We start from the raw sequence: 54759 nt of genomic DNA, 5'->3' as shown, positions 1-54759 counted from the left end.
TGCGCGGGCGTGGCCGGTGGGAGGAAGTCGGTGGCAGCGGAGGGGAGGGGGCGGCGGGGCCGAGTGACCTGAAAGCCGGGAGTCGGCGCACGCGCATAGACTTGACGACCGTGGCAGGACGCATCCGGGAAAGCGACATAGCACTCGTCCGCGAGCGCAGCCGGATCGACGAGATCGTCGGCGAGTACGTCCAGTTGCGGCGCGCGGGCGGCGGCGCGCTCAAGGGGCTGTGCCCGTTCCACGACGAGAAGACCCCGTCGTTCAACGTGCGGTCGACGCACGGGACGTTCCACTGCTTCGGCTGCGGCGAGGGCGGCGACGTCATCGCGTTCGTGATGAAGATCGACCACCTGTCGTTCGTCGAGTCGGTGGAGCGCCTCGCCGAACGGGTCGGGTTGCAGTTGACCTACGAGGGCGGCGGCGCCAGCGTGCAGCGCGACCGGGGCACCCGGTCGCGGCTGGTCGACGCGCACAAGGCGGCGGCGGAGTTCTACGCCGAGCAACTGCGCAGCCCGGAGGCCGTGACCGCGCGGGAGTTCCTGGCCGAACGCGGCTTCGACGAGGCGGCCGCGGCGGTGTACGGCTGCGGGTTCGCCCCGGCGGGCTGGGACCGGCTGACCAAGCACCTGCTCGGCCGCGGCTTCGAGGTGGCCGAGCTGATCAAGGGCGGCCTGGTCAAGGAGGGGCGGCAGGGGCCGATCGACCGGTTCCACCGGCGGCTGCTGTGGCCGATCAAGGACATCGGCGGCGACGTGGTCGGCTTCGGCGCGCGCAGGCTCTTCGACGACGACCAGATCCAGGCCAAGTACCTCAACACCAGCGAGAGCCCGATCTACAAGAAGTCCAACGTGCTGTTCGGGCTCGACCTGGCCAAGCGGGAGATCGCCAAGCGCCACCAGGTCGTCGTCGTCGAGGGCTACACCGACGTGATGGCCATGCACCAGGCGGGCGTGCCCACGGCGGTGGCCTCCTGCGGCACCGCGTTCGGCGCCGACCACATCCGGGTGCTGCGCAGGCTGCTGATGGACGACGACGCCTTCCGCGGCGAGGTGATCTTCACCTTCGACGGGGACGAGGCCGGGCAGAAGGCCGCCCGCAAGGCCTTCGACGACGAGCAGGAGTTCGCCGCCCAGACCTTCATCGCCATCGCCCCCGACGGCATGGACCCCTGCGAGCTGCGCCAGGCGAAGGGCGACGTCGCGGTCAAGGACCTGGTCGCCCGGCGGACCCCGCTGCTGAGCTTCGCCATCCGCTCCGAGCTGGCCAAGATCGACCTCGACACCGCCGAGGGGCGCGTCGACGCGCTGCGCCGCACCGTGCCCATGGTGGCCCGGATCAAGGACCACTCGCTGCGCGACGAGTACGCCCGCCAGTTGGCCGGGTGGGTCGGCTGGGACGACACCGCCGCGGTCGTCCGCCGGGTCCGCGAGAGCGCGGGCGGCACCGCCCGGCGGTCCTCGCGCACCCAGGTGGACCAGAACCAGGGCGCGCTCGCCGTCGAGACCACCGGCCCGGCCCGGCCCGACCCGCGCAACCCGCGCCTGCACGCCCAGCGCGAGGTGCTCAAGCTGGCGCTGCAGGAGCCCGCCCTGGCGGGCCCGATGTACGACTCGCTCCCGGTCGAGGTCTTCACCGACCCGGCCTACGCCGCCCTGCACCAGGCCGTGATCGACGCGGGCGGCACCGCCTCCGGCCTCGGCGGCGGTGAGCTGCTGGAGGCCGTCTCCAAGCAGTGCCAGGGGGAGGCGGTGCGCAAGTTGGTCAGCGAGCTGAGCGTCGAGCCGATGCCGCTGCCGAACAAGAACGCCGCCGCCGAGCGCTACGCCTCCGCCATCCTCGCCGCGTTGCAGCGGGAACTGGTGGCCAAGCAGATCGCCGACATCAAGTCGCGGTTGCAGCGGGTCTCGCCGATGGAGCACCCGGACGAGGCGCGCGCGCTGTGGGGGGACCTGGTGGCGATGGAGGAGTGGTACAAGGCGCTCGGCAACCAGGCCGCGGGCGGTGCGGCGTGATCGGCTTCCTGCAACGGCTGCTCAGCGGCGTGCCGAAGGGCTTCACCGGCGAGCTGGAGCGCGACGAGACCGTCGGCGCGGCGGCGACCGTGCGCGGCGGTGGGCACCTGCTGGCCACCTCGCTCGGGCTGTGGGTGCCCGAGCCGGAGGGCCCGCGCCGCATCGGGTGGCACCTGGTCTCCAAGGCCACCTGGGGTGGTGGCGCGCTGGAGATCGTCGAGGCGGAGGAGGTCGGCGAAGCGGGCACCGCGGTGCTCCTGGCCGACCTGCGGCCCCGCCGCTACGTCGTCGAAGCGCCGGGAAAGCTGCCGCAGGCCGTGCACCGCAGGGTCACCGGTTCGATCCGCTCGCGGCACTACCGCGAGCTGCCCGGTGGCGGGGCGTGGTTCATCCAGCGCAAGCTGCCCGGCCGGGACGGAACGGTCTTGCAGGTCCGCCCCGACCCGGGCACCGACGCGGAGCTGGTGCGCGAGATCGCCGCCGAGGTCGCGGCCAAGATGTCCGGCGGGCTTCCGGATGAGGAGAACTCGCAGTAAGGTAACAGTACGAACGTACTGTTACAGGGGGCGTCATGTAGAATCCGGCCGAGTACCTGACCTTCGGCGACCACCGGAGCAGGCCGTTCCACGAACTGCTCGCCCGCATCGACGCCGACAGCCCGCGAGCCGTGGCCGACCTCGGTTGCGGCCCCGGCACCCTCACCACGGCCCCGGCACCCTCACCACGACCCTGGCCCGGCGCTGGCCCGACGCCCGGCTGATCGCGATCGACTCGTCCGCGAAGATGGTCGCCGCGGCCCGCGAACGCGGCGTCGAAGCCGAGGAACGCGCCGTCCAGGACTGGGAACCCGCCGCCGACACCGACGTCGTGGTGAGCAACGCCGTGCTCCAGTGGGTTCCCGGGCACCAGGACCTGCTGCGCCGCTGGGCGACCGAACTGCCCCCGGGCGCGTGGATCGCCGTGCAGGTCCCGGGCAACTTCGGCGTCCCCTCCCACGTCCTGGTCCGCGAACTGGTCGCCGAACCCGAGTGGCACGACCGCCTGGAACCGGTCCGCCTCCGCGAAGAGGACGCCGTCCTCGACCCCGAGGGCTACGCCGACCTGATGAGCACCGCGGGCTGCGCCGTCGACGCCTGGGAAACCACCTACGTGCAACGGCTGACCGGCCGGGACGCGGTCCTGGAGTGGATCACCGGCACGGCCCTGCGCCCCATCCGCGCCGCCCTGCCCGACCCCGACTGGACCGCCTTCCGCACGGCCCTGGCCCCGCGCCTCGCCGCGGCCTACCCGCCGCGGCCCGACGGCACCACCTGGTTCCCGTTCCGCCGGGTCTTCTTCGTCGCCAGGACGCCCTGAGGCCGCACCCCGGGGCGCCCCGGCGACCGACCGTCAGCCCTTGGAGTCCGCCTTGGTCCCGAGCATCTCCCCGACCTTGGCCCGCGCGATCCCCGCCGCACCCTGCACCGCGGGGTGGTCGGCGACCTTGCGGTATGTGCGCACGATCTGGTCGTACCGCCCCCGCCCGGCCTTGGCGCCGAGCACGTACCCGACGCCTGCTCCTACCAGGAACCCCATCACGTGCTGCCTCCTGAATGTGTCGACTTGTCAGACATCCTCCCCTACCTGCCGGTCTGCCGCTCCGGGCCGGGGTGGGCACCCCCCCCCGGTAAAACCGGTCGCGGGGATGCGCTAGAGTTACTGCTCGTCGGGTTGAGGCCCGGCGGAACGCCCTTCCTCCATAGCTCAATTGGCAGAGCATTCGACTGTTAATCGAAGGGTTACTGGTTCGAGTCCAGTTGGAGGAGCCACAGACCCCCGGTCACCTGCGCAAAGGTGACCGGGGGTCTTGTACGTGGAGGCCGAGCGGGTAGTTGGTGACACTGCTGCTTCTGGCAGAGCGCGGACAGCGGCATGTGGTGGCGACGACGATCGTCAAGCGCAATACCCGGTCGGCTATTCACCAATGCGCAACGGTCGTTCAGCCATCCGAGGGATTGGCTGAACCGGTCTGGGTGCTTCTCGGAGGAGCGACCGGCGGGTGACAATCGTCGTGCTCGACGGTGGCAGCAGGCGGTCACCCACCCTGTCCCCCTGAGGTGTGAGCATGTTCGGGATCGACATCTACGGCCGCTACCAGACCGTGACGGACTGGTGGGCGGTGCGTGGTGCCGGGGTGCGGTTCGCCTGGGTCAAGGCGTCCGACGGCGGTGGACCCGCGAGGGTGCGCGCCGACGCGCTGGTGGCGGGGGCGCGGTCGGTGGGGATCGCGGTGGGGTTGTACCACTTCGCGCAGAAGTCGCCCGGACCCGAAGCGCAGGCCGAGGTGTTGGCGGGGGAGGTTTCCCGGCTCGAGGCGCGTGGGGTGGTGCCCGCGCTCGACATGGAGGACAACGCCGGGGCGGGGTTGCGGTGGTCGGTCGCGGAGGCGCGGGAGCACGGCACCCGGTTCCTGCACCGGCTGCGGGAACTCGGGTACGACCGGACCGCGATCTACTCCAGCGTCGGCCAACTGGGCCTGTGGCGGCCGGAGGGGTGGGGCGTGCCGGAGCTGGTGGTCTGGGCCGCCCGGTACGGCAGCAACGACGGCAGCAACCAGGGCCTGGGCGGCTACGGCGGCCGCGTCGATGTCCACCAGTACACCTCCGTCGGCCGGATTCCGGGGATCTCCGGGTCGGTCGACCTGAACAACGCTCTGATCGATCCCACCGAGGAGGGCTTCTTGTCCGCACTGTCCGACATCGAGCAGCGCACCCTCTACAACCGCGTGATGGGCTTCCTGCGCCAGCGCTGGTACCTGCGCGGCGAAGACGGCAGCATCGCCATGGTCCCCGAGGGCACCCCCGGCGCCGTCCCGGCGGCAGCCCTGGACACCCTCGACGGCAATCACCTCGTCGGCCTCCTCGGCGAGGAGGAGGCGGCCGTGGTCGACGCCCTGCGGTTGCTGTCATCCGGCCGGGGCACCGTGGCCGACCTCGCCGCCGCCATCGCCCCTGTCCTGCCCGGGGGCACGGACCCGGACGACTTCGCCACGGCGCTGCGCGCCCGCCTCGCTCCGCCCCCGGAATCCGGGGGCGGAGCGGAGTGACCCTTCCGGCCGGGCGCGTGCGCCGTACCGAGTAAGATCACCCTCTCGGGGGCGGTAGCTCAGTTGGTCAGAGCAGAGGACTCATAATCCTTTGGCCGTCGGTTCGAGCCCGACCCGCCCCACTAGGCTTGACCTGGAGAAACAGGCCCAGCCCAGAGGTTCAAGTTGATCTTTGGGCATGGGTTTGGGCATGGGCGTACGCTCTGGGTATGGCTTCGACGCGTCCAAGTGGCAGGCAGCGGGGCAACATCGAGGAGCGCAGCGGCGGGCTCAGGGTCCGCCTCTACGCGGGCGAGGACCCCGTCACGGGCAAGCAGGTCTACCTCCGGGAGACCATCAAAGGGACAGACAAAGCTGCGTGGAAGAAAGCCAACAACAAGTTGGCTGAGTTCCGAACGCAGGTGATCAAGCAGCGTTCCACCACGTCGTCAGTCAAGCTGAGTTACGCGATTGATGAGTGGCTGAAGACGGCCGAGATTGAGTCCAGTACTCGTGACGGGTATGTGGGCTACATTGATCGGGTCATCAAGCCCACTCTCGGCAAGACGCCGATCAGCAAGATCGGCGTTCGTGAACTCGAATCGTTGTACGCGTTGCTTCGGCGCTGCCGTAAGCGTTGCGACGGCAAGCCGTTTGTCGAACATAAGCAAGAAGTCGACCATGACTGTGCGGTGGTCAACTGCAAGCCGCATGAGTGCAGTCCGATGGCGGCATCGACCGTTCGTCAAATCCACTCAATCATCAGCGTTGTGCTCGGTACTGCTGTTCGCTGGGAGTGGATCAGTTCCAATCCGGCCCTGCTTGCGCAAAAACCGCGACAGAAGCCGCCTGAGCCCGACCCGCCGACAGCCGCCCAGGCCGCACGACTGGTTGATCGCGCATTCGAGTTGGGGGACGACTGGGGCACTCTTGTTTGGTTGGTGATGACCACGGGAATGCGTCGCGCTGAACTTGCGGGACTTCGCTGGTCGCGTGTCGATTTGGATGCCGAAATAATCGAGATTCGGCGCACCTTTGTGCAGAGCAAGGGTGTCGGTCGTGAAAAGGACACCAAGACGCATCAGTTGCGTCGACTTGCGCTGGACTCTGAAACCGTCGCGATCTTGCGCGCGCACAAGAAGTGGTATGCGGAGCAACTCGCATTGGTGGGGCTTGAGTTCGCAGAGGACATGTTTGTCTTCATGGGTTCTCGCTCGGTCGATCCGAATGTGCCGTACCCGCCTGACGCCATCTCTCGTCGTTACAAGCGGATGGCGGCGGCACTCGGCATCGATACGCACATCCACGCGCTTCGGCACTTCTCGGCGACGGAACTGCTGACCGCTGGTGTCGACCTCCGGACCGTTGCGGGCCGGTTGGGTCACGGTGGTGGGGGAGCTACCACGCTGCGGGTGTACGCGGCGTGGGTTGCTGCGAGCGATCGCAAGGCCGCTGAGATTCTCGGCTCTCGCTTGCCCAAGAGGGTGCGGTCGGACAGCGATGGGAAGGAGGGCTAACGGGAGCCGTGAACGCGGGTTTGCAGGGACCTCAGCCGAGTCCTCTGTCTGACCGACCCGATCCGCGTGGCCGTGCTAATTGCCGTGTTCAAGTAGTTTTGCGCCGGTTCGAACTCTCCCATTTGACTATGCGCTTGAGCTAGGTCTGTTTGAAGAGAGATTCGTGCCCGAACATACGTCGGATCAAGCAGGTTCAATGCCGATGTGAGTACGGGTATTGCTTCCTTTCTTCTCACTTGCGCCAAGGCGTGACCGCGCCATCGCGCTAGATGGGTCTCGTCAAGTGAAACGTACGGCTCATGCTCGTCACCATCATCCAAGCGCAGTGCGGCTGCCGAGTCGAACGCGTTGAGGCACTTTGTCGTCTGTCCGGTGGCCGCGTAGGCTTCTCCAAGGGCGCCGAACAGCCAGGCGCGAAATCGTTGCGATGATCCCTGATGAGGGAGAGACTCCAATATTTCGACCGCATCCGTCTTGTGGCCGAGGTCGATAAGAATGAACGCTTGTTCTGCTCGGACATGCGTGAGGTGCGGTAGGTTTTCGGAATCTGCGGCTGCGGCTTTGCCCTTTTCGTAGAAATCCCATGCGTTCATCTGTTGGCCCAGATCCAAAGCTTGCCAGCCTGCTAGGGTGCACAATTCTGCTTGTAGAGCACCGAGTTCAGCGCGCAACCAAGGATTCAAGCTGAACGATCGAAGTCTGTTCACCTGATTTTCTAGATTCTTGGCTTCGTCATGGGCTGCTACTGCGCCGATTTCGCGGTCAAGTCGTCGTATGGTGGCGAGTTCTCGTCCAAGTTCGGCAATTATCCCTCTATCGACATGCCTTGTTTTGTTCAGCAGGTCGGGCAGGTCTGGCGCATCCGTCTGCATCGGCGGTTCGGGTGATCCCAGCAAAGAACCGATGTCGGTGTTGAAGATGCGTTCCAGCAGACGTGCTGTTGCCGGACGTACCGGCCCGAGTGGCCTCCCGTCAGGCCGGTGACCCGCCGCAAGCCGTTGCAGGTGTCGGACGCTGAGGGTGCCCGGTTCTCCGTTCTGACGAGCGAACGTCTCGGCATACTCGGCGAACTCCTCGTAGGTGAGGTTGCGCCCTTCAATGCGACGTGCCAGCTCTGTCCTGATCGGCTTTCGAGACGTGCTCTCCTTGCTCACGGTCGTGGACCCCTGTCTGGTCGTTATGTCGTGCTCGTGTCGTTCCGCTTTGTTCCCGCTGACGAAACGCTGATGTCAGTGTGGCACGCGAGTGCCTTGACGTGGAGGGACGAGGTGGGAGCGACATGACTGTTCGACACGATCGGCGGATCTGCAAGATCGGCGGCAAGATCGCGGATTCACTGCTGGCGGTGTTGATATCGGCACTCAGGAGGGCAACACCGCCAGCGGTAGAGCGCGGGAGTCAGACCGCTGGCCACGGGGACTTCTGCATGAAGGACGGGGAAGCAGAGTGCAAGCGGCATCAGCCGCCCATCGGTGTGCTGGACATCGACACGCACTTGAGGGAACTGATCGCCTTCTCGGAGAAGGCGCGGTTCGCAATCGAAGTGGAGGAGCTGACGGAAGACGTCGTGGGCGAGCTGGAGGCCATCTCTGAGAACGTCGTGGCTTCGTGCCAGTGGATTTTGGCTCACACCAGTACACGGGGTGTGGCGCGATGACGACCATGTTGAAGGACGACGACGGTTGGCGTGACGAAGCCGTGTTGTGCGCGCAGTTGTCGAAGGCCAACACCGAAGTAGCCCGGTACGTCCTGCGGTCGTTGGACGCAGATGCCGGGCGTGAGGAACCAACGTCTCCGAGGGACGAGAACGACCTTGGCGAGTGGCTCTGTTCTCTGGGTACGGCCTTGATCAACCGCGCCAACTTGCGCCGCATCAAGGCGACTCGGATCGTTCCAGGGGTGGAGTGATGGGAGCTTTGAGCACCCGAGGCCGGGTGCTGGCCGTCGAACTGGCGATGGCGCGTGACCGGTCCGGTCTGACGACTCGGCAGGTCGCAAGACGCGTCGGGATGTCTCCGGCATCTCTGAACCGCTGTGAGACCGGCAAGAGGTTGGCAACGGTTGATGAGGTGGGCGGGCTGCTCGCCGTGTACGGAGTGACCGGCCCTGAGCGCGAACGTCTGGTGGGGTTGGCACGGGAAGGCGCGAACCGCACTTGGTGTGTGGCCGGTGACCAGTCCTCGCACCATGCGGCGCTGGCAGCCTTGATGGCTAAGGCACACTCACTGGTTCAGTACGAACCCATGTTGGTGCCGGATCTGTTGCGAACCCCTGAGTACGCCGAAGCCTGTGCGGTGCCGTTCAAGATCGATGGTCACGTCACCGGGGTAACGCACACGAACAGCCATAGGCTGAAGTGGCTCAGCAACGAGGGGTTGGCCTACCTGGCGGTGTTGGACGAAGCGGTCTTGCGTCGCCCGGTGGGCGGCGGACAGGTGATGTCCAAGCAGATCCGTCACCTGGTCTGGCTTGCCCAGCGGCCACACATCAACGTGTACGTGATCCCGTTCCGGCATGGCGCCTACCCGGCGGGCGGCCCGTTCTCGTTCTACGGGTTCCGCCTCGCGCCGCCCATCGTGCACGTGGGCGACCGTCACGCTTCGACGTTCCTCGAACTGGGTGCGGGCACGAGCCAGTACCAAGCGGCGATCGGGGCGTTGACGGCGAAGGCGCTGAACTTCGCGGAGTCCGCCGGGCTGATGACCCGTATCGCTGCCGACCACGAACGGTCGTGATCAGCGCCGGATCGTGATGTCCCCACGATCCGGCCTCCGGAGAAGGAAAAGAGACGGGTGAGACGGGTCCACAGGAACCCGTCTCACCCGTCTCATTCACTGTTTTCCCTGCTAGATGGCCACTTTCAGCCGTCTCGGCGCTGAGCCGGGTGAGACGGGTCAGCCACCCTCGAACGCGGCAGCCGTCTCACGGACATCAGCCACCAGGTAGCCCCGCGTCTGCGGTGAGCCGTCAATCCTCATGCGCTTCGGCGCGCATCCCAGCTCGCCCATCTGCTTGCCGAACACTGTCGGCTCGGCTCCCAACGCCTCGACCAACTCAGCCGTCGGGATGAACTCCCGCCCGTCCCCATGATCCTCGATGTAGTCCATGACGGATGCCAGCGGTTCGGGTAGCTCAACCGACTCAGCAACCGATCCGCCAAGCACGGGTATCACCCCGTCGTCACGCAGTGGTGCTACTTCGCCTGCCGCATGCCCCGTCAAGGTGTTCTCCGTGGCCCGTAGCACCCGCGCACGCTCGCAGATCGCGCGCCAGTCCTCGTTCGGCATGTAGTCGGTCCGCACCGTCATCGCGAGGACATCCGTCCCGGCATCCGTCTCCCCATCCGGCCGCAGGATGCCAACGCCCTTGTGCGATGGCAGCAACCGACTCGCGTCGTATCCACGTGTGTTCATCTGCTCGCCCAAGACGATGTTGCTGTCTCGCCAGTCCATGACCCGTAGTGCGAACCGCGAGCCGAGGACCGCGCGGAGGCCGGACGGGATCGTCTTGGAGTCCGGCCGTTGCGTGGCGAGCACGAGCACGATGCCTGCGGCTGGTCCCTTCTTGGCGAGCCAAGTGAGCAGCTCGCCGACGTACTCACCGGCGCTGAGCTTCTTGCCTTCGATGCGCACAGGTGTCCGTTCTTCAAGCGGAACTTGGACTTCGTCAAGGATGACCGCAGTGACGGGCATGTTCAGTGTCGGATCTCGGGACATCGCTGGGGTGACTTTGGACTCGGGACACACCGTGTCGTCAAGCTCCCGCATCCGTCGATACCGGCCTTGAACCTCAGCGATCAACTCGACCAGCCAACCGATCAACGCGAGCACGTGAGCGGGCTCGTCGCCGGACATGAACCGGTGAGCGACCCTGGCGGCGGCATCCCAGTCCTTGCCTGCTTTGAAGTCGCCAACGTACAACCGCGTGAACGGGTCGAGGATCAACCCTGCCGCCGCTAGCCTTGCAGCAAAAGTCTTTCCTTGCCTCGGGATGGCGCCGACCAACAACGACGTCCACACCAGAGGCAGATCGATACGCCTGTTGCGCGCGTCCCGACCGAAGGGAGCCGGACGCCAAGCGTCCCAGCGCTCAACGTTGAGCAATGGCGTCCGTTGTGGCGGTGTGGAGTACGGGTCCTTGTCCGCCACCCACAGTGCGATCCGGCCGGCGTGACCGCCGCTACCGCGTACCCGCTCGGTGATCAGTTGGACTTCGTCCACAGCCAGTGCGGAAGCGAGCGCTTCACGGTTCTTAATGACGTCTGCGGCCTTGCGGGTGGCGGGGAGGTCGACTGTGATCGCCCATCCCTCACCCTGCCGAGTGGAGCGCTCGACCAGCCGGAGAGTTTCGTCCTTGCCGATCAACTTGGCGTCGCGGAACGCGTCGACCAGGACTTGCGGGTCCATGGTCCACGTCAGACTCCGAGGGCCGGACAAGACCGCCTTGCGACCGGGAGAGCCGTCACGTTGCCGCCCGAGGACCGCCAACACCACCGACAGTCCAGCCCCGCCGAACCACAGCGGGCTGCTGCCGTAGACCAGTCGCACCATGAGCACCAGCGACGCTGCGAGGCAGACAAGTCCAGCGGTGACTTTCCAGCGGAACAGAGTCAGCTTGCGAATCTCCGTGAACTTGTCGGCGAGCTTCTCTTGGTGCTCTGCCGCCTGGCGGTAGTCGGCTACCTTGACCCACTTCCGCCACCACCGGAAGACCGCGAGCAAGCCGCGAAACACCGCGCGGACGTACCGCCATGGCCACCACAGCATCCGCACGAGCAGTTCACGAACAGCTTGCCGCGCATACGCACGGTCCTTCAGCCACAGCGGCACCCTTGGCGAGTACCGCCACCACCGAGCGAACCGCTCCCAAGGCTGTTCACGAACCGGACCGTCGTCGACCAACTCCCCGTCGTACACGGGACCGACGCTCACCACGTCGCGTTCGCTCATGACGACACCTCCGCGACGAGAGCAGCGGCCAAGCGCGACGACAGCCCCCGTGAGCACGACGTCACCTGACGCACCCAGGCAGGTGTCACATTCACACCTGGCACCCAGGCAGCACGAGCCTCGGCAAGGTAGTCGTCAAACAGCTTGCGACCGGCCTTCTCCGGCTTTGTTGGCTGTTCGTGAACGGGTATGTCGCGGACTTCCGTGAACGCGACGACAGTCAGCTTGTCGCGGAGGTCCGTGACCGCCTCGGCGGCCGTGAACACCACCAGCGGCGGCACGGAGTGCAGCACGATCCCGGACACAGAACCGTCCGCCCACGACTCCCAGGTGTTCATGACGTAGGTGGCTGCGAGCGTCGACCACTTCGCACGCCGCACCCACACACCAGTGCGGACCTGGTGGCGAGCTGTGATCTGTTCGGCCCGGAGGATCGCGAGCAGCACGAGGGAGACCATCGGGTCCAACAGCCATGCTGTGAGCCATGGCAGCGACCAGGGTGCCGAGTTGCCCGCCGCGAAGCTCTGAACGTTGGTCATCGTGAACGCGAGCCCCAACACGATGCCTGCCCAGCACAGCCGGTCAACCTGTGTACGGACCTGTTCGACGCGGAGAGCTACCACGTCCGGGTGTGTCTGGTAGGCGCGGACCTTCGCGGCCTCGGCCGCCTCAGCGGCGAGCTGGTCCACGGGGGACGGGCGGGGCAGCCGCGCGGCGGCGGCTGCCCCTTCCCCCGACCGGTGTCCGGTCGGTTGGGTGTTCATCGCTTCCCACCCCTTCGACGCGGCCCGTCCGCGACGACGGTCAACGTCCGCACGAGGGTGGCGGCCGTGAACAGCGCGGGCAGGCCCAGCACCGACAGCAGCAACGATGTGTTGTCCGCCGCGTAGGTGATGACGACCCACTGAACCCCGGTGATCAGCCCCCCGAGAACCAGCACCCGACCGACCAGCGACACCGCACGTGCCCCGGTTCGAGCGGCCTCAGTAGCCGCCCGAACCTTGCGTGCACCAGCGCGCCAGACGATGAGGAGACCGAGCAGGATGCCGACACCCGCGAACAGCATCGGGGGCGACACCGTGATGGCGTTCATCCCTGTTCACCCCCACTGCGACGGGCGAGCCACACCGGGTAGACCGCTCGCCGGTCGTCTTCGTTCAGCGCGCCCCATACGCCGAGTCCGTCCGGTCCAGCCGTCCGGAACTCCAGTTCGAGGCACTCAGCCCTGACAGGACACCCGGCACAAACCTGCGCTGCCAACTCCCGATCGGTTGACTCGTTCCCGGTGAACGGCGGCGCCTGGCCCTCGGCGTAGATGGCCATGCAAGCGCCATCCCTGACAACGATTCGCCAGAGGACGTTCTCCGGAAGGTCCGCGACTGGGTCAAGCTCAGCCGCGAACTGTTCGATGTAGTCGTTCACCAGCGGCCCCCGTTCAGCCGCTCGACCTCACGGGCCGTCCGCCGCTCAGCGGCCATCTTGCGTGGGTCGACCAGACCACCTGACTCGGCGGCCTCGGCGATCAGACGGTCAAGCACAGCGGACGGCACGACGTAGCGGGAGCGGACCCGAACGGCAGGGAACCCGTCCTCCCTGATCGCCCGGTAGAGGGTGGCTGTGTCGATCCGAAGGATCTGCGCAGCCTCACGGACGGTGTAGAAGACCGGCGAACCGGCCCGAGGCATGGGTGTAGTCATGGTTGATTTCCCTAAGAGAATGTTTTGCGACGATATAGCGGCAATAACACGCTGACATCAGCGACTATTAGGACGCGCATGGGTGAATGCGCGCCGAAGTGCTGGCTTCGGCCGCAGACCAATCCTGTCCGCGCTAATCTCGTCTAAGAGGCGGAGCGCGGAGGAATATGTGGAAGAGGATTGGTCTGCGGTCGCGAAGGCCATTAAGTCGCGCACGCGTGAACTCGGCCTCCGTCAGCGACAGCTCGCCGACCGCTCCCAGGTGTCGCAGGCGATCATCCGCGAGCTGGAGAACCACACCGTCGAACGGCGTCGCAACTCCAAGACGCTGGAGGCTCTCTCCCTGGCGCTGGAGTGGCACCCCGGGCACCTGACGGCCCTGCTCCACGGCAAGAAGCCACTCAGGCCGGGGGAGACCGGCGACCAGGCTATGGACACCGTCCTGTCGCGCCTGGAAGCCATCCAAGACCGCCTGGCAGACATCAGCGACCGACTCGACGGACTGACGATCGACGTCGTCAGCTTGGTTAGCCGGAATGATCACAGGGACGAGGGCTAGAGAGCCCCCGGTCCTTGCTCGGCGACGCTGCGGTGTCGCCGCCTGGTTCCTTGTCATGACACCAAGGAACGCCATTTCGCCGCGCACAAACAGGTGGCTGGGGTTAATGGGGGGTCGTTAACCCGAGATAACTACGCAGGTCAGACCGGTTATTTTGATCGGGGGACATCGTGGCCGCGACCCAACTGCAAGCCGTGCGGAAGCTACTGGGCTACTCCGCAGACAACGTTATCACCATGTTGATCAAGCGCGCCGCGATGATCGGTGAGCCGATCATGACTCGGGCAAGCCTCAAAACGAAGCTGTCCCGATGGGAGAACGGCCACGAGCCCGTCAGCGGCGACATCTACCAGCGCCTGTTCCGCGACGTACTTGGCCGGACCAACGAGGAACTCGGTTTCCCGCCCGAACTACAGGACGATGGCGCGGCCGAACTCCGCTCCCGTCTCGCAGTCGCTCGTACAGTCGACGCAACTACGGTCGAAATATTCCGTCGCCAGGTCGATGACGCTCGCCACGTCGACCGCCGCTTCGGCGGCATCTCACTTTTAGATCAACTCCGTGGTCAGATCAGCCAGATAGAGGATCTACTTCGTCACGGCCCACAGCGTGGCCAACGCGAACAACTCGCCGCTGTCTTGACAGAAGCGTCCACTTTGGCCGGTTGGGAGTCGCTCGATCGGAATGCGATTCGGCAAGCATGGGATCACTACGAACGCGCCAAGACCGCTGCCCGGGAGGCTGGTTCCACCGCGTTACTAGCTCACGCCACCGCAGAACAAGCCTTTGTTCTGATCGACCTGGGTGAGTTTCGCAGTGCCTTGGACCAATTCGCCGAAGCGCGCAAATTGGCTGGCAACGATGTTACTCCATTGCTCCGAGCATGGCTAGCTGCTGCTCAAGGGGAAGGTTACGCAGTAGCTGGTCATCACGATCAAACCCAAGAGTGCTTTGACAATGCTAAATCCTTACTCCCGGCTAATCCACCCGATTCCTCATTGCCGTTCTTATTCTTGGGCGATAGTCATCTTGACCGCTGGCACGGAAACGCTCTAGCTCGTCTCGGTGATCCGATGGCGATAGAGCATTTGACGGCGACGCTGTCACGTATACCGCAAGAATTTACACGTTCTAGAGTAGGAATGTTGGTCGATCTGGCATTAGCCCATGCCAGCGCAGGTAACCGAGAAGCTGCCCGATCCTTTTCACAACAAGCTCGGCGTCTAGGTCAGCAAATCAAATCTGATCGCCAACTGCGTCGTCTCGATCAGCTCATCCTACCGGTGAGAAACTCACCCATTGCGGGCGTTTAGGTAGTAAAGTAGAGACACAAGTGTGCCTGCTCCGAGCAATTCTCGCTTTTTGCCAAGTTCGTTAACCCGCCCAAGAGGAACCCATTCAATTCGCCCTACTTCTTCTGTATCTGTCGGTGCTCCGACGTGCTCTGCATCGTGCCATAGATAAACATCAATTGGAGCAGTGACTTGGCCCGGAAGTGGCTCGAAACTTATAAGATGTTCCGGCTCTCCGATGGGCTTCCAGCCGCTTTCCTCCAAAGCTTCTCTTTCTGCTGTCGCTGCGCCATCTTCCCCCTCTTCTACCATGCCTCCTAGTAATTCGTATCCCCACTGTTCGGTTGCGAAGCGATACCTCCACAACATCAGTACTTCGTCTTTTTCGTTCACGATCAAAGCTATGGCAATGCGGGCTAGATGTACGACGTGGTAGTCCCATTTTTGACCATTTGGTGCCTGCACATTTGTTAATCCTACTTTCACCCACCGGTTATCGTATACGAGTCGTTCGCCAAAGGTATGCCACGCGCCATGCTCATCGCTCATGCTCAGATCCTACGGGAACGACGTTCCCTCAGCCATACTGCGTCCTGAAAGTGTGCAGCCTACTGGTGTGTGCCCTACGTGCCCGATACTATAAAATCTCGCTGAGAGAACGAAGGGGAAAAGTATGACAGAGTTTGACGACGCGGACGCCCGCTCGCTAGATGAAGTGGACAATCTCACGCAGGATGAGTTGGCCGCAGTTAACGAGGCGGACCATAAAGTTTTGCCCGTAACTTATTCTGGTACCGATTTCGACGTCGAAGGTCTTGTGCGACGGTTGAACCGAGCAGATATTGCCATTCCTTCATTTGGGCATGGTGATCCTACACTTGAAGCTGCTGGTTTTCAGCGAGGGTTTGTGTGGCGTCGTCCGCAAATGGACAGGTTTATTGAATCGCTTCTTTTGGGATTTCCTATTCCAGGAATCATTCTTGTCCAGCAGCAAGACAAGCGCTACTTGGTACTAGATGGCCAGCAAAGGTTGAGGACGTTGGCGGCCTTCTACAGTGGCGTACATGCAGGCATCGAATTTGCTCTTCAGAACGTTGCCGATGAATATAAGGGGTTGACCTATAAAACGTTGCCCGCTCCGCTCCGACGTCAATTGGACAACACTTTTATTCAGGCTACCATCGTAAAGACTGATGGTACTGGAGAGTCGCTCGAAGCGGTTTATCAAGTATTCGAGCGACTAAATTCGGGAGGTACTCAACTAACCCCACATGAAATTCGTATCGCCCTGTATCCCGGAGAGATGGTCGACTTTATCTCTGGTTTGAATAAACTACCCGAGTGGCGAAATTTGTATGGTAAAGTATCGCCCAGGGTGCGCGACCAGGAATTGATCCTACGCATCATAGCGCTTTTTATGAGTGCTGATGAGTATGAGCGGCCATTGAAGACGTTTTTGAACGACTTCCTCGGGAAACATCGTCACTTGGAAGATGTTGATGTCGAGCAAATTCAGACTCTTTTCGAACAAGCTGCCGCGCTGTTGAATTCTGCGGCAGGAAGATCGGCTATTCGGTATCAAAGTAATCAGGTCAATGCTGCTTTGGCTGAAGCTTTGTTCGTTGGCCTGATGAAGCGTATTCAGGCTGGCTCAAATCTATCTCCTAGAGCCGTCAGGTCTATCGTTGATAGCCTATCAAATAATAAGCGTATGACCGCCGCTATCTCAGGCTCAACGGCAAGCGAAGAAAATATCAAAACTCGATTGAACCTCGCTTCTAGCGCCTTTAGAAGGACGCGATAGAGGAGGAGGCTTCAAAAATGGGAAATCAATGGCCTCCTTACAATCTCAAAGCTCTAAAAAATGGTCTTGACAGTCTAGCTGATGGAGTTAAAAACCAACCAAAAGAACGTACAGATGATGAGCAAATGTGGCTCACCAGATTTCTGGTCGTGCGAATTTGTGGATATCTTGAACAAGTGGTTCACGAAACGCTTCGAGAATTTATAGAGGCTAAGAGTGGGGGATTGGCTCGGACTTTTGCCCTTTCGTGGATTGAAAAAAGCCGCAACCCTTCGCCTGATAATATGGTTGGGCTCGTTGGACGCTTGGATGCTACTTTGGGCGAAAGTTTGCAAGCGCTGTTGGATGCTGATGATAAAGATGTTCTTAGAGAACTCTCTTTGCTGCTTGATCGCCGACATAAGATTGCACATGGCCTGAATGAGGGAATGAATACGCGCAAGGCTTTGGCTCTAAAAGAAGTTGTCGAGAAAGTTGCGGAATGGTTTTTTTCTAATCTCGATCCGACTATTGGGCGAAAATAGAGATGCGACCCATGTGGAACTCAATCTTTTACAGTTGGAATCCTGCTAGAACAAAGCGGAATTGATCTAGAGATGTTTGCGCTGTGCGGTCCGTGCGTAGGCCGTGGGCATGAAATTGGGCATGAACACAAGCTGGCTAGGCCTGCTTTGTGCCCAGGATCTGCCTCATGAGAGCTCTTCTGTCCTGCTGGTAGCTCTTGGAGACTTGTGTCACTGCTCTCATAATCCTTTGGCCGTCGGTTCGAGCCCGACCCGCCCCACCACTCGTCACCTGCGGTTGCGCGCCGGAGGGCGATGGTCCGGCCGCTGAGGCGGTGACAAACGGGTGGCAAACCCCTGGCACCTCCGGTCGCCGCCGTTCACCCCATCGTGGTGAACAGGTCTGGGGTGGTGGTGCCCGCGGTGCGGCGTTCGTGGTCGAGCAGGTGTTGCTTGCGGGCGAGGCCGCCGCCGTAGCCGGTGAGGTTTCCGGTGGCTCCGACGACCCGGTGGCAGGGGACGATGATGCTGATCGGGTTCTTGCCGTTCGCCAGGCCGACCGCGCGGGAGGCGGTGAGGGTGCCGGTGATCCGGAGGGCGAGTTCGCCGTAGCTGGTGGTCTCGCCGTGGGGGATGGTGGTCAGTTCGGCCCACACCCGGCGTTGGAAGTCGGTGCCGTGCAGGTGCAGGGGGATGTCGAACTCCGTGCGGGTGCCCTCGAAGTACTCGGTGAGTTGGGTGATCGTCGCGGGGAACGCGGTCGGGTCGTTCTCGCCGAAGGTGGTGGTGTCGGGGAGGTGGCGTTGGTTGGTCATGTAGAGGCCGGAGAGGACGCCGTCGGTGGCGACCAGGGTCAGGGTGCCCACCGGGCTTTCCACGTGGGTGTGGGTGCGCATGTGCTTGCCTCTCAAGGGGATACGGGCATCCGGTTGACCGCGTGGTCCATGGCCGCCCACAGGTACTGCACGGCGTAGGCGCGCCAGGGGCGCCACTGTTGCGCGTGGGCGGTGAGCGCGGACGCGCCGGTGGGCAGGCCCAGGGCCGCTGCCGCCGCCTTGATGCCGAGGTCGGTGGGGAGGAACGCGTCCGGGTCGCCCAGGGCGCGCATGGCGATGGTCTCGACCGTCCACGGGCCGACGCCGGGCAGGGCCAGCAGCCGTTCGCGGGTGGACGCCCAGTCGGCGCCCGCGCCCAGGTCGACCTCGCCGTCGGCCAGGGCGCGGACCACGGTGGTGAGGGTGCGCTTGCGGGTGGCGGGCATCGCCAGCCGGTCCGGGTCCAGGTCGACCAGGGCGGCCGGGTCGGGGAACAGGTGGGTCAGGCCGCCCTCGGGATCGGTGATCGGTTCGCCGTGCTCCAGCACGAGGCGGGCGGCGTGGGTGCGGGCGGCGGCGGTGGAGACCTGCTGGCCGAGGACCGCGCGGACCGCCAGCTCCTCGGGGTCGGCGGTGCGCGGGACGCGCCTGCCGGGGCTCTTGGCGACCAGGGGCGCCAGCACCGGGTCGGTGGCGAGCTGGTCGTCGACGGCGACCGGGTCGGCGTCGAGGTCGAGGAGGCGGCGGCAGCGGCTGATGGCCGTCGACAGGTCGCGCAGGTCGCTCAGCGCGAGCCGGGCGGCGATGTGGTCCGGGTGCGGGCTCAGCGCCACCACCGCCGGGCCGTGCGGCAGCCGCAGGGTGCGCCGGTAGGCGCCGTCGCGCCACTCCTCGACACCGGGGACGCCGGTGGCGACGAGGTGGCCGAACAGGTTGTCGGGGGTGAGCGGCGCGCGGAACGGCAGCCGGACCGAGAGGGTGGTCGCCGGGGTGTTGACCGGTTTCGCCTTGGCGCGCAGCTCGGTGGGGGTCAGGGCGAACACGGACCGGACGGTGTCGTTGAACGAGCGGATGCTGGCGAAACCGGCGGCCAGGGCCACCTCGCCCATCGGGAGCGTGGTGGTCTCGATCAGCAGCCGGGCGGTCTGCGCGCGCTGCGCCCTGGCGATGGCCAGCGGACCCGCCCCGAGCTCGGCGCGCAACTGCCGCTCGACCTGCCGGACGCTGTAGCCCAGGCGGGCGGCCAGACCGGGCACGCCGTCGGTGTCGACCACGCCGTCGGCGATCAGGCGCATGGTCCTGGCCACCAGGTCGGCCCGCTCGTTCCACTGCGGCGACCCGGGGCTGGCGTCGGGCCTGCACCGCTTGCAGGCGCGGAAACCGGCCTGCTGCGCGGAGGCGGCGCTGGGGTGGAAGCGCATGTTCTCCACTTTGGGCGGCACCACCGGACAGCTCGGCCTGCAGTAGATGCCGGTGGTGAGCACCGCGGTGTAGAACCAGCCGTCGAAGCGGGCGTCCTTGGACTGGACGGCCCGCACGCAGCGTTCGGTTTCGGTGTGCACGGAACCCAGTCTCACCCCTTCCCGCGACTGCGGCTGGCAGGAAACCGACGCCACTCTTCCGGACGGGGGTGGCGTCGGTTTCCTGCCAGGTGGCGACCGCCTACCGCTGGGCGTGGTCCAGGATCTCCTGGACCACGGCGGTCTTCGCGTCGGCGTAGTGCTGGACGTGGCGCCAGGTGCGCCGGGCCAGTTCGCGCTTGGCGGCCGCGTAGCGGTCGCGGTCCTCGGGGTGGGTGCGCAGCCGGTCCCGGAAGGTGAGCATCCGGGTGATCTCCGAGGCGCCTTCGGTGAAGACGTGCAGGTTGATGTCGGTGTCGGGGCCCTTCAGCAGGCGGTGTTCGAACCAGTCGGGTTCCCGGATGCGCAGGACGTAGCCGTGCGCTCGCAGTTGCGGCACGTAGGTTTCCTCGGCCGCGGAGTCGGCGACGGCCAGGACCATGTCGATGATGGGCTTGGCGGGGAGGCCGGGGACGGACGTCGACCCCGCGTGTTCCAGGCGCCGCACGGTGTCGCCGAGGATGGCGGTGACCCGGGCGGCCTCGCGCTCGTAGAGGCGCGGCCAGTCCTCGCTGTAGTCGGCCAGGTCGATGGTCGAGTTGTGCGGGGTGACCGGGGTGACGGTGACCTTCTGGAGGTCCTCGTCGGTGATCTCGTTCGACACGGTGTCGGCTCCTTCTCGAAGGCAGCCGGACAGGATATCAATCAGACCGTCTTGATGACGCCGCCGTCGGCCAGGTAGTCGGCGCCGGTGAGGTTGCCCGACAGCGGGGAGGCCAGGAAGGTGATCAGGGCGGCCGTCTCCTCCGGTTCGGTGAGCCTGCCGGTGGTGATGGACATGGCGGCGGGCACCGAGGCCAGGAACTCCTCCAGCGGCACGCCCGCCCGCGCCGCCAGTCGGCCCGCGTAGCCGTCGGGGTCGGACCAGTTCCGGGTGCGGGTGGGGCCGGGGCTGACCGTGAGCGCGCGCAGGCCGCTGGCGCCGAACTCCTCGGCCAGGGCCTTGGTCAGGTTGTTCAGCGCGGCCTTCGCGGTGCCGTAGTCGATCGGCTGGAAGGCCGCTCGGGCGCCGATCGAGGACACGTTGACCACCACGCCCCGCTTGCGCAGCAGGCCGGGCAGCAGGGCGCGGGTTACCCGGACGGTGGCGAACAGGTTCAGCTCGTAGGTCTCCCGCCACGCCTCGTCGCTGAGGTCGAGGAAGCCCGTGGCGGCCATGCCGGCGGGGACCACGCCGCCGAGGTTGTTGACCAGGATGTCCACCTCGCCCGCGACCTCCGCCAGCGCGCCCGCGCCCGAGGTGTCGACCAGGTCCACCGGGACGGGGGTGATGAGTGGGTCCGAGGGGGGCGCCGGGGTGCGGGCGGCGGCGAACACCCGGACGCCCTCGGCGGCGAGGGCGGTGGCCGTCGCCAGGCCGATGCCCTTGCCTGCGCCGGTCACGACGGCGGTCTTGCCTGCCAGGCGCAGGTCCATGGCAACCTCTTTCTGTAACTTAAGTTCCAGTATTGGGGCAAAAAAAAGAAACTAGAGCGCGCGCATCGCCGTTTCGGCGAGGGCGGCGAGCCTGGTCGGGTCCGGGTCGACCCTCGCCAGCACCTGGATGCCGTTGGTGGTGGTCAGGAAGAAGGTTGCCAGCGCGGCCGCGTCCCGGTCGGCGGGGATCTCGCCCGAGCGCTGACCCTCCTCGACCACCGCGCGGAACGCCGCCTCCTGGCGGTCGAAGGTGGCGCGGACGAAGCCGCTGACCGGTTCGTCGCGGTCGGCGAACTCGACGGCGGTGTTGGTCATCAGGCAGCCGCGGCGGCGCTCGTCGGTGCGGGCGGCGGCGATGACCATGTCGAGGGCGGCGCGCAGGCGGGCGCGGGCGGTGCCGGGGCCGTCCAGGATGTCGAACAGGCGGGCGGTGTTGGCCTCGTGGTAGCGGCGCAGGGCGCGTTCGAACAGCGCGTGCTTGCTCTCGAAGGCGTTGTACAGGCTGCCGCGGCCGATGCCCATGGCGTCGACGAGCTGCTGGGGGGTCGTGCCCGCGTAGCCGTTCGCCCAGAACAGCTCCATCGCCGCGTCGACGGCGGCGTCCGGGTCGAACCCCTTGGTGCGTGCCACGCGGTCGACCCTAGGCGATACTGGAACCGGAGGTCAAATATCGCGTCGGGGGAACCGGCGGACGCCGTAGCAGGCGAGCAGCACGGCCACCCCCAGCAGGAACAGCCCGAGACCGGCGCCCACATCGGCCACTGCGGGTGCCTCCAGTGGGTTCACGCCGACCGCGGATTCGACGCCGACGACGACCGTGAGCACGAGATGGCCGACGAGGGCGAGCTGGACCACGCGCAGCCGGGCCAGGGGCGTCCACCGGGTGAAGGCGAGCAGCCAGGAGAGGGCAGGCAGGACGAGGATCGCGTGCATGGCCACGGCGTGCGCGAGTTTCAGGACCCCCGCGGTGGTGTGGCCGGGGTCGCCGGAGCGGACCGCGATGGTCCCGCGCGCGATCATCGCCGCCCCCACCGCCAGGGCCACGACGAACAACACCAGTCCCGCCCGCACGGCCAACCGCATGTCCGGCGCGTCGACCGCGTCCTTGCGGAAAGCCGCCACCAGCAGTACCGCCGCCGACACCACGATCGCCGCCCCGCCCGCGGCCAGGGTCAGGGAAATGGCCCTGTCCGCGCCGCTGGTGGAGTTGAAGTGCGACGGCACCCGCCGCCACGCCTGCGCCGAGATCAGCGCCACCTCGACCACACTCGCGGCGGTGAGCAGTCCCACCGCGGTGCGCCTGGCCCGGTCACCCATGCGGACGCGGGCGCTCACCCAGGTGACGGTGATCAGGGTCAGCCCGAACGACAGGCCGAACGTCGTGGGCTTGCGCCAGGACACCGGACCCTCCCACGGGCCGCCGTCGACCAGGAACACTCCGAAGTGGACGACCCCGGCCAAGAGCAGCACCGCTCCGACCGCGTAGGCCACCCGCTCAACACGGCGACCCCCGGTCCAGGAACGGGCCAGGTCGGGCAGCAGGACCATGCGCGCCATGGTGCCCGCCGCCGCCTGAGAGAGCTGACAGGCGGGTGGCTACCAGCGGCCGCCGAAGGTGATGCCGCCGTTGATGGTGTGGGCCTGGACGGCGTTGGTGACGTTGCCGTTGATCGTGTTGATGACCCTGCCGTGTTCCTGCGGCTGCGGTGACCGCAGGTTGGTGAGGGTGGTGGCGTCGAAGCCGGGGATGCGCACCCACGCGTTGCCCGAGTATTCCTTGACCGTGATCGGCAGGGGTGCGAAGTCGCCGCGGTGGACGTGGGTGGTGTGGTGGCCTTCGAAGACGAGGTTCAGGACGCGGTCGGGGATGATCAGGGCGGTGGTGGCGCGGTCGTCGGTGGCCTCGGCGGCGCAGCGGGTGAACAGGGCTTTGAAGGCGTCGGCGTCGAGGAGTCTGCTGGCGTCGACGCGGGTGCGCGACAGGCTGTCGCCCGCGGTGACCGGGCCCAGTTCCACCGACAGCCGGACCCGGACCGGGCGGTGCAGGCGGTTGTGGGCGACGGTCAGCCCGTTGACGTGGTGGGCGGCGTCGAGGAGGGCGCCGACGCGGGTGGCCGGGACCGTGACCAGGGCGCCGTCGCCGCGGTCGGCCCATGCGAGGAGTTCGTCGTCGGGGATGCCCGCGCGGGTCAGGGACTCGCGCAGGGCCCGCTCCATGAACTGCCGGGACTGGGTCATGGCGTCCTCGGGGACGCCTGCCGACCCCGCGATGTCCACCCCCAGGACACTTCTGTGCTCAGGTACCAGGTCCACGTGGCTGCCTCCCTCGGTTGCGGAGATCCTGCACCGCCGGGCGGTGGGACTCCCCCTGATTTCCGGGACTCGCGGCCCCGAGCCGCCCCGGGTCCGGCAGCCGGAAGCTGAGCCTGCCGGTCTCCACCAGCCCGTCCGCGCGCAGCCCGGCCAGCGCCGCGGCCACGTGCTGCTCGGAGGCAGCCACGGCCATCGCCAGATCCTGCTGGCTCAGCCCGCGCAGCACCAGCCCCCGGTCGGTGGCCGTGCCGAAGCGCCGCGCCCACGCCAGCAGCGCCAGTTCCACCCGGGCCCGCACCGGCCTGGTGACGAGCACCTGCCGCAGGTCGCTGCGCTCGTGCCGCAGCCGCCAGGTCTCGTCGAGCAGTTCGCGCACCCCGGCGTCGTCGGCGCGCAGCCGCAGGAACGCGGTGGCGGCCACCCGGACCGCCCGCACCTGGGTCAGCGCGACGATCGTGGCGCTGCGGGCCGCGCGGGTGATGACCCCGGACTCGCCGAGCAGTTCCCCGGGGCCCACCAGGCCGACGACCGTGGTGGCGTCGTCGTCGTGCGCGTGCAGCACGACCTTGGTCAGCCCGGACTCCACGAGCAGCACGTCCGTGCTCGGCGCCCCCGCGCTGAGCAGCAGGTCACCCCGCCGGAACGCCACCTCCCGCCCGACCGAGCGCAACCGGGCCCGGCCGGACTCGGCGGTGGGTGAGGTCATGTCGATATCGTGCCGCAAACCGGGCGCGGGGGTCGCGGAACGGTGTCGGAGACGGCGGAGGCCCCCGGTGTGGTCCGGGGGCCTCCGTCACGAGTTCCGGGTCAGGCGGCGGGTTCCAGGGCGAGGGCCGCGACCGCCTTGGGGACGTTGTTGACGCACAGGGCGTCGACCCCGGCGTCGAGGAGCCTGCGGGCGAACTTCAGGGTGGGGCACCAGGCGAGGAATTCGCGGCCGCTGGCGTGGACGGTGTCGACCACGTAGTCCAGCGGGCGCAGCAGCGCCGCCTGGTCCTGCTCGGTGGCGTGCAGCGAACCCCAGTGCGGGGCGAGCACCTGCACGTCCAGGTGGGCCGCGGCGGCCACCGCCTGGTCGATCGGGAACTCCAACCAGGTGAGCAGGCCGCGCGGGACGCCGGGGGCCACCTCGCGGGCGATGTCGAGCGCCCCGGCGTCGAACGAGCTGATCAGGGTGGGCCGGGCGCGGGCCGCGCGGCGGGCGACGGCGCCGAGCCTGCCCATGGTGGAGCGGGCCCGGCTGCGGGTCGCGTCCTCCATGGACGTCTTGACGTCGAAGTCGACCCCCACGTGCGCGGGCAGCGCCGCGAGCAGGGTGTCGAGCCGCAGGGCGCCGCGGGCGACCGCCTCGGTGCCGGTGAGGTCGGCGTAGAACACGCCGTCGTCGTCGGCCGGGTTGTGCGCCACGACCAGGTGGTCGTCGGCCGTGCGGCGGACGTCGACCTCCACCCAGTCGACGCCCGCGTCGGCGGCGGCGAGGAAGGAGCCGAGCGTGTTCTCCACGTGGCCGTCGACGGTGCCGCGGCCGCAGCCCCGGTGCCCCAGGAGTACCGGCCTGGGCCCGAACACTCTGTTGCCGTCCATAACGCGCCGACACCCCGCCGACGCGCCGTGCGGCTACGCGGCGGAGGTGACGGTCTTGCCCACCTCCACGTTCGCACGCTCGAGGTCGCCCGCGAAGTCCACCTCCACCACGAAGAACTCGGAGATGTCCAGCGCCTGTACCCGAAGCCCGCCCCCCTCGATCGCGGACTCGATCCCGCGCTCGAAGTAGTCGGCGTCGGTGCACGACTCGAGGTGCTCGACGAGCGCCCCCAGGTCCGGGGACGCGATGTAGTTGATGCCGACCGCCTCACCGAGACCGCCGACCACCGATTTTGACAGCTCGCGGACGTATCCGTCGACGGAAGCGGTGTACTTCACCTCTTCTTCACCGACGGCGGCGGTGTTCACGCAGACGAACGTCTCGTCCCGGCCGATCATCGGCAGGGCCGCCCGCAGCAGCCCGGCGTCGAACACGACGTCGCCATTGAGCCAGAGCACCCCGCCGGTGCCGGGCGCGCGCAGCGCCCTGAGCAGGCTCTTGGAGGTGTTGGTGTGCTGGTAGCGGTGGTTGTAGACGAAGTTCGCCTCGGGCACCGCGGCCATGATCTGCTCGGCCTGGAAGCCGACCACCACGGTCAGCTCGAACCCGTCGTCGCCGAAGACGGCCCGCAGGTTGTCCAACTGCCGGTGCAGGATCGAACGCCCGTCGACCAGCGGGGTCAGCGGCTTGGGCCGGGGCATCCCCAGCCGTGTGCCCATGCCCGCGGCCAGGATGACAACTCGCTGTCGGTCGCTCACGCCGACCTCCCCGGTGTGCTCGTGCGGCCCTCGGCCAGCAGGGCGAGCCCGCTGTCGCGGGTGGCCGCGGTCTCGTCGATGGCGGCCAGGAACCGCGCGGTGCTCTCGCCCGGTCCCAGGTCGCCGAAGTAGCCGCGTCGGGCGGCGTGCCGGTCGGCGCGGCGCGGGTCGGCCGCGAGCCGGTCGGCGATGGTGGCCGCCAGGTCGGCGACGGTGCTGCTGTCGACGATGTCGGCGGCGGCCGCGACCGGGGCCGCGGCCAGCAGCCGCTCCCGGTCGTCGTACCGGTCGGCGATGAACATCGGCTGGTCGACCCGCAGGTACAGGAAGTCCAGGCCGACCGAGGACACGTCGGTGACGATCAGGTCGCAACCGGGGAACACGGCCAGGATGTCGCCGGTGAGGTGCACCCGGTGCCCCGCCGCCGGGTCCAGCCGGTCGGCCTCGGTGATCAGCCGGATGATCTCGCGGTGGTCGGCGGCCACCGACGGCAGCGGGCTCACCACCACCCTCGGGTGCGGCTTGTAGACGACCCGGGTGCCCGGCACGGCCAGCGCCGCCTCGACGATCCGCGGGCCGAACACGTCCACCGAGGTGTAGTTGTTCGACGCGTTCTCGCCCTCCCAGGTGGGGGCGTAGAGGACCGTGCGGCGGTCGGTGGGCGGCAGCAGCGGCGCGGGCCGCAGGTCGAGCTGCGGGCGGCCGACCGGGACCAGCTTGGCGTCGTCGAAGCCGATCAGCGCGGCGTGGTGGCGGGCGACCGCGTTGGGGCCCGCGACGAAGACCCGGTCGTAGGCCTTCACCTGGTTGCTGACCATGCAGACCTTGTCGCTCTCCCCGTGGTTCACGTGCACGTGCAGCATCGTGCGCTGGGTCAGGGAGTGGAAGTTGTGCACGGAGTTGTTCACGTACACCGCGACCTTGAAGTCGCTGACCTCGTACAGGTCGACCAGGTCGGGGAAGGTCGGGGCCAGCACGCAGCGCAGCGGGGTCAGCGTGGACAGCTCGGCCAGGCTCGCCAGGTCGCGCAGGACGATCACCACCGGGTGCCGCTCGTCGAGCAGTTCGAACACCGGCAGCCACTGTTTGAGCTGGTAGAGCTTCCTCGGGTCGTCGGCGAAGTACACGGCGACCTCGCCGAGCACCGGTTCGCCGGGGACGTAGCCCGCGGGCTGGGGTCCCCTCGGCGAATCCAGCAGCCGGTGCGGGTCGATCCCGCTCCCGGTGCTCCTGCGACGACCGAAAAAGCCCATGCGGCAACTCCCTCACGAGGTCGAGCGGGGTCGGCAGACCGCACGGGAAAAGCGGCCTGGCGAAAGGTTGGGGTGAACGGGCAGTCGGCTTGCGGGCGCGACGCCGTGCGCCCCCATTGTCCCCGACGGCCACTGTTTCGCCAAGTACCGGATGCCGGAGAGAAACCAAGTGTTTACCACTTCGGACCGGAACCGCCCGCCCACTACACCCCGGGTGCCCGCCCCGCTCGCCCGGTGCGGTGATGTACACGGGGTCGAAACACGGCGCCGGGCTTGGTAACCCCGCGCTGTTCCGGGCGGAACGCCCCGGTCATGCGCGGCGCCTGTACTGGTGCCATGCCGGAGATGTCCTCCACCGTGCGGTGACCCGACGGCGCGGACATCCGGGCCCGGGCAGCGGCGCTCGGCGACAGCACACCCGGAGAGGTACCAGTCGAGGGGTTCCAGCGATGAGCAGGCTTGTTCCGGTGCCGGGCGGCGGCACGCACGACCTGGACGGGGTGCACCGGTCGGTGGTGGTGATCGGCGGCGGCCAGGCCGGGCTGTCGATGAGCCACTGCCTGACCCGCGGCGGGGTGGACCACCTCGTGCTCGAACGCGGCACCCTGGCCAACGAGTGGCGCGACCGGCGGTGGGACTCGTTCTGCCTGGTGACGCCGAACTGGCAGTGCGCGCTGCCCGGCTTCGGCTACGACGGGACCGACCCCGACGGGTTCATGCTGCGCGACGAGATCGTGGACTACCTGCGCCGCTACGCCGAGTCGTTCCGCCCGCCGCTGGTGGAGGGCGTCGAGGTGACCCGGCTGCGCGCCGACGGGACGGGCCGGTTCGCGGTGACCACGGGCGCGGGCACGCTCACCGCCGACCAGGTCGTGGTGGCGACCGGTCCCTACCAGGTGCCGCTGATGCCCCGGGTCGCCGTGCGGCTGCCGGACGGCATCACCCAGGTCCACTCGTCCGGGTACCGCAACCCCGGGCAACTGCCCGCGGGGGCGGTGCTCGTGGTCGGCACCGGGCAGTCCGGCTGCCAGATCGCCGAGGACCTGCACCTGGCCGGGCGCACCGTGCACCTGGCCACCGGCAGCGCGCCGCGGGTGGCCCGCCGCTACCGCGGCCGCGACGTCGTCGACTGGCTCGACGACATGGGCTACTACCGCAGGTCCATCGACGAGTTCGACGACGCCGACGCGGTCCGGATGCGCGCCAACCACTACGTGACCGGCCGCGACGGTGGCCGCGACATCGACCTGCGCGCCTTCGCCGCGCAGGGGATGCGGCTGCACGGCAGGCTCGCCGGCATCGGCGCGGGCACCGCCGCCTTCGCTGGCGACCTCCGGGCCAACCTCGACGCCGCGGACCGGGTGTCGGAGTCCATCAAGGACTCGATCGACACCCACATCGCCGCTCGGGGGCTCGACGCGCCGACCGAGGCGCGGTACGTGCCGGTGTGGGAGCCCGCCGACGACGGTCCGACGTCGGTCGACCTGGCCGTCGAGGGCATCACGTCCGTGGTGTGGTGCACCGGCTTCGGCCGCGACAACCGGTGGATCGACCTGCCGGTGTTCGACGGCCGCGGCTACCCCGCCCACCACCGCGGGGAGACGAGCTTCCCCAGGCTGTACTTCCTGGGCCTGCCCTGGCAGTGGACCTGGGGCTCCGGCCGGTTCTGCGGGGTCGCCGGGGACGCCGAGCACCTCGCCGAGCGGATCGCCGCCCGCAGCGGCACGACGGCGGACTTCGAGGTGCCGTGGCTGTCGGGCACCCCGGACAGCACCTGGCCCAGCGCCGACGAGTGGACCGCCCCGCGCACCGTCGCGTAAAAGCGAAATCCGTTCCATCCCGAGTCATATCCCGGCAACAAACGAAACGCCGTGTTGTTCCGCGGGGAATCATTCCGACATCCCGTGAAGGTGGAATTGTGGACATGACCGGACGACGGGTGAACGACGCACACCGACACCTCGGTGTGCTCCCGTCCCATCCTTTCTACGGTGGCCCCGCGATCAACGCCGACATCGGCGCGCGGGCCACGATCGACGAATTGATCGCAGACCTGGACGAAGAGGGCGTCGAACGCGCGCTCGTCATCCCGAACTACGGCGTGCCGGACCCGGACGTCGCCTTCGGCTTCAACGAACTCGTGGTCGAGGCTGCGCAGCGCGACGAGCGGATCAGCGCCGCGCTGTGGACCTCGCCCAAGCCCGGCGACGCCGAGCGCAACACCCGGGCGCTGGCCCTGGCGGGCGAGCGCGGGGTGCGCGCGCTCAAGACCAGCTTCCTGCTCGGCGGGCACCCCACCGACCCGGAGTGCACGCCCGAGATCGACCGGATCTTCGCCGCTGCCAGGGAGAACAACCTGGTCGTGCACGTCCACACCTCCCCGGGCGCCGCCTCGGACGTCGACCAGGTGGGCACCCTGGTCGACACCTACGGCGACGACGTGGACATCCACCTGGTGCACTTCGGCGGCGGGATGAGCGGGCACATGAAGCTCGCCGGTTCCCGCTTCTTCGACTGGGTGGCGGCGGGCAAGCGGGTCTACACCGACCTGTCCTGGGCGATCGGTTTCGCCCCGCGCTTCCTCGCCGAGGAAATCAGCAGGCGGGGGATCGGCCACGACCGGGTCCTGTTCGCCAGCGACCAGCCCTGGGGTGATTTCGCCGGTGAATTCCACAAGCTCAACGCCGTCACCGGAGACGGCGAACTCGCGGATCTCGTCTTCCGCGACACTTTCGCGCGGCTCTACGCGTGAAGGTGTCAGACCGTTCTGGAAATCCGAGTCAAGGAGATTGCGGCAATGGCTGACCTGACCGAACTCGAAGAGACCAGCCTCAACGAAATCCCGCACCCCTCGCTGCCCGAGGGGTCGAACCTCTACGGCGGGACGAAGGTCTTCCCGGACTACCAGGCCGAGGCGGGCCAGAGCTACTTCACCCTGGTGCACGGCATCGCGCACGAGTCCTCGGTGAGCTTCGTGGCGATCCTGCAGGCCACCCGCGCGCTGCGCAAGGGCTTCGAGTCCGCCATCTACTTCTACGGCCCCGGCTCGATGAACGCCATGGCCACCCGCGGGTTCCCCACCACCGGCAACTCCGCGTTCCCCGGTGAGCACAACATCAACGACTCGCTCAAGACCTTCATCAAGGAGGGCGGCAAGGTCTACTGCTGCCGCTTCGGCCTGTCGCTGCACGGCCTGCGCGAGGAGGACCTGATCGAGGGCGTCATCCCGACGCACCCGCTCGACGTGCAGGACGCCCTGATCCACTACGCCCGCAAGGGCGCGATCATCAACTCCACCTACATGTGGTGACCGGGTGGCGGGGGGCCGCCGCGCCCCCCGCCGGGACCGGGACTCCCGTCCCGGGGGAGGAGCCGCACGTGAGCATCGAAACCGACCTGAGCACCCGCGTCGACCTGGCCCTGCTCGGCGCGCGGATGGACGCGCCGGTCCGGCGCAGCAAGGGCGCGGGCCCCAGCGACGACGGGCACGTGGTGCTCGACGGCGCCAACGCCACCCTGCCGACCAACCCGGAGTCGCCGTACGCGGTGCGCGGCGGCCGGGTCTTCCGCGGCACCCTCGACCTCGGCCTCAGCGTCGAACCCGTGCGGCGCCCGCGTTTCTACGACCTGGAGACCGCCGACGGCGTCCGCTACGACAAGATCGCCCTCCTGCACGGCCGCGACGTGCTGGCAACGACCGTCGTGCAGACCTGCATCCGCTACGCCGAAGAGAAGCGTTGCAAGTTCTGCGCCATCGAGGAATCGCTCAACCAGGGCGACACCATCGCCGCGAAGACCCCGGCCCAGCTCGCCGAGGTCGCCGAGGCGGCCGTGCGGCTCGACGGGGTCCGGCAGATGGTGATGACCACCGGCACCACCGCCGGGGCCGACCGCGGCGCCCGCCCGCTGGTGCGCTGCGTCAAGGCCGTGCTGGACGCCGTGCCCGGGCTGCCGATCCAGGTGCAGATCGAGCCGCCCGCCGACCTGTCGGTGATCGCCGAACTCAAGGACGCGGGCGCCACCTCCATCGGCATCCACGTCGAATCGCTCGACGACGCGGTGCGCGCGGAGTGGATGCCGTCCAAGGGGCTGATCCCGATGGCCGAGTACGAGGCCGCCTGGGACGAGGCGGTGCGCGTGTTCGGCCGCAACAGGGTCTCCACGTACCTGCTGATCGGCCTGGGCGACGACCCGGACGAGCTGGTCGCGGGCGCCGGTCGGCTCATCGACCGCGGCGTCTACCCGTTCGTCGTGCCGTTCCGGCCGATGCTGGGCACCCTGGCCCGCCGCGACGGTGCGACCGCGCCCTCCCCGGAGCTGGTCGGCGACGTGACCCGGCGGGTCGCGGCGCTGCTGCGCGCCGCCGGGATGTCCGGCGCCGACCAGGGCGCCGGGTGCGCGGCCTGCGGGGCGTGCAGCGTGCTGCAAGCGGCCGGGGGTTGAGGTGAGCCCAACGGAGATGACTGTGCTGGGCGAGGTGTTGATCGGGGCGCGGACCCCGGCCACCGGACCGTTCCACCACGTCGAGGTCGCCGACGCCGCCGCGACCACCCGCTACCGGGTGCTGCGCCGGGAGACCTTCGTCGAGCGGCAGGGCCTGTTCGCCGACGACCTCGACTGGCGCGACGACGACCCGCGCACGGTGGTGCTCGTCGCCAGGGACACCGGCGGAGAGGTCGTCGGCGGGGTCCGGCTCGGCCCGGCCGAACCGGGTGCCGACGTCGGCTGGTGGGTCGGCGGCAGGCTGGTCGTGCGGCCGGGCGCCGGTGCCGCGGGCGTCGGCTCCGCCCTGGTGCGGGCCGCCTGCGCGCACGCCGAGGGCGCGGGCGCGCTGCGCTTCGACGCCACCGTGCAGGCCGCCAACGAGCGGCTGTTCCGGGGGCTGGGCTGGCGGTCGGTGCGGCCGGTGACCGTGGCGGGCCACGACCACGTGCTGATGCGGTGGCCGATCGGGCGGATCGCCGCCCTGGCCGACGCCACCAAGCGCAGGCTCGGCGCGCTGCTGGCCGGGATGTCCCCGGGCGGACCCGGGTTCGTCGGCGACGACGGCGCCCCGGTGCCCGGCAGCGACCTCGTCGCCGCCTGCGACGCGATCGTGCCCGCCATGGTCGAGCGCGACCCGGAGTGGGCGGGCTGGTGCTCGGTGCTGGTCAACCTCAACGACCTCGCCGCCATGGGCGCCACCCCGGTCGGCGTCCTCGACGCCGTGGGCGCCCGGGACGCGTCCTTCGCCCACCGCGTGCTCAGCGGTCTGCGCGGGGCCGCCGAGGCCTACGGCGTGCCGGTGCTCGGCGGGCACACCCAGTTCGGCGTCCCGGCCTCGCTGTCGGTGACCGCGCTGGGCCGCACCGGGCACCCGGTCCCCGGTGGCGGCGGCAGGCTGGGGCACCGGATCACCCTGACCGCCGACCTCGGCGGCCGGTGGCGGCCCGGGTACGCGGGCAGGCAGTGGGACTCCACGACCTCGCGGTCACCGCAGGAGCTGCGGGCCATGCTCGCGGCGGTCGGCGCGGCCCGCCCGGCCGCGGCGAAGGACGTGTCGATGGCCGGGGTCGTCGGCACGCTGGGCATGCTGGCCGAGGCGAGCGGCTGCGGCGCCGTGCTCGACGTGGCCGCTGTCCCGCGCCCCGACGGCGCGGGCGTGGGCGATTGGCTGACCTGCTTCCCCGGCTTCGCCATGCTCACCGCCGACCGACCCGGCGCGGCCCCGCTGCCCGCCGGGCCCGCGGTCGGCGCCGAGTGCGGCGAGCTGGTCGCGGGACGCGGCGTCGGGCTGCGCTGGCCGGACGGGGAGACCACCGAGGCGATCACCTCAGCGGTGACCGGGATGGGGACGGCATGAGCGGCTTGCGGATGGCGGCGGTCGCGGCGAACTTCGACCGCGACCTCGACGGCGACTTCGCCCGCATCGCGGGGCTCATCGAGCGCGCTCGGGCGGACGGGGTGAAGCTGCTCGCCCTGCCCGAGGCGGCGCTCGGCGGCTACCTGCTGTCGCTGGACGGCACAGCCGGCTCCCCGCCCGCGCTGGCCGTCGACGGCCCGGAGATCCGGAAGCTCTCGGCACTGGCGGGCGACATGGTCGTCACCGCCGGGTACTGCGAGGCCGCGGGCGACACGCGCTACAACAGCGTGGTCTGCGTCAACGGCGACGGCGTGCTGGGCAACCACCGCAAGGTGCACCAGCCGCTGAACGAGGACGCCAACTACGGCGCGGGCTCGGGGTTCGCCGCCTTCGACACGCCAGTCGGCAGGCTGGGCATGATGATCTGCTACGACAAGGCGTTCCCCGAATCCGCCCGCGCCCTCGCCCTGGACGGCGCGGAGATCATCGTGTGCGTCTCCGCGTGGCCGGGCAGCGCCACCAACCCGGACCCGGACCTCAACCGGGACCGGTGGAAGCGCCGGTTCGACCTGTTCGACCGGGCGCGCGCCCTGGAGAACCAGGTCGTGTGGCTCTCGGCCAACCAGTCCGGCACGTTCGGTTCGCTGCGCTTCGTGGCCAGCGCCAAGGTCGTCGACCCGGGCGGGGAAGTGCTGGCCGACACCGGGGTCACCGAGGGCGTGGCGGTGGCCGAGGTCGACGTCGCACTGGCCCTGGAGAACGCCCGCCGGGCCATGGGCCACCTGCGCGACCGCCGCCCGGAGGCCTACCCGGCGCTGGGCGCGCAACTGGTCCGGGCATAGTCGGCGCCCATGAGCGCAACCGGCACCGTCCGGATCGGGGCCGTGGCCGCCCACTTCGGCCGCGACCTCGACTTCGACCTCCAGCGCGTCGCCACGCTGATCGAACACGCCCGCCGCGACGGCGCCGCGCTGCTGGTCCTGCCGGACGCGGCCCTCGGCGGCTACCTCGCCGACCTGCGCCACCCGGACCCGGAGTCGCTGCCACCGGCCCTGCCGCTCGACGACGCGCACGTGCGCAAGGTGGCCTCGCTCGCGGCGGAGATGGTGGTGTGCTTCGGTTTCCGCGAGGCCGACGGCGACAAGCGGTACAACAGCGCGCTGTGCGTCACCGGTGACGGGGTCCTCGGCAGCCACCGCAAGGTCCACCAGCCCGCGGGGGAGTCGATCGCGTACGCGCCGGGCACCGGTTTCCACGCGTTCGACACTCCGGTCGGCCGGATCGGGATGCTGATCGACTACGACAAGACCTTCCCCGAGTCGGCGCGGGCGCTGGCGGTGGACGGCGCGGAGATCATCGCCGCGCTGTCGGCGTGGCCCACCAGCATCACCAACCGGGCGCCCCGGATGGCCCAGGACCGCCAGTCCCGGCTCTTCGACCTCTACGACCAGGCCCGCGCGGCGGAGAACCAGGTCGTGCTCGCCTCGTCCAACCAGACCGGGGCGCTGGGCGGGATGCGCTTCCTCGGGCAGGCCAAGGTCGTCGGCCCCGGCGGCGACATCCTGGCCCGCACCTGGTCCAAGGCCGGGATCGCCATCGCCGAACTGGACGTGGCCGCCGAGATCGCCACCGCGCGCCGCGTCCTCAACCACCTGACCGAGCGCAAACCGGAGGCGTACGGGTGCGGATCGCGCTGCTGACCTACTCCACGAAACCGCGCGGCGGCGTCGTGCACACCCTCGCGCTGGCCGAGGCGCTGGCCGCGCTGGGGGAGGACGTCACGGTCTGGACCCTGGGCCGCGGCGGCGACACGGGTTTCCACCGCCCGGTCGACCCGGCGGTCACCCTGCGGGTCGTCCCGTTCCCCGACCGACCGGACGAGGGGGTCGGCCCGCGCATCCTCCGCTCGATCGCGGTGCTGCGCGCGGCTTTCGACCCCGCGGACTTCGACGTCGTGCACGCCCAGGACTGCATCACCGCCAACGCCGCCGGACCGTGCGTGCGCACGGTCCACCACCTCGACCGGTTCACCACCCCGGAACTGGCCGCCTGCCACGAGCGGGCGATCGTGGAACCGTACGCACACGTCTGCGTGTCGGCGGCGGTGGCGGCAGAACTGGCCGACGGCTGGGGCCTGTCGGCGCGAGTGATCCCCAACGGTGTTGCTGCCGCGCGGTTCTCGGCCGCGGTGGGATCTGCGTCGGCGGGGGAGTGGCGGGCGGAACTGGGCCGCTACGTGCTGTCGGTCGGCGGGATCGAGCCGCGCAAGGGCTCGGTGGAACTGCTGGAGGCATTCGCCGGGTTGGGGTTGCCGGACGTGCGGCTCGTGGTGGCGGGCGGGGAAACGCTGTTCGACTACCGGGACTACCGGCGCGCGTGGGAGGCGCGGGCGGTGGAACTGGGGGTCGTGCCGGAAGTCCTCGGCCTGGTCGACGACGCGGAACTGCCCGGGCTGGTGGCGGGCGCAAGCGCTTTCGCCTTCCCGTCGACGAAGGAGGGCTTCGGGCTGGCCGCGATGGAGGCGCTGGCCGCCGAGGTGCCGCTGGTGGCCAGTGACCTGCCGGTGCTGCGCGAGGTCTTCGGTGAGGTCGCCACCTTCGGCGCCACGCCCGCGGAGTTGGCCGCCGGGTTGCGGACCGCCCTGGCCGCGCCGGACCCCGCCCGGCGGGAGGCGGGGAAGGCGCTGGCGGCGCGGTACACGTGGGAGGCTTCGGCGCTGCGGCACCGCGAGCTGTACCGGTCCCTGGTTTCGCGGTAGCGCCGTGCTCAGCGCCCGCCTCGGTGGTCCGCCTGCGTGAGCGGCGGGGGACCGCCAGAGGGCGCCAGTCTCGGGCGGGAGTCGGCCAGGAGCCAGCGCCCGTCGACCACCACCAGCTCGAAGTCGTGAACGAGGGAATAGCCCTCGGCCTCCGGTACGCCCGGGTTCTGCTCGCCCGCGGCGGTGAAGTGCAGCGTGGTCCGCTCAGCCACCACGGCGTGCGCGGACGTGCCGCTGACCGTGATCCGCTCGACGGTGATGTCCAGGTCCGCCGCGTCGTGCCCGGCGAGGGGGTGGGCCCGGTACCGCTCGTCGGCCGCGTCCAGCACGGTGAGCGCGGTCGCGGTCCGCGCGGCGAACCCGCCGGTCATCGAACCCGGGAGCCGCGCCGCCGCGGTGCCCGGTTCGGCCCCGGTGCCCACGTCGGCCCTGGCCCGCAGGTGGTCGGAGACCCAGGTGGCCACCTCGGTGGACGAGAGCGCGGGCACCGCCTCAGCGCCACTCGACCGCGCCACCGCCGCGCCCACCAGCGCCACGACCACGCCCGCTTCGCGCCACGACCGCCACTTCACGCCAGTTCACCGCCCCTGGTCTCCGGGAGGGTGCGGATCACGAAGAACGCGATGACCGCCGCGCCCGCCACGTAGTAGAAGAAGACGTTCTGCAACCCCGCACCCGCCAGGGCGCTGATCAGCAGCGGTGCCGTGCCACCGAAGACCGCGACGGTGAGGTTGTACCAGGCGCCGATGCCCAGGGCGCGCAACTCGGTGGGGAACAGCTCGCTCATCAGCGCGGGCGCCACCGAGGTCATCGCCGTGTAGATGGCCAGCCCGACGGTGAAGGCCACGATCAGCCCACCGAGGTTCGGGGTGACCAGGAGGGACAGCGGGACGATCAGGACCGCGATCAGCGCCGCCCAGACCAATAGCTGCGGCTTGCGGCCGAAGCGGTCCGCCGCGGCGCCCATCGGGTACTGCAACGCGATGAACACCGCCGTCCCGATGGACAGCGCCAGGAACACGTCGGCCGGGTCGGCGCCGCGCGTGGTCACCGCGAACGGGGTCAGGGCGCTGAAGAACGTGTAGTAGCAGAGCGTCGAGAGCATGCTGAACCCGATCAACTGGCCCACGGCCCTCGGGTGGTCGCGCAGGGTGCGCCACAGCGGGTTGCGCACCCGCTGGGCGCTGTCGCGGCGGGACCGGAACAGCTCGGTCTCCGGGATCGTCCGGCGCAGCCACAGGGCGATCAACCCGAACACCCCGCCCAGCAGGAACGGCAGCCGCCAGCCGTAGGAGGTCATGTCGGCCTTGTCCAGGGTGCGGGCCAGGACGAACCCGAGCACGGTCGCGCTGAGGACCGCCGCCCCGGTGGAGATGTAGAAGAACGAGGAGTACCGCCCCCGCCGCTCCGGCGGCGCGATCTCCCCCAGGTACGCCGACGCGTTCGACACCTCCCCGCCCAACGAGATCCCCTGGGCGATCCGGGCGAGCAGCAGCAGCGCCGGGGAGAACCACCCGACCTGCTCGAACGTCGGCAGCACGGCGATGAGCACCGACCCCACCGCCATCAACACGATGGTCAACAACATCGCGGGCTTGCGACCCCGGGTGTCGGCGAAGCGGCCCAGCAGCACCCCGCCGAGCGGGCGGAAGAAGAACGCCAGCGCATAGGTGGCGAACGTGTTCACCTGCGCCGCCGTGGAGTTGCCCGCCGGGAAGACCTCGGTGGCGAAGTACACGCTGAACGTGGCGAAGATGGTCCAGTCGAACCACTCCAGCGTGTTCCCCGCGCTGGCGGCGACGAGTTGGCGGATCGGGAGCCTGTGCCGGGCCGTCTGGGTCACACCGCACCTCCGTGAACGATCCACCGGACGTTAGCCGGTCCGGAGACCCCTTGTCACCGACGCCGTGCCGACGAGGCTCCCGTCATGGCGGCGTGGAACTGATCCGGCGCGGGAACTGAGGTAATTTCGCCCCGTGAGCGACGAGCCGTCCCGCTGGACCATCCACGACGAGCGCTTGGTGGACGACACCCGCCGCCTCCATGTGGCAATTGCCCACGTCGAACTACCCGACGGCCCCTCACCGCAGCCCGCGAAATCGAGGAAGAAATCGGCTGGCGCCCGCGCTCGATCCGTCTCCTGACGAGTTTTCAACCCCTGGCAGGCTGACGAGTAGGAAGCGGCACCTCAGCCGCTGTTGTGCCAGATCTGCGCAGGCGCCGACGGCCAGTCCGACGACGGTGTCCTGTGGATCTTGCAGGATCATCGCGGGGACTGGCCCGGGTGGTCAGACCGCATGGGCAGCACCGAACCGCCCGTCTGCGCCAGCCTTCCTCGACGACTAATCGCGGAGGTACCTGGTCACCGATGCCATGTCCAACGGGTCCACCGCCTCCGGGTTCGGTTCCACCGTCTCGGTGAAGGCCGTGTGGATCGCTTCCCGGTCGAGGCCCGCACCGATCAGCACCAGCGTCGTGCCCGGGGTCGTTCCGTGCGGCCATTCGTCGCGGGTCAGGCGGAGGTGGGGGCCGACGGTGTGGAGGGTGAAGCGTTGGGTGTGGCCGGGGACGCCGAAGTGGACGTGGCCCTTCACCCGGTACAGGCCTGCCGGGCGGTCGGTCAGGAAGGACATGAAGCGCAGCGGGTTCACCGGGCGGTCCTCGACCAGTTCGATGCTCTCGTAGCCGGCGTGCACGTGCTCGGTGTGCGGGGTGTCGGCGGCGACGAGGTCTTCGAACGACAGTTGCTTCCAGCGGGGTTCCGGGCGGTCGACCGGGTCGAACAGCAGGGCGGGGTCGACTCGGCTGTGCTCGGTCGGGACCACCGGCACCCCGTCCGCCAGGTCCCGCACCAGGGTGAGCAGGCGTTCGCGCTCGGCGGTGGTGACCCGATCGACCTTGTTGAGCAGGACCAGGTCGGCGTAGCGCAGGTGTTTGTCGAGCTGCGGGTGGCGGGTGCGGGTGTCGTCGAACTCGGCGGCGTCGACGACCTCGACCAGGCCGCCGTAGGTGATGGCCGGGTTTTCGCTGGCGACGACCAGGCGCACCATCGCCGGGGGTTCGGCCAGGCCGCTGGCCTCGATCACCACCACGTCGACCGGGGGGTCGCCGCCGTCCTCGCCGGGGGTGGTCAGGCGGTCCAGCATGGCGTCCAGCTCGGACACGTCGGTCACGCAGCACAGGCAGCCGTTGCCCAGCCCCACCACCGAGTCGACCTGGGCGGCGACGGTGAGCGCGTCCACGTTGACCTTGCCGAAGTCGTTGACGATGACGCCGACGCGGACCTGGCCGGTGGTGCGCAGCAGGTGGTTGAGCAGGGTGGTCTTGCCCGAGCCGAGGAAGCCCGCCACCACCAGTACCGGAATCGTCACCCCGACGACCCTAGTGGCCCACCACCGGGTCCCGCTGTGCTCGACCGGGCGAAGTGGCGCGCCACAGCCGCCGTGTGCAGCGAGAACGCCAATTCGGCCGGGCCGCGCAGCAGCTCCCAGCCGGTGGTCTCGGCGGTGGCGACGGGGGCGGGGAGGTCGGTCTCGGCGGTGGTCGGGCCCAGGCCGAACACCAGCAGCGTCCCGTCCGGGGCGCTCTCGGCGCCGAACAGGTCGACCGAGGCGGGGTCGATGGCGACGCCGGTCTCCTCGCGCAGCTCGCGGGCCGCCGCGTCCCGCCATGCCTCGCCGAAGTCGACGTACCCGCCGGGCAGCGCGAGTTCGCCCCGGCGCGGTTCGACGTCGCGGCGGACCACCAGCAGGGCGTCGCCCCCGGTCGAGGTGACCGGCAGCAGGACCACCGCCACCGGCAGCGGGTTGCGGTACGCGGTGTCCCCGCAGGCCGGGCAGTGCCGGGGCCAGCCCGCGCCCGCCGGGTAGGCCGCGCCGCAGGTGGAGCAGTGGGAGTTCTTCGGCATGGCGCAGATCCTGCCCGACCGGTCGCGGTCCCGGTGGTCAGGTGCCGGTCGGGTCGGCTGCCCTGGCGACCCGCTCGACCTCCGCGTGCCGGTTCGCCCAAAAAGCCGCGTCCTGCCCTCGCCGGATCATGCTCTCCGCGTCCATCTCCACCGCGCCGTCGAGGTGTTCGCGCAGGATGTCGGCGTGGCCCACGTGCCGGGTGGTCTCGACGATCATGTGGACCAGGACGTCGAACAGCCGCACCCCGGGGCGCGGCCACCACGGCACGTGACCGGGGGCGTCGACGGGGAGGCCGTCGATCGTCGCGTCGGAGTGCTCCCACACGCGCCGGTAGCGGTCGACGACCTCGGCTCGGGTCTCGTGCTCGGTCGCCCACATGTCGGTGCCGCGCCGGGTCTTGTCGTCCCAGGCGGGCAGGGGCTCGGGGAACGGGCGCCCGAAGACCTGGCCGAAGTACCTGGCCTCCCAGGTCGACAGGTGCTTGACCAGGCCGAGCAGGTTGGTCCCGGTGGGGGTCAGCGGGCGGCGGACGTCGTACTCGCGGAGCCCGTCGAGCTTGGAGAGCACCGATTCGCGCACCTCGCGCAGTTCGCCGTGCAGGTGCGCTTTCGCGTAGTCGTCGATCACGGGGTGAGCCTGCACCAGCCGACCGCCCGCCGGGTGGCTGACCTACGATCGCCGGGTGCTGCCCCGGTTGCCCTCGCCGCTGACCGAGGTGGTCGACGAGCGCCTCCGCGGGGTGCGGCTGCTGCTCAAGCGGGACGACCTGATCCACCCGGAGATCCCCGGCAACAAGTGGCGCAAGCTCGCGCACAACCTGGCACCGGCGCGGGCGGCCGGGCGGGTGGTGACCTTCGGCGGCGCCTACTCCAACCACATCCGCGCGGTCGCGGCGGCGGGCCGCGAGCACGGGTTCGCCACCGTCGGGGTGATCCGGGGCGAGGAACACCTGCCGCTCAACGATTCCCTGGCCTTCGCCGTCGAGCGGGGGATGACCCTGACCTACCTCGACCGCGCCACCTACCGCCGCAAGACCGACCCGGACGTCCTCGCCGCCCTGCGCGACCGGTTCGGCCCGCACCACCTGCTGCCCGAGGGCGGCAGCAACGAACTGGCGGTGCGCGGCTGCCAGGAGGTCGTGGCGGAACTGGGCGACTTCGACGTCGTCTGCTGCCCCTGCGGCACCGGCGCGACGCTCGCCGGGCTGGCCCGGGGGCTGCGCGCGGGCCAACGGGCCGTCGGGTTCGCCGTGCTGCGCGGGGACTTCCTCGCCGACGCCGTGGCCGAGCTGGCCGGTCACCGTCGCAACTGGACGGTCGACACGCGGTTCCACTTCGGCGGCTACGCGAGGACACCGCCGCGACTGCACGCCTTCGCCGACGAGTTCACCGCGCGGCACGGCGTCGCGGTGGAACGGCTCTACGTGGCGAAGATGCTCTGCGGCGTCTACGCGCGGGCGGCCTCGGGCGAGTTCGCCCCCGGGACGACGGTGGTCGCCGTCATCACCGGGTAGCCGTCACCCCCGGATGGTCAGCCCCACGTCGGTCGACTCCTTCAGCGTCCGGGTGACCGTGCAGACCGCCTCCACCGCCCGCCGCACCACGGCGACGAGTTGCGCCCGCGCCCGCTCGTCGAGCCCGGACAGGTCCAGGTCGAGCCCGATGTCCACCCCGTCGAGCGCGTGCGCCCCCACCGGCCGCACGTCCTCGGCGACCACGTCGACGACCGCGTCCGGCGTCGTGCGCCGCACCACCAGGTCCTCGGCGGTGATCCCCACGCAGCCCGCCGCCGCCGCGAGCAGCAGTTCCACCGGGGTGAACGCCCCCGGTTCGCCGACCCGCCCGAGGCGCACGTGCCCGCCGCGCTCGTTCGACGCGGTGAACGCGTGTGTCCCGATCCGCCGGACCCGCACCGCCGCCATCCCGGCCTCCTCCTCGTCGAGGGCTCCGACCGCGGGGATGCGCCCTGCGCCTGGAGATTCCGACGATCTTACGCGGGTTCGGGCCGGGTCGCGTGCGGGCGCTCCAGCGCCGTGGCGTCCGGGGCGGCGAAGCCGAACCCGGCGTAGAGCGAGTGCGCGTCGGCGGTGTGCAGCAGCCAGCGGAAGTGCGCGCCCGGGCCCTCCTCGACCATCGTGCGGACCAGCGCCTTGCCCAGGCCGCGGCCGCGGGCGGAGGGCAGCACGAACACGTCGGCGAGGTAGGCCAGCGACACCCCGTCGGAGATCGCGCGGGCGAAGCCGACCTGCGCCCCGGTCGCCCGCTCGTAGGCGCCGACGACCCGCCAGGCGCCGTCGATCTGGGCGTCGACGTGGGCTCGGGTGCGCCAGCGGGCCCAGTAGGCCTCGGTGGACAGGAACCCGTAGACGGCCGCGCGGTCGAGGCGGGTCGGGTCGGTGTCGAGGTCGTACTCGCTCACGGGGTTGCCTCCTGGCGGGCGTGGCGGGCGGGCGGGCGGGGTGCCCACCGCGGTGGTGAACTCGCGGATCAGGTGCGCCTGGTCGCTGTAGCCGAGTTCGGCGGCGAGGGCGGACCAGTCGCCGTCCTCGGCGCGCACCGCCGCCTCGTGCGCCCGGTGCCTGCGGATCACCCACTTCGGGCCGACGCCGACGTACTCGCGGAACAGCCGCTGCACCGTGCGCGCGGTGGTGCCGAACTCGGCGGCCAGCAGGTCGAACCGGGTCGCCGCCGTGCGCCTGCCGAGCACCCCGCGCGTGTAGGACACCCGGCCACGGTAGCTGTCGCGTTCGTCCAATACCCGCGAATTTCCGGCGGCTGACCTGCCGCCCCGACGACGAGGTGGAGCGCGACCACGTGGGCACCGGGCGGTGGCCGGACTTCCACCGCGAGCACCTGACCGTCGCCGCCTGGCGGGAGCCGGGCGCGCTGGAGGGCGAGACCACCACGATGTCGGCGCCGCTGCCCGCCGACCGGGTCGCGGCGGCGCTGGAGCGCGTCGAGGGCATGGCGGAGGTGGGGCGGCAGTACGGCGCGTTCGGCGCCGAGGTCGAGGTGCCCGCCGACGCCCCGGCCCTGCGCCGGGCACTGGCCCTCACCGGCCGCGACCCGTCCTGGCGGTCGGCCTAGGCTCGGTCGCGTGGCGTGGGACTTCGTGGTGGTGGGCGGCGGGATCGCCGGGGTGTCGGTGGCGGCCGGGTTGACCGGGCACGGGTCGGTCCTGCTGGTGGAGGCCGAACCGGAACTGGCGCGGCACACCACCGGCCGCTCGGCCGCGATCTACCTGCCCAGCTACGGCGGCCCGGTGGTGCGCGCGCTGACCACCGCCAGCCGCGCCGGTTTCACCGCCCGCTCGGTCGACGCGCCGCTGCTGCGCCCGCGCCCGACGCTGTGGCTGGCCACCACCGAGGACGGCGCCGCGGCGATGCCCCCCGCGCCCGCGGTGTCGGCGGCGGAGGCGCTGGCGCTGTGCCCGGTGCTGCGGCCGGGAGCCGTGGTGGCCGCGGCGGTGGACTCGGGCACCATGGACGTCGACGCCATGGGGCTGCACCAGTCCTACGTCCGCGAACTGCGCGCGGGCGGCGGCGAGGTCCGCACCGGGGCGCGGGTCACCGCGCTGGGCCGCGACGGCTCGGGGTGGGCGGTCGGTCTCGGCGGGGACACCGTGCGGGCGGGTGTGGTGGTGAACGCGGCGGGCGCGTGGGCGGACGAGTTGGCGGTGCTCGCGGGTGTGCCCGCGCTGGGTCTGCGCCCGCTGCGCCGCACCGTCGCGGTCGCCGCCGCGGCCGCGGTCGACCCGGCGTGGCCGCTGGTCGCCGAGGTCACCGACGACTTCTACTTCCGCCCGGAGGGCACGGGAATCCTGCTGTCCCCGGCGGACGAGACCCCGTCGGCGCCGGTCGACGCCCGGCCGGTCGACGTGGACGTCGCCCTGGCCCTCGACCGGGTCAACACCGCCACGACGCTCGGGTTGCGCTCGGTGCGCCACAGTTGGGCGGGGTTGCGCACCTTCGCCGCCGACCGGGAACCGGTGGTGGGGGAGCTGCCCGGTCACCCGGGGTTCGCTTTCGTCGCCGGGCAGGGCGGTTACGGCATCCAGATGGCGCCCGCGCTGGCCGAGGTCGCCGTCGCCGTCATCACCGGCGGGCCGGTCACCGTGGACCCGGCGCCGCTCTCCCCGGCCCGGTTGCGGTCCGGGGCTGCGATCAACCCGGACAACACGGCTTAGCCGCAGGCGGCGGTGAGCGAACCCGACGTCAGCCCACCGGAGGTGTTGACCACGCGGTAGGTGTTCGTCGCCGTGCCCAGGCAGGTGTGGGTGAAGTAGCCGGTGCCCGTGGTGACGGTGTACCAGGTGCCCGTGTTCGGGTCGATCCGTTGCAGCGCACCGGAATCGTCCACGACCTCGACCGGGGTGGGCTCGCCGGGCGGCAGCGGCGACACCCGGCACAGGCTGATCGCCTTGGCGGTCAGCGCGCCGCCCGCCTGGGTGACGCCCGCGCGGGGGGAGCAGGTCGTCGCCTGCGCGGCGTCCGGCAGCACCACCGCGAAGCCGAGCGCCAGGACGACGGGGAGCAGTGTGCGACTTGACCGACCCGGCATGGGAACCCTCTGTCCGGTGGGAGTGGCGAGTGGACCCAGGCTAACAACCGGTGCGCCGTCCACAGCTCGACCGTTCGAGTGTCTTTTCCCGCTGTGGCAGGCGAACGGGGCAGCGCGCGATCAGTCGAACGGCGCCAGGTGCGGGCGTTTGGGGGCGCGGCCGTCGCCGGAGGAGCGGCCCGCGAGGCGGCGGCCGATCCAGGGGGCGGCGTGCCTGCGGACCCAGCGCAGGTCGGCCAGGGCGCGCTCGTGCCACGGGGCGGCCGGGGACGGCGGGACCGGTTCGTCCCAGTCGAACTCCGGGGGCAGGCCCAGGGCGCGCAGGACGGCCTCGGCGACGCGGCGGTGGCCCTCGGCGTTGAGGTGGATGCGGTCCTCGGCCCACAATCGCCCGGAGTCGAACACCCTGGAGGAGAACAGGTCGACCACGACCGCGTCGTGCCGTTCGGCCAGGGCGTCCACGGTGGCGATGAGGGCGTTGACGCGGGGGAGCAGCCGGGTGCTGCCGCGCATCCGCCGCGACGGGTCGATCACCCGGAACAGCAGCAGCCGCCCGGAGGACTCCGCCAGCGTGTCGGCGATGCGGGTGATGTGCGCGGTCACCTCGGCGAGGTCGCAGCCGGGGCGCAGGACGTCGTTCATGCCGCCCGCGAAGCAGGCGACGTCGGCGCGCATCGCCGCGGCCGGGGCGAGCTGTTCGTCGACCATCTGGCCGACGAGCTTGCCGCGCACGGCCAGATTGGCGTACCGGAAGCCGGGCGTCTCCACGGCGAGCCGGGCGGCGACGAGGTCGGCCCAGCCCCGGGAGGTGCCGTCGGGCAGGTCGTCGGACAGGCCCTCGGTGAAGGAGTCGCCGAGGGCCACGAGGCTGGTGTAAGCGTTCATCTCGGCGCAGAGGCTACTTAGGTCGCGCCGCGGGTCCACCGAAAGGTGTGGAAGCCCTCGTCACCGGCCCCCGCCTCGCTACCGTGGGGAGGTGAGCCGCCACGCCGACGCCCCCCTGTGGCACACCCGCCGGGAGGCCTTCTTCTACCTGCTGCCCGTCGGGGTGGCGTTGGCGCTCTGGGTCCTGTTCGCGGTCGACGCCGGGCTGCCCGACACCCCCGCGGACGCGCTCGACACCGTGGTCTCGCTCGTGCTGATCGGCCTGCTCTGGGTGCGCCGCCGCCACCCGACCGCGCTGCTGGCCGCCACCCTCGCCGTCAGCGCGCTGTACCTGGTCCTGATGACCTGGGGGGCGGGGTTCTTCTCCCCCGACCTCGACTTCGCCTCGCCCTGGGTCCCCCTGGCGACCCCGGTGATCGTCTACAACGCCGTCCTGCACGCGGGTCCGGTCGTCGGGACCGCGCTGGCCGCGGCGCTGTACCTGGTCGCGGCGCGGCCGTGGGAGGTCTCCACGGACGTCATCCTGGGGGCCGTCACCATGGTGGTCCTCCCCGCGCTGATCGGCCTGTACCTGCGGGCCCACCGCACCCTGGTGCGGGCGCTGACCGACCGCGCCGAGCGGGCCGAGCGCGAGCAGCACCTGCTGGCCGAGCGGGCCCGCGCCGACGAGCGGGTGCGGCTGGCCGAGGAGATGCACGACGTGGTCACCCACCGGGTGAGCCTGATGGTGCTGCACGCGGGCGCCCTGGGGGTGACCGCGCCGGACGAGCGGGTCCGCGCCGCCGCCGAGGGGCTGCGCGCGGCGGGCTGCGAGGCGCTCGACGAGCTGCGCGAGCTGGTCGGTGTGCTGCGCAACCACCAGCGCGCCGACATCGACACCGATGAACCCGGGGAGGTGGACCCGGGCGCCGTGCCGGACCTGTCGACGCTGCTGGCCGAGTCCGCCTCGGTCGGGGTGCCGGTGGAGCTGGTGCGCGAGGGCAACCCGGCGCTCACCTCACCCGCTGTCGGGCGCACCGCCTACCGGGTGGTGCAGGAGTCGCTGACCAACATCCGCAAGCACGCCCCGGGCGCCCCGACCAGGGTGCACGTGCGCTACGGCGGCGACCGGGTGCGGCTGACCGTCCGCAACGACCGCGCCACCGCTCCGGTCGACCGGGGCCTGTCGCGCACCGGTTCCGGCGCCGGGCTGGCCGGGCTGCGGCAGCGGGTGGAGTTGGTCGGCGGCACCCTCACCGCCGGGCCGCGCGCCGGGGGCGGCTTCGAGGTCGACGTGGTGCTGCCCGCCTACGTGCCCGCGGGCGCCGAGCGGTGATCCGGGTCGTGCTGGTCGACGACGAGCCGATGGTGTGCGCGCACCTGACCGACATCCTGTCCTCCGCCCCGGACCTCGAGGTCGTCGACACCGCGCACGACGGCGCCGCCGCGGTCGAGTCGGTCGTCCGGCACCGCCCGCACGTGGTGCTGATGGACCTGCGGATGCCCGGCGTGGACGGCCTGACCGCCATCGAGCGGATCGCCTGCCTGCCCGAGGGGAGCAGGCCACCCGCGACCGGGCGCTGCGCCGGGTGCGGTCGCTGACCGAGCGCGAGACCGAGGTGCTGACCGGGCTGGGCGAGGGGCTGTCCAACGCCCGCATCGCCGCCCGGCTGTCGCTGAGCGAGGCCACGGTCAAGAGCCACGTGTCGCGGATGCTGGTGAAGCTGGAGGTGGAGAACCGCACGCAGGCGGGCCTGCTCGCCTACGACGCGGGCCTGGTCACCCGCTGAGCCCGGCCGGGAAAACGGAGCGCGCCGGGGTGTGACGCCTGGCACGCTGGCCGCCATGGCATCGACGCTCCTGAACATCTGCATCGACAGCAGCGACAACTACGCCCTGGTCACCTGGTGGTCGGAGGTCTTCGGCCTGCCGCTCGACCCGGACAACAAGCCGGGCGAAGAGGAGACCTGGATCGAGCTGCCCAACGGCACCACGATCATCTTCAACCGAGTCCCCGAGCCCAAGGCGGTCAAGAACCGCGTGCACATCTGCCTGCAACCCGACATCCCGCGCGACGAGGAGGTCGAGCGCCTGCTCGGCCGCGGCGCGACCCTGGTCGGCGACCTCCGCGAGCCGGACGGCACCGGCTGGGCCGTCCTCGCCGACCCGGAGGGCAACGAGTTCTGCGTGCTCCGCAGCGCCGCCGAGCGCGCCGCCACCGAGGGGTGACCGGCGCCCCGGTGTGACCGAGCGGACCCGCGGGAAAGGATTCGGCGTCCCCGGTGTTGACCCGGGCATGGACCCGGTGGTGGACGTCGTGGTGATCGGAGCGGGGCAGGCCGGTCTGTCGAGCGCGTACTTCCTGCGCCGGGCCGGGCTGGACTTCGTGGTGCTCGACGCCAACCCCGGGCCGGGCGGGGCGTGGCGGCACCGCTGGCCGACGCTGCGGCTGGGCACTGTCCACGGCATCCACGACCTGCCCGGCCTCGCCCTGCCGCACACCGACGAGGACCGGCCCGCGTCGGAGGTCGTCGCGGAGTACTTCGGTCGCTACGAGCGGGAGTTCGACCTGCCCGTGCTGCGCCCGGTGGCGGTGAAGGCCGTGCGGGACACCGGGTCGACGCTGCGGGTGGAGACCGCGCGCGGCGCCTGGGAGGCCCGGGCGCTGATCAACGCCACCGGCACCTGGGACCGCCCGTTCTGGCCGAGGTACCCCGGGCAGGCGGAGTTCGCCGGGCGGCAACTGCACACCGCCGACTACCGGGGACCGGAGGAGTTCGTCGGCAAGCGGGTGGTCGTGGTGGGCGGTGGCGCCTCGGCGGTGCAGGCGCTGATCGAGCTGGCGCCGGGGGCCGCCGCGACCACGTGGGTGACCCGCAGGCCGCCGGTGTGGCGGGACGGGCCGTTCACGCCCGAGGTCGGGCGCGCGGCGGTGGCGCGGGTCGCCGAGGCGGTGGAGGCGGGCAGGCCGCCGGAGAGCGTGGTCAGCGTGACCGGGCTGGTGCTGACCCCCGAGGTGGTCGAGGCGCGGCGCTCCGGTGTCCTGGACCGGCTCCCCGTGTTCGACCGGCTCACCGCCGACGGCGTCGCCTGGGACGACGGGCGGTTCGTGCCCGCCGACACGATCCTCTGGGCGACCGGCTTCCGGCACGCCCTCGACCACCTCGCGCCGCTGCGGCTGCGCGGTCACGGCGGGGGCATCACCGTGGCGGGGACCCGGGTCGCCGCCGACCCCCGGGTGCACCTCGTCGGCTACGGCCCCTCGGCGAGCACCATCGGCGCCACCCGCGCCGGGCGGGCCGCCGTCGCCGAGCTGAAGCGGTACCTCGCGGGCCGTGCTGCGCCGGTCGGCTGACGGCTATCGTGGGGCGACCGGTAGCGGAGGGAGTCCCATGGCGGACATCGGAGCGAGGCTCGCCGACATCGTCGGGCTGACCGAGGTGGTCGACGACCACGGCCACGACGAGTCGCTGACCGTCCCCGCCCAGCGGCCCGCCCACGTGGTGCGCCCGGAGACCGCCGAGCAGGTCGCGGCGATCCTCGAAGCCGCCACCGAGCACGCCACCCCGGTCACCGCCCGCGGTTCCGGCACCGGCCTGTCCGGGGCGGCGGTGCCCCGCGCCGACGGGATCGTGGTGTCGTTCGAGAAGATGAACCGGGTGCTGGAGATCGACACGGAGAACCACGTGGCGGTCGTGCAGCCCGGGGTGACGTTGCAGGAGCTGGAGGAGCGCACCGCCGCGGCGGGGCTGGTGTACCCGGTCTACCCCGGGGAGCTGAGCGCCAGCCTCGGCGGGAGCGTGGCCACCAACGCGGGCGGGATGCGCGCGGTCAAGTACGGCGTGACCCGCCACCACGTGCTGGGGGTGCAGGCCGCGCTGCCGACCGGGGAGCTGATCCGCACCGGCGGCCGGTTCGTCAAGTCCAGCACCGGCTACGACCTCACCCAGTTGATCGTGGGCTCCGAGGGCACGCTGGCCCTGGTGACCGAGGCGATCCTCAAGCTGCAACCGCGCGTCGCGCACCAGGCGACCGTGCTCGCGCCGTTCGCCGACCTGGCCGCGGTCGTCGCGGCGGTGCCCCGGGTGGTGGCCAGTGGGATCGGGCCGCTGATCCTGGAGTACATCGACGGCATGACCATGGGCGCGATCACCCACACCGCCGACCTGCAACTGGGCATCCCGGACGCGGTCCGCGAGACCGCGCAGGCCTACCTGGTGGTGATGCTGGAGAACCGCTCCGCCGACCGCCTGGATGAGGACGTCGCCGAAACCGGGGAGATGCTCGCCGGGCTGGGCGCGGTCGACGCGTACGTGCTGCCCGGCGGGTCCGCGCGGCGGCTGATCGAGGCGCGGGAGCGGGCCTTCTACACGGCCAAGGCCGCGGGCGCCGACGACGTGATCGACACCGTGCTGCCGCGCGCCGCCCTGCCGGACTTCATGGCCGCGGTCACCGGCATCGCCCAGGCGCACGGGACGTTCGTGATCGGGTGCGGGCACGCGGGCGACGGCAACGTCCACCTCGCGGTGTTCCAGAAGGACGCCGAGCAGCGCTCCGCCGTGCTGGGCGAGCTGTTCGCCGCGGCGATCGCGCTGGGCGGGGCCATCTCCGGCGAGCACGGCATCGGCCGGGCGAAGCGGTCGCACTTCCTGGCGTCGGAGGACCCGACGAAGGTCGAGCTGATGCGGCGGGTCAAGCAGGCGTTCGACCCCGCGGGCGTGCTCAACCCCGGCGTCCTGTTCTAGCGACCTGTTCCGAGGACCCGTTACCCGGCAAGTGAAGGATGACATGAACGGCGCACAGTCACTGATCCGCACGCTCGTCGACTCCGGGGTCGAGGTGTGCTTCGCCAACCCGGGTACCTCGGAGATGCACTTCGTCGCCGCGCTGGACTCGGTACCGGAGATGCGGGGCGTGCTCGCCCTGTTCGAGGGGGTCGTCACCGGTGCCGCGGACGGGTACGGGCGGATGGCGGGCAAGCCCGCCTGCACGCTGCTGCACCTGGGGCCGGGCCTGGCCAACGGCGGGGCGAACCTGCACAACGCCCGCCGCGCGCACACGCCGCTGGTCAACGTCGTGGGCGACCACGCGCTGTACCACAAGGGTTTCGACGCGCCGCTGGAGTCCGACATCGACTCGCTGACCGGGTGGACCGAGGGGTGGAGCCGCACCTCCACCGACACCGGGAAGGTCGGGGCCGACGCCGCCGCGGCCGTCGCCGCCGCGCGGGCGCTGCCCGGCCGGACGGCGAACCTGGTGCTGCCCGCCGACGTGTCCTGGGGCGAGGGCGGGGTCGCCGCCGCGCCCGCCCCCGTCCCGGCGCCCGACGCCGTGCCGGACTCCGCGCTGGCCGCGGTCGCCGAGGTCCTGGGGTCCGGCGAGTCCACCGTGCTCCTGCTCGGTTCCGGGGCGACCCTGGAGCGCGGGCTCGTCGCCGCCTCGCGGATCGCCGCCGCGACCGGGGTCAAGGTGCTGGTGGAGACGTTCCCGGCCCGGTTGGAGCGCGGCGCCGGGCTGCCCGCCGTGGAGCGGCTGGGGTACCTCGCCGAGCAGGTGCAGTGGCAACTGACCGACGTGCGGCACCTGGTGCTGGCCGGGGCCACCGCGCCGGTGTCGTTCTTCGCCTACCCGGGCAAGGCCTCCGAGCTGACCCCCGAGGGCTGCGCGGTGCACACCCTGGCCGCGCTGGGGTCCGACGTGGTCGACGCGCTGGAGCGGCTGGCCGAGTCGGTGGCCCCCGGGGTGGCGCCGGTGCTGCAGGAACCCTCCCGGCCCGCGCTGCCGTCGGGGGAGCTGACCCCGCAGAACTGGGCCGAGGTGATCGGGGCGCTGCTGCCGGAGGGGGCGATCGTCTCCGACGAGGCGAACACCTCCGGGCTGATGATCCCGATGGTGACCGCGGGCGGGCCCCGGCACGACGTGCTGACCCTGACCGGCGGGTCCATCGGGCAGGGGCTGCCGGTCGCGGTCGGCGCGGCCGTCGCCTGCCCGGACCGGCCCGTGGTGGCGTTGCAGGCCGACGGCAGCGCCATGTACACCATCTCGGCGCTGTGGACCATGGCCCGGGAGCAGTTGGACGTGACGACGGTGATCCTGAACAACCGGGCCTACGCGATCCTGCGGATGGAGCTGGGCCGGGTGGGGGCCGAGGGTGCCGGGCCGGTGGCCCGGTCGCTGCTGGACATCGGTGGGCCGGACCTGGACTTCGTGAAGCTCGCGGAGGGGATGGGGGTGCCCGCCACCCGGGCCACCACCGCCGAGGAGCTGGCCGAGCAGTTCGCCGCCGCGCTGGCCGAACCGGGGCCGCACCTGATCGACGCCCTGGTGCCCTCGCTGATCTGACCCGCTGCCCCTGCCGACCTGACGACGACGGGGGTCCGACCGGAAATCCGGTCAGGCCCCCGTCGTCGCGCGGCGGGTCACGGCTTGCGGCCCGCCCCGGCCCAGATGACCGCCTCGTTCGGCTGGGTGAAGTGGATCTGCTTGGCGTTGGGGCCGGTCTCCTCCGGGTGCCACTCCGGGGTCCAGACCATGCCGGGTTCGACCAGCTCGAAGTCGCCCATCAGGGCGGTGATGTCGGCGCGGGAGCGCCAGATGGCGTTGCTGCTGGAGGAGCTGTCGTACATGGCCTTGAGCTCGGCCAGCTTCGGGCCGACCTCCGGCGGGATGCCGTCGTCGGTGATGTGGGAGATGCCCAGGTAGGAGCCCCGGGGGAGCAGTTCGCGGTAGCGGGCCACGCACTGGGCGCCGATGTCCTCGCCGGTCCGCCGGTCGGGTTGGAAGACGTGCAGGACGGCGATCATGAGCAGGGCGATGGGTTCCTCCGGGTCGAGGATGCCCGTCGCCATCGCCTCCGACCACAGCTCGTCCGGGTCGCGCAGGTCCCCGTAGATCACCGCGTTGCGGTCGGTGTTGCCCTCCTCGTCCAGCAGGATCTCGGCGTGGGCCACGGCCACCGGCTCGTTGTCGACGTAGACCACCCTGGCGTCGCCGGTGATCTCCGCCGCCACCTGGTGGGTGGCGCCCGCCGTGGGCACCCCGGCGCCGATGTCGAGGAACTGGCGGATGCCCCGGTTGGTGAGGTGGCGGACCAGGCGGTTGAGGAACAGGCGGTTGGCGACGGCGATGTTGCGGACCAGGGGGAACCGCTCGACCACCCGCTGGCCGAACTCGCGGTCGATGGCCCAGTTGGCGGTGCCGCCCAGGTAGTAGTCGTACACCCGGGCCACGCTGGGGCGGTCCAGGTCGATGCCCTGCGGCGGGATCGGGTCGGAGAGGGCGTCGGACAAGGTGGGCTCCCCTGGTCGGGTTCGGTCGGTCTGCGGGATGTCAGGTGGTGCGCGCGACGAGCAGCGAGCGCAGGTACTCGACCGTGCCGTCCCGGTCCAGCGCCGCCTCGGAGATCCGGGCCCACTCGGCCCGGTAGGCGGTGAGCTTTGCCGCGCTGGTGACCGTGCGGGCGTCGCCGGGCAGTTCGATGTAGGCGAAGCTCTCGCGCAGGTCGTCGGCGAAGTCGAGCACGGTGAAGCCGGAGTGCACGTGCGACAGCGGGGCCTCGTAGGGCAGGAACCGCAGGTCCAGGTTGTCGTGGGTGCCGATCATGGTCAGCAGGTGCTCCACTTGGTCGACCACCAGGTCGCGCGTGCGGCCGCCCGGCAGCCGCTGCAGGCAGGACGGGCTGAGCACCGCGCGGTAGGCGGGCGGGTCGGCCACGGTGAAGATCTCGGTGCGCGCCCTGCGCCTGCGGAAGCGCTCGGTGATCTCGGTCTGCGCCACCACGCCGGGGAGCCAGGCCAACTGGAACTGCTTGAGCATGTACCGCTCGGACTGCAACGGGCCCGGAATCCGCTCGGTGTGCCAGCCCAGGATGGTCTCCGCCTCCGACTCCAGGTCGACCAGCAGGGCGAACTCGTCGGTCTCCTGCAGGCCGGAGCGAATCCGGCGCTCGGTCAGCCGCTCCGCGAGCAGCACCATCTCCTTGGCCTCGTCGTCCGGGGTGGCCAGGACCTGGAGCATCCGGCGCAGTTCGTCGGCCTTGACCCCGACCTTGGCCGCCTCGATCTTCTGGATCTTGCTCTGCGTGCAGCCGAGGTGATCGGCCACTTCGGCCTGGGTCCGCCCGGCGCTCTGGCGGGCGGTCTGGATGCGCCGGGCCAGCGCACGGCGTGCGGCGTTGTCCTGCACCCGGTTTCCACCTCTTCGGTCCGGCTGTGGGAAGCCGAATCAGCGTATCCGACCGTGCGTGTCCGCACCCTGCTCGGTTGGGCGAGCCCGGAACCGCCGCGGTGGTTTCGGATTAATCCGAAACCACCCTGGGTCAGGTCCGCCACCGGCTCGAACTGATGGACACCCGCGGACCGTCAGGTCACCTGTCGCCGACGGTACCCAGGAAACGAGTCCACGCGGTCTGCCGGAAGGACAGTCCGCCGAGTCCGCGGTTTTTGGAATCGCGGACATCGGCGCCGGTCAACGCGGTGAAGCGGACCTCGACGCAGTCGCCGTTCGGCTCGCACCGGCTCGAGGTGCGCCAGTCGCCCGCGCTCGCCGGGCGTCCCCCGTGACTGAACCCGTTCTCGCTCATGGTGTGTCTCCACTCGTTCGGGTGAGGTCCGATGGGATTAATCCTGCCAGCGGAATAATCGAAGTGCAACACACCGTGATGCGATCCGCGCTGAGAGTGACGACGGTTACCCGATCCTCAGATCATCCCCTGTCTTCCCCGCGTCAGTCGGGAGTCCGCGCGACAAGGGTGGATTAATCGCTTTTCCGGATGATGATCATTTGTTTGAACAAGGGAATAATCCGGACCCGGTCCGGATTTCGGTTCGCCCGGAGGATCGACTACCGTTCGCCGTAGACGGCGGACCACCCGGCGCTCGACGTGCGGTTTCGGCTCCATTTCACTCTTCAGTGGAGATTGTGGGAACACCCACCGCGGAGCGATTCGACCGACACCGGGCACCGGCTCCGCCGCCACCGGGAAAGCCGAACCGAGGGACTGGGCACCGACATGCACAGCACAGCGCACCGCACCCGCGGCCAGGAACCGCCCGCGGGCCGCGTCCGGCCCGGGGACCCCGCGCCCTGGACGCTGTCGCCCACCCGGCGCGACTCCGACCGGATCACCACCGCCCTGCTGGCCGCGGTCGACCCCGCCGCCCGCCCGGGCGGCGCGGGCCCGGCCGTCTCCGACGGGGTGGCCCGGCTGGCGCGGCGGCTGCGGGCGGCGGTGCTGCTCATCCCCGCCCTGCTGCACGGCGCTTGGCGCGCCGCGTTCTCCGGCCTCGGCGGCCCCGTCGCCGTGGTCGTCCTCGGGGTGGCACCGGCGCGGGAAACCGACCCGCCCGGCCGCCCCCGCCCACGCACGTCGACCCTGGGGCAGGTGGGGGAGCACCTGCCGGAGGGGAACCGGGAAGCCGCCTAGACCCGTCGGGGGCGACGGGTCGTTGTTTCCGGGCGCGGAGGTGGCGCCGGTTCCGGTTCGAGGGGTCAGGGTCGGCGGGCGTGTTCGCGTCACCGCTGTTCCCCGGTGCGGTGCACCGGGGAACAGCGGTGACGCGCGGTGGGGTTGGGTTTGGGCTTGGGTGCTGGGTGTTCGACTGTGGCTGTGGTTTAAGGGCCCGGTCGTTTTCGGGGCGTGCCCGGGTGGGTGGATCTGCTTGGGCGGGGCCC

59 protein-coding genes, 2 tRNA genes and 3 pseudogenes are annotated in these 54759 nt (G+C 70.0%); 32 read left to right on the top strand and 32 right to left on the bottom strand.

The genetic code is table 11. From position 1 onward, the window contains the following. Positions 1 to 110: 110 nt before the first annotated feature. The 3 genes and pseudogenes from dnaG (at position 111) to UO65_RS28945 (ending at position 3368) form a co-directional block, all read left to right on the top strand. Positions 111 to 2012 carry a DNA primase gene (gene dnaG, locus UO65_RS28955; protein ID WP_035288792.1) on the top strand — a complete coding sequence of 634 codons (1902 nt, stop codon included), beginning with the start codon at positions 111 to 113 and terminating at the stop codon, positions 2010 to 2012. Then, positions 2012 to 2548 carry a hypothetical protein gene (locus UO65_RS28950; protein WP_035288857.1) on the top strand — a complete coding sequence of 179 codons (537 nt, stop codon included), beginning with the start codon at positions 2012 to 2014 and terminating at the stop codon, positions 2546 to 2548. The genes dnaG and UO65_RS28950 overlap by 1 nt, the downstream gene beginning before the upstream one ends. A gap of 56 nt (positions 2549 to 2604) precedes the next feature. Then, a pseudogene (locus tag UO65_RS28945) lies at positions 2605 to 3368 on the top strand (trans-aconitate 2-methyltransferase). A 33-nt stretch (positions 3369 to 3401) separates the two neighbouring features. On the opposite strand, the gene UO65_RS28940 reads toward UO65_RS28945, so the two are convergent. Continuing rightward, a complete protein-coding gene (locus UO65_RS28940) occupies positions 3402 to 3587 on the bottom strand; it encodes a hypothetical protein (protein WP_035288789.1) in 186 nt (61 codons plus the stop codon). A gap of 157 nt (positions 3588 to 3744) precedes the next feature. On the opposite strand from UO65_RS28940, the gene UO65_RS28935 reads away from it, so the two are divergent. The 4 genes from UO65_RS28935 (at position 3745) to UO65_RS28920 (ending at position 6593) form a co-directional block, all read left to right on the top strand. Next, positions 3745 to 3820 (top strand) — tRNA-Asn (locus UO65_RS28935). Between the two features lie 296 nt (positions 3821 to 4116). After that, complete coding sequence (locus UO65_RS33795; RefSeq protein ID WP_052021913.1) at positions 4117 to 5097, top strand: glycoside hydrolase family 25 protein; 981 nt, start codon at positions 4117 to 4119, stop codon at positions 5095 to 5097. A gap of 48 nt (positions 5098 to 5145) precedes the next feature. Further along, positions 5146 to 5219 (top strand) — tRNA-Ile (locus tag UO65_RS28925). Between the two features lie 87 nt (positions 5220 to 5306). Then, positions 5307 to 6593 (top strand): tyrosine-type recombinase/integrase, encoded by a 1287-nt coding sequence (locus tag UO65_RS28920; RefSeq protein WP_035288786.1) that lies wholly within the window; start codon positions 5307 to 5309, stop codon positions 6591 to 6593. On the opposite strand, the gene UO65_RS36340 is transcribed toward UO65_RS28920, so the two are convergent. Next, on the bottom strand, positions 6590 to 7747 hold the full coding sequence (locus UO65_RS36340) for a tetratricopeptide repeat protein (RefSeq protein ID WP_152552333.1): 1158 nt from the start codon (positions 7745 to 7747) through the stop codon (positions 6590 to 6592). The genes UO65_RS28920 and UO65_RS36340 overlap by 4 nt on opposite strands. Before the next feature lie 125 nt (positions 7748 to 7872). Between UO65_RS36340 and UO65_RS28915 the strand changes: the two genes are divergently transcribed. From UO65_RS28915 to UO65_RS28905, 3 genes are read left to right on the top strand one after another with little or no spacing between them, the layout of a single operon-like run. Beyond that, positions 7873 to 8250, top strand: a complete 378-nt coding sequence (locus UO65_RS28915) for a hypothetical protein (protein WP_035288783.1) — start codon at positions 7873 to 7875, stop codon at positions 8248 to 8250. Next, positions 8247 to 8501, top strand: a complete 255-nt coding sequence (locus tag UO65_RS28910) for a hypothetical protein (RefSeq protein WP_035288780.1) — start codon at positions 8247 to 8249, stop codon at positions 8499 to 8501. The genes UO65_RS28915 and UO65_RS28910 overlap by 4 nt, the downstream gene beginning before the upstream one ends. A 26-nt stretch (positions 8502 to 8527) precedes the next feature. Beyond that, the gene (locus tag UO65_RS28905; protein ID WP_035288777.1) at positions 8528 to 9328 is read left to right on the top strand and encodes a helix-turn-helix domain-containing protein; all 801 of its coding nucleotides are present in this window, start codon (positions 8528 to 8530) and stop codon (positions 9326 to 9328) included. Between the two features lie 159 nt (positions 9329 to 9487). Here UO65_RS28905 and UO65_RS28900 read toward each other — a convergent pair whose 3' ends face one another. Genes UO65_RS28900 through UO65_RS28880 form a run of 5 tightly spaced genes read right to left on the bottom strand, consistent with a single transcriptional unit; the run spans position 9488 to position 13239 of the window. Beyond that, complete coding sequence (locus UO65_RS28900) at positions 9488 to 11542, bottom strand: cell division protein FtsK (protein WP_035288774.1); 2055 nt, start codon at positions 11540 to 11542, stop codon at positions 9488 to 9490. Beyond that, positions 11539 to 12306, bottom strand: coding sequence for a hypothetical protein (locus UO65_RS28895; protein WP_233427882.1), 768 nt, complete (start codon positions 12304 to 12306; stop codon positions 11539 to 11541). The genes UO65_RS28900 and UO65_RS28895 overlap by 4 nt, the downstream gene beginning before the upstream one ends. Continuing rightward, complete coding sequence (locus tag UO65_RS28890; protein ID WP_035288771.1) at positions 12303 to 12635, bottom strand: hypothetical protein; 333 nt, start codon at positions 12633 to 12635, stop codon at positions 12303 to 12305. The genes UO65_RS28895 and UO65_RS28890 overlap by 4 nt, the downstream gene beginning before the upstream one ends. After that, positions 12632 to 12964: a WhiB family transcriptional regulator gene (locus UO65_RS28885; protein ID WP_035288769.1), complete on the bottom strand. Its 333-nt coding sequence runs from the start codon at positions 12962 to 12964 to the stop codon at positions 12632 to 12634. The genes UO65_RS28890 and UO65_RS28885 overlap by 4 nt, the downstream gene beginning before the upstream one ends. After that, entirely contained in the window at positions 12961 to 13239 is a 279-nt protein-coding gene (locus tag UO65_RS28880; RefSeq protein WP_084176350.1) for a helix-turn-helix domain-containing protein, read from the bottom strand. Before UO65_RS28880 ends, UO65_RS28885 begins: the two co-directional genes overlap by 4 nt. 169 nt (positions 13240 to 13408) lie before the next feature. On the opposite strand from UO65_RS28880, the gene UO65_RS28875 reads away from it, so the two are divergent. Continuing rightward, on the top strand, positions 13409 to 13798 hold the full coding sequence (locus tag UO65_RS28875; RefSeq protein WP_035288764.1) for a helix-turn-helix domain-containing protein: 390 nt from the start codon (positions 13409 to 13411) through the stop codon (positions 13796 to 13798). A gap of 170 nt (positions 13799 to 13968) precedes the next feature. Next, positions 13969 to 15111, top strand: coding sequence for a hypothetical protein (locus UO65_RS35180; RefSeq protein ID WP_084176349.1), 1143 nt, complete (start codon positions 13969 to 13971; stop codon positions 15109 to 15111). On the opposite strand, the gene UO65_RS35175 is transcribed toward UO65_RS35180, so the two are convergent. Beyond that, the gene (locus UO65_RS35175) at positions 15091 to 15639 is read right to left on the bottom strand and encodes an NUDIX hydrolase (protein WP_084176348.1); all 549 of its coding nucleotides are present in this window, start codon (positions 15637 to 15639) and stop codon (positions 15091 to 15093) included. The two genes, UO65_RS35180 and UO65_RS35175, sit on opposite strands and share 21 nt — an antisense overlap. 124 nt (positions 15640 to 15763) lie before the next feature. On the opposite strand from UO65_RS35175, the gene UO65_RS35170 reads away from it, so the two are divergent. Then, entirely contained in the window at positions 15764 to 16894 is a 1131-nt protein-coding gene (locus UO65_RS35170; protein WP_084176347.1) for a DUF262 domain-containing protein, read from the top strand. 17 nt (positions 16895 to 16911) lie between these two features. After that, positions 16912 to 17418, top strand: coding sequence for a HEPN domain-containing protein (locus tag UO65_RS36335; protein WP_152552332.1), 507 nt, complete (start codon positions 16912 to 16914; stop codon positions 17416 to 17418). A gap of 359 nt (positions 17419 to 17777) precedes the next feature. Here UO65_RS36335 and UO65_RS28870 read toward each other — a convergent pair whose 3' ends face one another. The 11 genes from UO65_RS28870 to UO65_RS28820 all read right to left on the bottom strand — a co-directional run bounded on the left by UO65_RS28870 (position 17778) and on the right by UO65_RS28820 (position 27156). Beyond that, entirely contained in the window at positions 17778 to 18293 is a 516-nt protein-coding gene (locus UO65_RS28870; RefSeq protein ID WP_035288761.1) for a methylated-DNA--[protein]-cysteine S-methyltransferase, read from the bottom strand. 11 nt (positions 18294 to 18304) lie between these two features. Beyond that, positions 18305 to 19774 carry an AlkA N-terminal domain-containing protein gene (locus tag UO65_RS28865; RefSeq protein WP_035288853.1) on the bottom strand — a complete coding sequence of 490 codons (1470 nt, stop codon included), beginning with the start codon at positions 19772 to 19774 and terminating at the stop codon, positions 18305 to 18307. 100 nt (positions 19775 to 19874) lie between these two features. Further along, positions 19875 to 20435, bottom strand: coding sequence for a GrpB family protein (locus tag UO65_RS28860; protein WP_035288758.1), 561 nt, complete (start codon positions 20433 to 20435; stop codon positions 19875 to 19877). A gap of 41 nt (positions 20436 to 20476) precedes the next feature. Beyond that, entirely contained in the window at positions 20477 to 21247 is a 771-nt protein-coding gene (locus UO65_RS28855; RefSeq protein WP_035288755.1) for an SDR family oxidoreductase, read from the bottom strand. 51 nt (positions 21248 to 21298) lie between these two features. Further along, a complete protein-coding gene (locus UO65_RS28850) occupies positions 21299 to 21877 on the bottom strand; it encodes a TetR/AcrR family transcriptional regulator (protein WP_035288752.1) in 579 nt (192 codons plus the stop codon). Positions 21878 to 21910: 33 nt separating this feature from the next. Further along, entirely contained in the window at positions 21911 to 22795 is an 885-nt protein-coding gene (locus UO65_RS28845; protein ID WP_035288850.1) for a hypothetical protein, read from the bottom strand. 48 nt (positions 22796 to 22843) lie between these two features. Then, positions 22844 to 23524, bottom strand: coding sequence for a hypothetical protein (locus UO65_RS28840; protein WP_035288749.1), 681 nt, complete (start codon positions 23522 to 23524; stop codon positions 22844 to 22846). Positions 23525 to 23543: 19 nt separating this feature from the next. Further along, the gene (locus tag UO65_RS28835; protein WP_035288746.1) at positions 23544 to 24266 is read right to left on the bottom strand and encodes a Crp/Fnr family transcriptional regulator; all 723 of its coding nucleotides are present in this window, start codon (positions 24264 to 24266) and stop codon (positions 23544 to 23546) included. A gap of 101 nt (positions 24267 to 24367) precedes the next feature. Further along, complete coding sequence (locus tag UO65_RS28830; protein WP_035288742.1) at positions 24368 to 25144, bottom strand: glycerophosphodiester phosphodiesterase; 777 nt, start codon at positions 25142 to 25144, stop codon at positions 24368 to 24370. A gap of 33 nt (positions 25145 to 25177) precedes the next feature. Next, the gene (locus UO65_RS28825; protein ID WP_200873498.1) at positions 25178 to 25903 is read right to left on the bottom strand and encodes a phosphocholine cytidylyltransferase family protein; all 726 of its coding nucleotides are present in this window, start codon (positions 25901 to 25903) and stop codon (positions 25178 to 25180) included. Continuing rightward, on the bottom strand, positions 25900 to 27156 hold the full coding sequence (locus tag UO65_RS28820) for a CDP-glycerol glycerophosphotransferase family protein (protein WP_052021911.1): 1257 nt from the start codon (positions 27154 to 27156) through the stop codon (positions 25900 to 25902). The genes UO65_RS28825 and UO65_RS28820 overlap by 4 nt, the downstream gene beginning before the upstream one ends. Positions 27157 to 27605: 449 nt before the next feature. Here UO65_RS28820 and UO65_RS28815 point away from each other — a divergent pair, with 449 nt between their 5' ends. The 8 genes from UO65_RS28815 to UO65_RS28780 all read left to right on the top strand — a co-directional run bounded on the left by UO65_RS28815 (position 27606) and on the right by UO65_RS28780 (position 35756). Continuing rightward, on the top strand, positions 27606 to 28976 hold the full coding sequence (locus tag UO65_RS28815) for an MSMEG_0569 family flavin-dependent oxidoreductase (RefSeq protein ID WP_233427881.1): 1371 nt from the start codon (positions 27606 to 27608) through the stop codon (positions 28974 to 28976). 104 nt (positions 28977 to 29080) lie between these two features. After that, positions 29081 to 29908, top strand: coding sequence for an amidohydrolase family protein (locus UO65_RS28810; RefSeq protein ID WP_035288839.1), 828 nt, complete (start codon positions 29081 to 29083; stop codon positions 29906 to 29908). Between the two features lie 45 nt (positions 29909 to 29953). Further along, a complete protein-coding gene (locus UO65_RS28805; protein WP_035288739.1) occupies positions 29954 to 30466 on the top strand; it encodes an MSMEG_0572/Sll0783 family nitrogen starvation response protein in 513 nt (170 codons plus the stop codon). Between the two features lie 68 nt (positions 30467 to 30534). Then, a complete protein-coding gene (locus tag UO65_RS28800; RefSeq protein ID WP_035288737.1) occupies positions 30535 to 31599 on the top strand; it encodes an MSMEG_0568 family radical SAM protein in 1065 nt (354 codons plus the stop codon). A gap of 16 nt (positions 31600 to 31615) precedes the next feature. Continuing rightward, positions 31616 to 32998 carry an MSMEG_0567/sll0787 family protein gene (locus UO65_RS28795; RefSeq protein ID WP_035288735.1) on the top strand — a complete coding sequence of 461 codons (1383 nt, stop codon included), beginning with the start codon at positions 31616 to 31618 and terminating at the stop codon, positions 32996 to 32998. Continuing rightward, positions 32995 to 33840, top strand: coding sequence for a carbon-nitrogen hydrolase family protein (locus UO65_RS28790; protein ID WP_035288733.1), 846 nt, complete (start codon positions 32995 to 32997; stop codon positions 33838 to 33840). Before UO65_RS28795 ends, UO65_RS28790 begins: the two co-directional genes overlap by 4 nt. Before the next feature lie 9 nt (positions 33841 to 33849). Beyond that, a complete protein-coding gene (locus UO65_RS28785) occupies positions 33850 to 34698 on the top strand; it encodes a carbon-nitrogen hydrolase family protein (RefSeq protein WP_035288730.1) in 849 nt (282 codons plus the stop codon). Further along, positions 34680 to 35756: an MSMEG_0565 family glycosyltransferase gene (locus tag UO65_RS28780; RefSeq protein WP_035288727.1), complete on the top strand. Its 1077-nt coding sequence runs from the start codon at positions 34680 to 34682 to the stop codon at positions 35754 to 35756. The genes UO65_RS28785 and UO65_RS28780 overlap by 19 nt, the downstream gene beginning before the upstream one ends. Positions 35757 to 35764: 8 nt before the next feature. Here the strand turns inward: UO65_RS28780 and UO65_RS28775 are convergent, their stop codons facing one another. The 5 genes from UO65_RS28775 to UO65_RS28755 form a co-directional block, all read right to left on the bottom strand. Then, a complete protein-coding gene (locus UO65_RS28775) occupies positions 35765 to 36328 on the bottom strand; it encodes a hypothetical protein (protein ID WP_035288724.1) in 564 nt (187 codons plus the stop codon). Then, positions 36325 to 37599 (bottom strand): MFS transporter, encoded by a 1275-nt coding sequence (locus UO65_RS28770; protein ID WP_035288721.1) that lies wholly within the window; start codon positions 37597 to 37599, stop codon positions 36325 to 36327. Before UO65_RS28770 ends, UO65_RS28775 begins: the two co-directional genes overlap by 4 nt. A 499-nt stretch (positions 37600 to 38098) precedes the next feature. Beyond that, positions 38099 to 39127 carry a CobW family GTP-binding protein gene (locus tag UO65_RS28765; protein ID WP_035288717.1) on the bottom strand — a complete coding sequence of 343 codons (1029 nt, stop codon included), beginning with the start codon at positions 39125 to 39127 and terminating at the stop codon, positions 38099 to 38101. Then, positions 39124 to 39663, bottom strand: a complete 540-nt coding sequence (locus UO65_RS28760; RefSeq protein WP_052021909.1) for an NUDIX domain-containing protein — start codon at positions 39661 to 39663, stop codon at positions 39124 to 39126. Before UO65_RS28760 ends, UO65_RS28765 begins: the two co-directional genes overlap by 4 nt. A gap of 37 nt (positions 39664 to 39700) precedes the next feature. After that, positions 39701 to 40291, bottom strand: coding sequence for a DinB family protein (locus UO65_RS28755; protein WP_035288714.1), 591 nt, complete (start codon positions 40289 to 40291; stop codon positions 39701 to 39703). A 55-nt stretch (positions 40292 to 40346) separates the two neighbouring features. On the opposite strand from UO65_RS28755, the gene UO65_RS28750 reads away from it, so the two are divergent. Continuing rightward, positions 40347 to 41177: a 1-aminocyclopropane-1-carboxylate deaminase/D-cysteine desulfhydrase gene (locus UO65_RS28750; RefSeq protein WP_267880625.1), complete on the top strand. Its 831-nt coding sequence runs from the start codon at positions 40347 to 40349 to the stop codon at positions 41175 to 41177. Positions 41178 to 41180: 3 nt separating this feature from the next. Here the strand turns inward: UO65_RS28750 and UO65_RS28745 are convergent, their stop codons facing one another. From UO65_RS28745 to UO65_RS38770, 3 genes and pseudogenes are all read right to left on the bottom strand, one after another. After that, positions 41181 to 41585, bottom strand: a complete 405-nt coding sequence (locus UO65_RS28745) for an OsmC family protein (protein ID WP_035288708.1) — start codon at positions 41583 to 41585, stop codon at positions 41181 to 41183. Between the two features lie 68 nt (positions 41586 to 41653). Continuing rightward, positions 41654 to 42082, bottom strand: coding sequence for a GNAT family N-acetyltransferase (locus UO65_RS37665; protein WP_035288836.1), 429 nt, complete (start codon positions 42080 to 42082; stop codon positions 41654 to 41656). Between the two features lie 42 nt (positions 42083 to 42124). Further along, positions 42125 to 42370 (bottom strand): annotated as a pseudogene (locus tag UO65_RS38770) (helix-turn-helix domain-containing protein); the annotation flags it as partial. 107 nt (positions 42371 to 42477) lie between these two features. Here UO65_RS38770 and UO65_RS38430 point away from each other — a divergent pair. Next, positions 42478 to 42750, top strand: coding sequence for a DinB family protein (locus tag UO65_RS38430; RefSeq protein ID WP_146241332.1), 273 nt, complete (start codon positions 42478 to 42480; stop codon positions 42748 to 42750). Between the two features lie 10 nt (positions 42751 to 42760). Then, positions 42761 to 43849: an NAD(P)/FAD-dependent oxidoreductase gene (locus UO65_RS28730; protein WP_035288706.1), complete on the top strand. Its 1089-nt coding sequence runs from the start codon at positions 42761 to 42763 to the stop codon at positions 43847 to 43849. Here the strand turns inward: UO65_RS28730 and UO65_RS28725 are convergent. Both UO65_RS28725 and UO65_RS28720 read right to left on the bottom strand, forming a co-directional pair. Beyond that, positions 43846 to 44223 carry a hypothetical protein gene (locus tag UO65_RS28725; RefSeq protein ID WP_035288704.1) on the bottom strand — a complete coding sequence of 126 codons (378 nt, stop codon included), beginning with the start codon at positions 44221 to 44223 and terminating at the stop codon, positions 43846 to 43848. The two genes, UO65_RS28730 and UO65_RS28725, sit on opposite strands and share 4 nt — an antisense overlap. 120 nt (positions 44224 to 44343) lie before the next feature. Further along, on the bottom strand, positions 44344 to 45108 hold the full coding sequence (locus UO65_RS28720) for an SGNH/GDSL hydrolase family protein (protein WP_035288701.1): 765 nt from the start codon (positions 45106 to 45108) through the stop codon (positions 44344 to 44346). Positions 45109 to 45199: 91 nt separating this feature from the next. Between UO65_RS28720 and UO65_RS28715 the strand changes: the two genes are divergently transcribed. The 6 genes and pseudogenes from UO65_RS28715 (at position 45200) to UO65_RS28690 (ending at position 51429) form a co-directional block, all read left to right on the top strand. Then, complete coding sequence (locus tag UO65_RS28715; protein WP_063936033.1) at positions 45200 to 46423, top strand: sensor histidine kinase; 1224 nt, start codon at positions 45200 to 45202, stop codon at positions 46421 to 46423. After that, positions 46420 to 46877 (top strand): annotated as a pseudogene (locus tag UO65_RS28710) (response regulator transcription factor). Before UO65_RS28715 ends, UO65_RS28710 begins: the two are co-directional and overlap by 4 nt. A 55-nt stretch (positions 46878 to 46932) precedes the next feature. Then, a complete protein-coding gene (locus UO65_RS28705) occupies positions 46933 to 47316 on the top strand; it encodes a VOC family protein (RefSeq protein WP_035288830.1) in 384 nt (127 codons plus the stop codon). A 67-nt stretch (positions 47317 to 47383) separates the two neighbouring features. Next, positions 47384 to 48442, top strand: a complete 1059-nt coding sequence (locus tag UO65_RS28700) for an FAD-dependent oxidoreductase (RefSeq protein ID WP_035288698.1) — start codon at positions 47384 to 47386, stop codon at positions 48440 to 48442. 37 nt (positions 48443 to 48479) lie between these two features. Then, on the top strand, positions 48480 to 49832 hold the full coding sequence (locus tag UO65_RS28695) for an FAD-binding oxidoreductase (protein ID WP_035288695.1): 1353 nt from the start codon (positions 48480 to 48482) through the stop codon (positions 49830 to 49832). A 43-nt stretch (positions 49833 to 49875) separates the two neighbouring features. Then, entirely contained in the window at positions 49876 to 51429 is a 1554-nt protein-coding gene (locus UO65_RS28690; RefSeq protein WP_035288692.1) for an acetolactate synthase large subunit, read from the top strand. 77 nt (positions 51430 to 51506) lie between these two features. On the opposite strand, the gene UO65_RS28685 is transcribed toward UO65_RS28690, so the two are convergent. The 3 genes from UO65_RS28685 to UO65_RS28675 form a co-directional block, all read right to left on the bottom strand. Beyond that, complete coding sequence (locus tag UO65_RS28685) at positions 51507 to 52376, bottom strand: SAM-dependent methyltransferase (RefSeq protein ID WP_035288689.1); 870 nt, start codon at positions 52374 to 52376, stop codon at positions 51507 to 51509. Positions 52377 to 52416: 40 nt separating this feature from the next. Beyond that, a complete protein-coding gene (locus UO65_RS28680; RefSeq protein WP_035288686.1) occupies positions 52417 to 53271 on the bottom strand; it encodes a helix-turn-helix domain-containing protein in 855 nt (284 codons plus the stop codon). Between the two features lie 181 nt (positions 53272 to 53452). Beyond that, positions 53453 to 53668 (bottom strand): DUF397 domain-containing protein, encoded by a 216-nt coding sequence (locus tag UO65_RS28675; protein ID WP_035288683.1) that lies wholly within the window; start codon positions 53666 to 53668, stop codon positions 53453 to 53455. Positions 53669 to 54097: 429 nt separating this feature from the next. Here UO65_RS28675 and UO65_RS28670 point away from each other — a divergent pair, with 429 nt between their 5' ends. Continuing rightward, a complete protein-coding gene (locus UO65_RS28670) occupies positions 54098 to 54511 on the top strand; it encodes a hypothetical protein (RefSeq protein ID WP_152552331.1) in 414 nt (137 codons plus the stop codon). Positions 54512 to 54759: the final 248 nt, after the last annotated feature.

Source organism: Actinokineospora spheciospongiae, from assembly GCF_000564855.1.
Lineage (GTDB): Bacteria > Actinomycetota > Actinomycetes > Mycobacteriales > Pseudonocardiaceae > Actinokineospora > Actinokineospora spheciospongiae.
Note: the sequence above shows the minus strand (reverse complement) of the source record. Positions and strands in the feature narration are given on the sequence as shown.

Excerpts from the sequence above, each read along its gene's own strand:
- UO65_RS28940 (WP_035288789.1), bottom strand. The coding sequence starts at position 3,587 with ATGGGGTTCCTGGTAGGAGCAGGCGTCGGGTACGTGCTCGGCGCCAAG.
- UO65_RS33795 (WP_052021913.1), top strand. The coding sequence starts at position 4,117 with ATGTTCGGGATCGACATCTACGGCCGCTACCAGACCGTGACGGACTGG.
- UO65_RS28920 (WP_035288786.1), top strand. The coding sequence starts at position 5,307 with ATGGCTTCGACGCGTCCAAGTGGCAGGCAGCGGGGCAACATCGAGGAG.
- UO65_RS28915 (WP_035288783.1), top strand. The coding sequence starts at position 7,873 with ATGACTGTTCGACACGATCGGCGGATCTGCAAGATCGGCGGCAAGATC.
- UO65_RS28910 (WP_035288780.1), top strand. The coding sequence starts at position 8,247 with ATGACGACCATGTTGAAGGACGACGACGGTTGGCGTGACGAAGCCGTG.
- UO65_RS28900 (WP_035288774.1), bottom strand. The coding sequence starts at position 11,542 with ATGAGCGAACGCGACGTGGTGAGCGTCGGTCCCGTGTACGACGGGGAG.
- UO65_RS28895 (WP_233427882.1), bottom strand. The coding sequence starts at position 12,306 with ATGAACACCCAACCGACCGGACACCGGTCGGGGGAAGGGGCAGCCGCC.
- UO65_RS28890 (WP_035288771.1), bottom strand. The coding sequence starts at position 12,635 with ATGAACGCCATCACGGTGTCGCCCCCGATGCTGTTCGCGGGTGTCGGC.
- UO65_RS28880 (WP_084176350.1), bottom strand. The coding sequence starts at position 13,239 with ATGACTACACCCATGCCTCGGGCCGGTTCGCCGGTCTTCTACACCGTC.
- UO65_RS35175 (WP_084176348.1), bottom strand. The coding sequence starts at position 15,639 with ATGAGCGATGAGCATGGCGCGTGGCATACCTTTGGCGAACGACTCGTA.
- UO65_RS35170 (WP_084176347.1), top strand. The coding sequence starts at position 15,764 with ATGACAGAGTTTGACGACGCGGACGCCCGCTCGCTAGATGAAGTGGAC.
- UO65_RS36335 (WP_152552332.1), top strand. The coding sequence starts at position 16,912 with ATGGGAAATCAATGGCCTCCTTACAATCTCAAAGCTCTAAAAAATGGT.
- UO65_RS28870 (WP_035288761.1), bottom strand. The coding sequence starts at position 18,293 with ATGCGCACCCACACCCACGTGGAAAGCCCGGTGGGCACCCTGACCCTG.
- UO65_RS28855 (WP_035288755.1), bottom strand. The coding sequence starts at position 21,247 with ATGGACCTGCGCCTGGCAGGCAAGACCGCCGTCGTGACCGGCGCAGGC.
- UO65_RS28845 (WP_035288850.1), bottom strand. The coding sequence starts at position 22,795 with ATGGTCCTGCTGCCCGACCTGGCCCGTTCCTGGACCGGGGGTCGCCGT.
- UO65_RS28835 (WP_035288746.1), bottom strand. The coding sequence starts at position 24,266 with ATGACCTCACCCACCGCCGAGTCCGGCCGGGCCCGGTTGCGCTCGGTC.
- UO65_RS28830 (WP_035288742.1), bottom strand. The coding sequence starts at position 25,144 with ATGGACGGCAACAGAGTGTTCGGGCCCAGGCCGGTACTCCTGGGGCAC.
- UO65_RS28820 (WP_052021911.1), bottom strand. The coding sequence starts at position 27,156 with ATGGGCTTTTTCGGTCGTCGCAGGAGCACCGGGAGCGGGATCGACCCG.
- UO65_RS28815 (WP_233427881.1), top strand. The coding sequence starts at position 27,606 with ATGAGCAGGCTTGTTCCGGTGCCGGGCGGCGGCACGCACGACCTGGAC.
- UO65_RS28810 (WP_035288839.1), top strand. The coding sequence starts at position 29,081 with ATGACCGGACGACGGGTGAACGACGCACACCGACACCTCGGTGTGCTC.
- UO65_RS28805 (WP_035288739.1), top strand. The coding sequence starts at position 29,954 with ATGGCTGACCTGACCGAACTCGAAGAGACCAGCCTCAACGAAATCCCG.
- UO65_RS28795 (WP_035288735.1), top strand. The coding sequence starts at position 31,616 with ATGACTGTGCTGGGCGAGGTGTTGATCGGGGCGCGGACCCCGGCCACC.
- UO65_RS28790 (WP_035288733.1), top strand. The coding sequence starts at position 32,995 with ATGAGCGGCTTGCGGATGGCGGCGGTCGCGGCGAACTTCGACCGCGAC.
- UO65_RS28785 (WP_035288730.1), top strand. The coding sequence starts at position 33,850 with ATGAGCGCAACCGGCACCGTCCGGATCGGGGCCGTGGCCGCCCACTTC.
- UO65_RS28760 (WP_052021909.1), bottom strand. The coding sequence starts at position 39,663 with ATGCCGAAGAACTCCCACTGCTCCACCTGCGGCGCGGCCTACCCGGCG.
- UO65_RS28745 (WP_035288708.1), bottom strand. The coding sequence starts at position 41,585 with ATGGCGGCGGTGCGGGTCCGGCGGATCGGGACACACGCGTTCACCGCG.
- UO65_RS28725 (WP_035288704.1), bottom strand. The coding sequence starts at position 44,223 with ATGCCGGGTCGGTCAAGTCGCACACTGCTCCCCGTCGTCCTGGCGCTC.
- UO65_RS28720 (WP_035288701.1), bottom strand. The coding sequence starts at position 45,108 with ATGAACGCTTACACCAGCCTCGTGGCCCTCGGCGACTCCTTCACCGAG.
- UO65_RS28705 (WP_035288830.1), top strand. The coding sequence starts at position 46,933 with ATGGCATCGACGCTCCTGAACATCTGCATCGACAGCAGCGACAACTAC.
- UO65_RS28700 (WP_035288698.1), top strand. The coding sequence starts at position 47,384 with ATGGACCCGGTGGTGGACGTCGTGGTGATCGGAGCGGGGCAGGCCGGT.
- UO65_RS28695 (WP_035288695.1), top strand. The coding sequence starts at position 48,480 with ATGGCGGACATCGGAGCGAGGCTCGCCGACATCGTCGGGCTGACCGAG.
- UO65_RS28690 (WP_035288692.1), top strand. The coding sequence starts at position 49,876 with ATGAACGGCGCACAGTCACTGATCCGCACGCTCGTCGACTCCGGGGTC.
- UO65_RS28675 (WP_035288683.1), bottom strand. The coding sequence starts at position 53,668 with ATGAGCGAGAACGGGTTCAGTCACGGGGGACGCCCGGCGAGCGCGGGC.
- UO65_RS28670 (WP_152552331.1), top strand. The coding sequence starts at position 54,098 with ATGCACAGCACAGCGCACCGCACCCGCGGCCAGGAACCGCCCGCGGGC.